Genomic DNA, 57,671 nt, shown 5'->3' on the forward strand with positions numbered 1-57,671 from the left:
GTCGGCCGCGGCCTGACCGAAGAGCTGGAGCGGGTCGGTCCCAACGAGCTGGTGATGGCCAAGATGATGCTTGCAAGCCGCGCGGATCCGGACAAGATCGAGGAGACATGGGTACTCCCTATGTCGGTCGTCTCGGTGGAGCCTGAGCGCGCCACCGCGCAATGCGGTATGGACTTCCTCATGCGCCAGCAGGCGATGAACAAGCGCTTCACCCCTGAGTTGACCCCCGGGGTGCACTGATGCGTGCCTCTGCGCTGGACCCCTTCATCGGGCGTGCCTACGACCCGGATTCGTTTGACTGCGTGGACCTGGTTCGCGAGGCATCGCTGGCGCTTTTCGGCCGCCACATCGAGTTGCCCGGCGGCCACCCGCGCGGGCTTAAGCGGCTGCCGATGGTGTCGTCCGTGGCGCGCCAGCTTGCTGTGCCCACCGACACGCCGCGCGACGGCGACCTGGTGCTGATGTTCGACCGTGGGCTGGCCGTGCCGACCCACGTTGGGCTCTACTTTTGGCTTGCGCATCGGCCTTGGGTGCTGCATGTCGGCGCCGGCGTGCCGTTCAGCACGACGCACGCTGCAGCAGACCTGCCGAAGTTCGGCGCCAAGATCGAAGGAATCTACACGTGGGCGTCATGACTCCCCTCGTTGTCACACCGCACCCGATCCTGCTGGATAACCAGCGGAGAGAACAGTGGGCCCTCCAGCCCGGCGAAAGCCTGTACGCGTTCCTGCAGCGGCACGTGCCGGACCTGGACGGCAAGCCGTGGCGCGTGACCATCGGCGGCCGCGAGATCCCTCGGCACATGTGGCACCTGGCCCGGCCGAAGAACGGTCACGTGATTGAGGTGCGCGGCGGCCTGGGCGACAACGCTCTGTACTACATCGCCATGGCGGTGCTGATTTACTTCACCGCCGGCGCTGGTGCCACATGGGCCGGTGGCTTGAGTACCGCGCTCGGCGTCAGCACCAGCGTGATCTACAGCGCGGCATTCATCGCCGGCTCCATGCTGATCAATGCGGTCCTGGCGCCCAAGCCGCCCAGTGCCAGTGGCGCGGCCTCCAAAGACAGCGTCTACAACATCGGTGCAGCCCGCAACGCGATGCGGCCCTACGAGCCGTTCGCGCTTGTGTTTGGCGAGGTCCGCAGCACGCCGGATTACCTGGCCCAGCCCTATACCTACTACGAGGGCAATAAGCAGTACGTGGCAATGCTGTTCCAGCCTGGCCTGAACTGCGAATCGATCGGGCCGCTGTACAACGGCGACGCGCTGCTGAGCAGCTTCGATGGGGTGTCGACGTGGTACGCCGGATTCCCGGGCATGCCCGAACAGGACATCCCGATCTACAGCAACGTCGACACCATCGACGGAGCGGAGCTGCCCACGACCAAGGCCTGGGTCCAACGCACGACCAGCGCGAACACGGTGGCGGTGCAGATCAACCTGGAATACATGCTGGGTGGCACCGGCACCAGCGGCAAGGAATACCAGGTCAGCGAGACGGTCGAGGTGCAATACAGGCCGGTGGGTGCGTCAGCCTGGCAGCCACTGTTGACGCGCACATTCACAAGCAAGGACCAGACCACGGTCCGTCGCACGACGCTGTCGGCGGACTTGCCGCGCGGCCAGTACGACCTGCAGGCGCGCATCCGCGGCGACGGCAACTACGAGGGCAAGAACCAGCAGACCAACAAGTTCCAGTGGACCACCCTTGGAAGCGTCCAAGCCGACGATGCCGATTACACGGGCATCCCTCGCATCGGTGTGCGCATCAAGGCTACCGGCCAGCTCAACGGCTATCCAGACGAAATCCGTGGCGTCGTCCGGGCTGAGCCGTTGCCGATCTGGAATGGCACCACGTGGGCGACCGCAACCGACCGGGCCAGTGGCCTGTCCAACCCCGGCGCCCAACTGCTCAAGTACGCACGTGGCCACGCGATCGTTAAGGCGGGCAAGACCATCCGCTATGCCGGCCTAGGCCTGACCGATGACATGATCGACATCGAAGCCCTCAAGGGCTTCATGCTCCACTGCGCGGCCAATGGCTATACGTACGATTACATCGTCAAGGACGCCAAGTCCCACGACGAGGTGTGCAACACGATCGCGTTGGCCGGGATGGGCGAGATCAGCTGGGCCGGCGGAAAATTCTCCGTCGTGTGGGCCGGCGCCGACCAGCCCGTCAGCGGCGTGGTCAACATGGCTACCATCAAGAAGTCTAGCTTCAGGCTCGACTACTCGCTTGTGTCCGCGGCCGACGGCATCGAGTACACCTACTTCGATCGGGACACCTGGTCCAGCCAGACCATCTACGTCAACGCTCCAGGCGTGGAGGTGGCGCTCAATCCGGCCAAGGTATCGGGCGAGGGCGTCACCAGCGCAGTGCACGCGGCGCGGATGGCCCGGTATCACCTGGCCCAGAGCCTGTACCAATACAAATCGATCAGCTATGACACTGATCTGGAACACATGACCTATAGGCGGATGTCGGTGCTGCCGCTACAGCATGACATGACCCAGTGGGGTTACGGTGGGCGCCTGACGGCTTCTTCTACCGCGAGCGGTGTCACCAGGCTGTCTCTGGACGAGGCTGTGCCGCCGCCGGCAGAGGGCAATGCCTACATCGGTGTGCGTGTGCCGGGCGAGCGGGTCTACCGGGTTCTGCAGGTGCGCAGCTTCGGCGCGCAGTCGCGCGATATCGAGCTGGCCGAACCTTGGCCTGGGGATGCCGCTCTCCCCGGGGTCGAAAAAGAAGCGCATGACTACATCTGGATCTACGACTTCAAGCAGACCCCGGGCTATCGCGTCCGTGTCACAAGCATCGAGCCTCAGTCGGACCTCAAGGGAGCCAGCATCAGGGTTGTGCCGGAGAGCGATGAGTTCTGGGATTATGTGATTGACGGCACGTACCGGAAGCCGGACAACCAGAGTCTGCTGCAGACCAAGCCTACAGCAAGCCACCTGGTGGTGACCGAATCGCTGGTCGTGCAGGGCGACACCGTCTTCACAGAATTGGTCGCTACCTTCGATGTAAGCGGCCCGGTTGGCGTTACGCGCGCGTACTGTGATACCGATGGCAATGCCGAGTTGGAGCTGGTCGCAGAGACCACCGGCCGCACGGCGCGCTGGCGCATCCCGGGCGCCGGCACTTATCCGATCACTGTGCGCCCATACAACCTCGATGGTGAGGCTGGGACTGCCGTCAGCCTGATCTACACAACCCAAGGCGCCGATGCGCCGCCGGTGCTGGTGGACACATTCACGGTCGAAGAGTTGTCGGGAGGCGTTCGCCGGTACTCTTGGGGCTATAGCGACGACACGATCCAGTCGGCCGACTTCGCCGGCGTGGAGATCCGCTACACCGCCGGGAGCGTCACCGCGCCGGCCTGGGAGACCATGACGCCGCTCGGAGACACCGGCTACCACGCCGCGGCGTTTGAGGCGGTCCTGCCGGCCTCTGGAACTTGGACGTTTGCCTGCCGCTCGCGCAACACAAGCGGCACGCTGTCCCCCGATGCCAGGATCGTCACTCAGACGCTCGGCGCGAACCTGGGCGAGCAGCTGGGCGCTATCGGCGACGAAGCCGCCGACGCGAGCCAGAAGGTGACGCAGGAGATCATCGACCGCTTCAACGCCGACGCCGCGGCGATCGCACAGGCCGCGCAGGACGCGACGGACAAGGCCAACGCCGCGCGCGACGCGGCCATTGCCCACGCGGACGTGATCGGTGCCCAGGTCGCCGACATCATCGGTGCTGATGAGTGGGTGAGCGGCAAGGATTACCCGGCGGGCGATCTGGTCAAGCACAATGGCACACTGTACCGGGCGCTGCGGGCGAACAACAGCGTCGAGCCCGGCGCGAGCGGCAGCGGCAACGATTGGCAGTCGGTCGGCAACTACGACTCGCTGGGCGAGGCCGTGGCGGCCAGCATTTCCATGGGTACCGCCAACGCCTCGGCCATCGCCAGCGAGGCCCAGCAACTCGATGCAGTCCAGGCCCGCATGCCTGCTGGCGCCGGGCAGCTCGCCACCCAGGCGTCAGTACAGGAGGAGGTCAGCGCACGCACTACTGCTGTGCTGAGTGTTGCCAACAGGACAGCCGCCGTTGAAGCGCGCATGCCCACCGGGACGGACAAGCTCGCGAACGAAGCGCGCGTCGTGGCGGCGGAGACCGCCAGTGCGGGGCGGGACACAGCCCTGGGCGAGCGCGTCGATGGTGTTCTCGCCAAGCTGCCCGCTGACGGTGGCCGAGCCGCATCGGAAGCGACGGTGACCGCCTACGACCACGCCAGCGCGACGCGCGATGAGGCACTCGGTTTGCGCGTGGATGGGGTCACCGCAGCGATGCGGGCGCCTTATGTTGCCGTGCTCGGCTGGGATTTTCAGGGCACGCTGTCAGGTTGGCAGACTGCCAACATCTCCACCGCGTTCTTCCCAATCAACGGCGGTGACCACGGCGCCGCTGCTCTGGAGTCGACCAACAACGATCCTCAGCTGTATCGCATGGATCTCAATTTCAGGGGATCGACGGCTTACATCGTCCGCGCGCTTGTTCGCCGTCGAAACGGATCCGCTCCGTGGGATCTCCGGTTGTTCTGGGGCACGCCTTCGCACGGGCTGGACGGCAATCATCAGGCAGTCGGCGATCACACCCCGGCGTCTGGTGGTGCGTACGAGGTCGTGACTTGGGACATGTCAGGCGTCGCCGATTGGCTGGGCAACAACATAACTCAGCTGCGCTTCGATTTTGCTTCAGCAAGCGGTGACATTGCTGACGTTCAGTGGATCTCCATCGGCACGTATGGATCGTCAACAACTGCGCAGGCCACGAGTCTTTTGCAGTCCCAGGTCGGCGACCCGAACACCGGCCTGGCCGCGAACGCCGCCGCTATCACCCAGGTGAAAGCGACATCCGCTGGCGGTGGAAATATCTTGCCAAACCCTACCGCGGAGGGCGATCTGACGGGCTGGATCTTCATCGTTAACAACTGGAACGCAACGCTCACGCGCAACCTTGCGGCACCGGATTGGGTACCTGGCGGTGGCTCTAACTTTGGCTGGACTGTGGGCGGAACACCCTCAAGCCAAAGCGTTGTTCGGTCGGCTAGGTTTCCAATCGATAACACCCAGTATTACCAGGCCAGCGTTTATACCGGCGCGCACCGTTGCATGATCAATATGTCGTTGGTGTTCCTTGACGCCAATGGCAACGGCGTCGATGAGATTTACTCGTCAGTGACCAACAACGCCGAAGCCGCCGGCGGTCGTTCGCTATCTGGGTACAAACGGCTCTACACCGCGCCGCGCAAACCGCCGGCTAGCGCAGTAGCGGCGACGCTGCAGATTTTTGGTGTCGCGAACGGTGGCAGCGATCCATATGTGTTCCTGACGCAGGCGATGGTTGAGGTTGTCACCGCGTCCAAGACTACGCCCTCTAGTTGGTCGCCGAGCAGCCAAGGCGTCGATTCGAAATACGCCTCTGCCACCCAAGCGCTCAGCGTCAGCCTCAACACCCTGACCGGCCAGTTCAACGCTACGTACACTCTTAGCCTGACAGTGGGAACGCTTGTTTCTGGCTGGCAGTCAGTCAACAACGGTTCGCGCACGTCTTTCGATGTGCTGGCTGGTTACTTTAACGTGGTGGACCCAGTCGATGCGTCGCACCTGTTGAGCTACAGCGGGGGGAACCTGACGATCACGGGTGTGATGAAGTCCTCCTTGCTCCAATCGTCTGCGATGGAGATTGGGTCGACTCGCATCCACACCGGGGGCGGGCGTCTTGCGCCGTTCAGCATCCAAGATGTCTCGTTCTCCAGCATCGACGGTAGCGGGTGGCAGAACTTCACCCAGTCCTGCGATGGCTTCATCGGGCCTGGATACGGCTCCGGATATAGCGGGAAGAGGTTTGCTGCACAGCGGATGGATGTCTTCCTGGACGTGCTTTGCGCTGGCAGCCGTAACACAGAGACCCTGGTGCTTGAGGTTCAATACGACGGCGGAGGTTGGACACAGATCACGACGGTCAACATGGATGTAAGCAATAAGGCGATGATCCCACTCTTGCTTCGCTACACCACGCAGGATAGTTGGAGCACTGTCGCGTTCCGTGCTCGCACGACGCAAGGGAACTCGCAGGCCCTTTCATTGAAGGTGAGCGTTAACAACTACAACCAGTCCAGCAATGCCGCGGAAAGCAACTCCGGACGCTCCAGGGCTGGCAGCGGCGGAGGGACAACGCCTACGAATCCAACCAACCCTGGGCAGTGCGTCGATTGGGAGACCTCGGTACTGCCGGATGGCCGTTACGTGCGCGATCTCCAGGTCGGCGACCTAGTCGAATGCTTCGACGTGGCGACGGGCGAGATCGCCGAGCACCCGCTATTGGCGATGGGTGAGGGTGCGGAGGATTGCTTCATTGTCCTGACGCCCAATGGCACAGTGATCCAGTCGCGCTCGACGCCGATGGACATGCGGGATGGGACCGTCTGCAGGACCGACGACCTAGCGGGCAAGGAGGTCTATGCCCGCGAGGCCGGCTGGGAGGCTTGCCAGACCCACTTCATCGGCCCCAGGCGCGTATGCAAGCCCGACCTGGGCAACCGGATGTTCTTTGCCGGCACAATGGCTACCCGCACGATCGCGACCCACAACATCCAGTACAAGCCGGACCCGTGACTGGCCGTCGCAATCCGGGAGACCGCCAGCCGGCATCATGCCGGCATGAAGACGAACCCTGGAAAGGCGCAATGGGCAGTTCGCCGAGCGGTCGAATTGGAACGACAGGCTGCCGAGCTGGCAGGTGAGGCCGGTGGTGAGCAGGTCGCAATGCTCTTGGATCGCGTGGACGGCGGGTGGTTCGCTCGCCTGGAGTGCCAGAAGGGCGGAGTCAGCGAGCCGTTGGTCACGAGGCGCTGCTCGAGCTACGAGGCCGGCAAGCGCGGGTGCGAGCTGTGGGCAGCCCGGCACGAGGCCAGGCTGCGTGCGGAGGTGGCGGAGAAGATACGGAACCGCCCTGTGCACAATGGCGCCGGCGGGTGGAGTCGGCCCGGGGAGAAGTGACCGGGTAGCGGCTGGGCATCCCAGAATCTCCCCAGATTTCCCGGAAACCTCGCAGCGGCGGCCTTATAGATTCCGGCTCCGGGCACCAAGTGGCATGCACAGGTGAAAAGCCCCGAGAGATCGGGGCTTTGTCGTTTGAGCGCGCGTTGCGAAGGCGATCTCATGCGGTGCGGGCCTGTTCGAGCTTCGTGCGGCGTGGCTGCGCTGTCTCATGATCCGATGTTGACGATCGGAGGGCTAGGTTGGCTTGTGTTCCTGGCCTCTGGAGCGCCCCGATGAGCGCGATGCGCTTGTGCTGCCGCCGTATCGCGCGAGCGGCGCCGAGCAACCGCCGGAAAAGGACGGAAATGCGAGCGTCGAGACGGGTTCGGCTCACCGCGAGCGGCCAGGGCACTTTGTCCGGTGTGCGAAGGAACTGGGTTCCGTCTGCCGTTGGTGAGGAACTCATCCCCGCAACCCGAAGCCGTTGGCTGCGCCGAATTCCGAGACGGACGTTAGGAGAACGCGATGAGCATGAAGACCAGGTTCAACGCCATGGCCAAGAAGGCGGCCTACGCCGCGGGCACGCCCTGGGCCTTCGGGACGGCGGCGCTGGCGGTGGTGCTCTGGGGCTGCAGCGGTCCGGTGTTCGGGTTCAACGACACCTGGCAGCTGGTCATCAATACCAGCACCACGATCATCACCTTTCTGATGGTGTTCCTGATCCAGCACACCCAGAACGCCGATACGGCGGCGATGCAGATCAAGATCGACGAGCTGATCAATGCGACGCGCGGCGCGAACAATGCCCTGCTGGATCTTGAGGAACTGGACGAGCAGGCGCTGGAAGAGCTGCGCAAGAAGTACGAGGAGTTGGCCAGAGAGGCGCGGGATCGAATGGGTCGGACCCGCTCGGATACGACCTGAGCGTCGATGTCTCTTCGAGTGCCTATAGCGCCTTGACTAGGTGCGGTGCAATTTTCGCGACGCTGTTAAAAGCAGCTCAGCGTTTCCACTACATTCCCGCGCCAATCCGTAACGCGCCCGGGTCCAGGGTGGATTCGACCTGCCCCGATGCGCACGATGCCGAACAGGCGTCGTCAACCTTCGGCCTGACCGCGTTCGATACAAGCCGAGATCAGGGACGCGCAAAGGCGCGCTGGGCAATTCCGCACCGACCGGCGCTCGTTCTGCGCCCTGCATCAGGAGTGACGCCATGATATCCCGCACCGCCGACGACAAGCCCCACACCGATCTGAAGAACCCGGACGCCAAGCACGACGAGGCGCTGGAGGAAACCTTTCCGGCAAGCGACCCGATCTCGCCCTTCGTGCCGGCGGTGAGAGACGAGGGCAACGAGGAACATCGCGACGTCGCCAATGCGCACAGCGACCATGCCAAGGGCCACACGCCGGACAAGGTGCTCAACGACGAAAAGGCGCTGCGCAAACACCGTGACAAGCCGGAGGATCCCAAGCAGTCGCCGGTCGACCCCGAGCATGACTATTCCGACCCCAGCGGGCAGCGTGACTGACCGCGTTTGGTCGAGCCGCCCGATCAAGGGCGGTTCTTGTGACGCTCCGACGCGATCGCGCCGGGGCGAGGGGAGCCCCACAGTCGACCGCAGTCTTCCCGCAGCGCCGAGCGCCACTGCATGTGAAGCGCACACCATCTCGCGCTAGTCTTCTGACGGACCTGTCACCCCGTGACGCGCACGAACACGTGGTCTGAACATCGGCCTCACGCGCCGTGGCCGGGGATCGGGCGAGGCTAGCGGTCAGCTTCGATTGTCGAACGGGCGGCCACGCCATCCGTCTCGCGTCCGCCATCCCACCCAGCTGGAAGGAACAGCCAGGCATGAATCCCTCATTCGACGTGAAACTCACGCGCCGCGATCTGCTGATCACCGGCGCCGTCTCGACGGCCGGCGCCGCCTCGGCCAGTCTGCCGTCCACCGCGCAGGCCATGGCCGCGCCGGCCGCGCCGGAGAAGATCAGCAAGCTGCGGGTCGCCTTCGAGGTTAACGGCAAGCCGGTCACGCTCGAAGTCGATACGCGCACCACGCTGCTGGACGCGCTGCGCGAGCATCTCAAGCTGACCGGCACCAAGAAGGGCTGCGACCACGGCCAGTGCGGCGCCTGCACGGCGCTGGTGGACGGGCGCCGCATCAATACCTGCCTGAGCTTCGCCGTGATGCACGAGGGCAGCAAGGTCACCACCATCGAAGGCCTGGGCCAGCCGGGCAACCTGCATCCGATGCAGGCCGCCTTCGTCAAGCACGATGGCTATCAGTGCGGCTATTGCACGCCTGGGCAGATCTGCTCGGCGGTGGCGGTGCTGGACGAGATCAAGCAGGGCGTGCCCAGCCATGTCACCGGCGATCTTGAGGCCAGGCCCAAGTTCACGGTCGACGAGGTGCGCGAGCGCATGAGCGGCAACATCTGCCGCTGCGGTGCGTATTCCAACATCGTCGAGGCGATGAGCGACGTGGCGGGAGAGCGCGCATGAAGGCCTTTTCCTACGAGCGTGCTGGATCGGCCAAGGACGCCGCTGCCGCGCTGCTGAAGACGCCGAACGCCAAGTTCATCGCCGGCGGCACCAACCTGATCGACCTGATGAAGCTGCAGATCGAGACGCCCACCCACCTGGTGGACGTCAACGGCGTCGGGCTGGATCGCATCGAGGCCACCGACGAAGGCGGCCTGCGCATCGGCGCGCTGGTGCGCAACACGGACCTGGCCGCCGACAAGGTCGTGCGTCGCGACTACCCGCTGCTGTCGCGCGCCCTGGTGTCCGGCGCCTCGGGCCAGCTGCGCAACAAGGCGACCACGGCCGGCAACCTGCTGCAGCGCACGCGTTGCCCGTACTTCTACGACACCGCCCAGGCCTGCAACAAGCGCATGCCCGGCAGCGGCTGCGCGGCGATCGAGGGCTTCAACCGGACCCTCGCCGTCGTTGGCGCCAGCCCGGCCTGCATCGCCACCCACCCCAGCGACATGGCCGTGGCCATGCGCGCGCTGGACGCGACGGTGGAGACCACCAACGCCGAGGGCAAGACCCGGCGCATTCCGCTGGATCTTCTGTATCGCGCGCCGGGCACCACGCCGCATCTGGAAACCACGCTGGAGCGCGGCGAGTTCATCACCGCCGTGACCCTGCCCAAGCCGGTCGGCGGCACGCAGGTCTATCACAAGGTGCGCGACCGCGCGTCCTACGCCTTCGCGCTGGTGTCGGTGGCGGCGATCGTGCAGCGCGACGGAAGCGGCGCGGTGGCGCTGGGTGGTGTGGCGCACAAGCCTTGGCGCAAGCCGGAGGCCGACGCGGCCATGCCGCAGGGGGTCAAGGCCGTGGTCGATCAGCTGCTGGCCGGTGCCAAGACATCCGAACACAACGCCTTCAAGCTGCCGCTGGTCGAGCGTGCACTGGGCGCGATCCTGGCCGAAGCGAGGGCCTGAGCATGAAATTCGATACCCCCGCCACCACCAATCCGATCGACCAGGGCAAGGTCGTCGGCCGCGCCCAGGACCGCATCGATGGGCCGCTCAAGACTACCGGCACCGCGCCTTATGCCTACGAGCATCATGACGTGGCGCCCGGCCAGGTCTATGGCTATCCGGTGTGCGCCACCATCGCCAAGGGCCGCATCCGCTCGATCGACACCGATGCGGCCAAGGCCGCACCCGGCGTGCTCGGCATCGTCACCGCGGCCAATGCCGGCAAGCTGGGCAAGGGCAAGATGAATACCGCGCACCTGCTCGGCGGCCCGGAGATCCAGCACTACCACCAGGCCGTCGCGCTGGTGGTCGCCGAGACCTTCGAGCAGGCGCGCGCCGCCGCGCATCTGATCAAGGTCGACTACACCCGCAGCGATGGCGCCTTCGACCTGGCCAAGGCCAAGGGCCAGGCGAAGATGCCGAGCGATTCGCAGGACAACAAGGACACCGCGCACGGCGACTTCGCCGGCGCCTTCGCCAGCGCGCCGGTCAAGCTGGATGCTACCTACACCACGCCCGACCACAGCCACGCGATGATGGAGCCGCACGCCTCCATCGCGCAGTGGGAAGGCGATCAGCTGACGCTGTGGACGTCCAACCAGATGATCGCCTGGAGCGTGGGCGACGTGGCGCTGACCCTGGGTATTCCCAAGGAGAAGGTGCGCCTGGTGTCGCCGTATATCGGCGGCGGCTTCGGCGGGAAGCTGTTCGTGCGCTCCGATGCCGTACTGGCGGCGCTGGGCGCCAAGGCGGTGGGGCGGCCGGTCAAGGTGACCCTGCCGCGGCCGCTGATCATCAACAACACCACCCATCGCCCGGCCACGCTGCAGCGCATCCGCCTGGGTGCCACGCGCGAGGGCAAGATCACCGCGTTCGGCCACGAGAGCTGGTCGGGCGATCTGGAAGGCGGCCAGCCGGAGACCGCCGTCTCGCAGAGCCAGCTGCTCTACGCGGGCGAGAACCGCATGACCGCCATGCGCCTGGCCGTGCTCGACCTGCCCGAAGGCAACGCCATGCGCGCCCCGGGCGAGGCCTCGGGGATGATGGCGCTGGAAGTGGCCATGGACGAGTTGGCCGAGAAGCTGGCCATGGACCCGGTCGAACTGCGCATCGTCAACGACACCCAGGTCGATCCCAACCATCCCGAGCGCCCGTTCTCGCAGCGGCACATGGTCCAGTGCCTGCGAATGGGCGCGGACAAGTTCGGCTGGAACCAGCGCAGCGCCAAGCCCGGCACCCGCCGCGAGGGGCGCTGGCTGATCGGCATGGGCATGGCCACCGCCTTCCGCAACAACCTCAACATGAAGTCCGCCGCGCGCGTGCGCCTGGGCGCTGACGGCGTGGTCACGGTGCAGACCGACATGACCGACATCGGCACCGGCACCTACACCATCCTCGCCCAGACCGCCGCGGAGATGATGGGCGTGTCGCTGGAGCGGGTGAAGGTGGAGCTGGGCGATTCGTCCTTCCCGGTCTCGGCCGGTTCGGGCGGGCAGTGGGGCGCCAATAGCTCTACGGCCGGCGTGTACGCGGCCTGCGTCAAGCTGCGCGAGGCCGTGGCGGGCAAGTTCGGCATGGACGCGAACGGCGCCCGCTTCGAGGACGGCCTGGTCGTGGCCGGCGGCCAGCGCAAGAAGCTGGCCGACGCGGCGGCCGATGGCGAACTGGTGGCCGAGGACAAGATGGAATACGGCGATCTGGCCAAGAAGTACCAGCAGTCCACCTTCGGCGGCCACTTCGTCGAAGTCGCGGTGGACAGCGCCACCGCCGAGATCCGCATCCGCCGCATGCTCGCGGTGTGTTCGGCCGGCCGCATCCTCAACCCCAAGTCCGCGCGCAGCCAGGTGATCGGCGCGATGACCATGGGCGCCGGTGCGGCGCTGATGGAGGAGCTGGTGGTGGACAAGCGCCTGGGTTTCTTCGTCAACCACGATCTGGCCGGCTACGAGGTGCCGGTGCACGCCGACATCCCGCACCAGGAAGTGATCTTCCTGGAGGAGACCGACCCGATCGTCTCGCCGATGAAGGCTAAAGGCGTGGGCGAGCTGGGCATCTGCGGCGTGGCCGCGGCGATCGCCAACGCGGTCTACAACGCCACCGGCGTGCGCGTGCGCGACTACCCGGTGACGCTGGACAAGCTGCTCAAGGAGATGCCAGCGCTGACAGCCTGAACGTCGTGGCCGGGTCGGGCGTTGTCTCGGATCGAACCCCGCCTCGTTGTTCGGTGGAAGCCACGCTTCCGATCACATCGCGACCTGCTTGTAGAGCGGAGCTTGCTCCGCTGCATTTCGGCCGGATCGACGGAAAGGCCTAGCGGAGCAAGCTCCGCTCTACAGGGTGGGGTCGCTTTAGGCCAAAAAAAGCCACCGGGCGGCTCGCGCGGGATTGGGTCGGCATTCCGCGAGGACTTGTCGCACTTGGCAGCGCCGCGAACGATGCTGTCCGGCGCGCTGCCACACCCGTCCGGACCGATGCCCCTCTCAGGCAAAGAACCGCTCACGCGCCGCAATCCCCTGCCCGGGAGAGGATCCAGAAAAACGGTTTGACCGATCCGGGAAGTGCCATTACTATTTGCGCCCCGATCGGCCCCAAGGGCTCGCATCGAGGGCGGTTAGCTCAGCGGTAGAGCATTGCCTTCACACGGCAAGGGTCGCAGGTTCGATCCCTGCACCGCCCACCAAGTCTCACGAAAAAGCCGGCTTCGCGCCGGCTTTTTCGTGTCCATTGCGCGAAGCCGGCGCAACACCTGCGCCGGCCCGCCACCTGTCGCCTCAGCTCAGCACTTCCTCCAGGATGCGCTTGCCGTCGTGGCGCGCATCGTGCTCGGCGTCCTGTTCCTGCTCGGCCTGCGCCTTCATCAGCGGGCAGTGCGCGCTCATGTAGTCGATCTCCAGGTTGAGGCGTTCGAGCAGGAAGTCGACGAAGGCGCGCACCTTGGGCGACTGCACATGGCCGCGCGGGAAGACCGCGTTGAGCTCGTACTCGCCACCCGTCCAGCCGGCCAGCACGCGCTGGACCAGACCATGCTCGACGAAGGGCTTGACCATCACGTCGGCCGAAAGCAGCAGACCCTCGCCGCACAGCAGCGCGCCCTTGAGCGCCGACGGATCGTTGGCCACCAGGATCGGATTGATCGCGAACTCCCGCGCGCCGTTGCCATCGTTCAGCGACCAGCTGTAGCTGTGCCCCTGGCGGTGCTTGGTCATGGCGAAGGTGCGGTGGTACTGCAGATCGTCCGGGTGCAGCGGCTCGCCATGCCGGGCGATGTAGCTGTTGGCGGCGAACACCTGCGTGTACAGCACGCCCAGCTTGCGTGCGATCAGGTTGGAGTCGGGCAGGTTGCCCAGGCGCAAGGCCACATCGACCTCGCCACCGATCAGGTCCATCGGCTCGTTGCTCAGCAGCATCTCCACCCGCACCTCCGGATGGCGCGCATGGAACTCGCCGAGCAGCGGGGCGATCTTGTCGATGCCGATGGAGTAGGGCGCGGTGACGCGCAGCCAGCCGCGCGGGCCGGCGTGCAGCTGGCCGACGGCGCTCTCGGCCTCGGCCAGTTCGCGCGCGATGCGCTGGCAGTGTTCGTAGTAGACGTTGCCGGCTTCGGTCAGGCCTAGCTTGCGCGTGGTGCGGTGCAGGAGCTGCGCGCCCAGGCGCGTTTCCAGCTCCTGCACCTTGCGGCTGACCGTGGTCTTGGGCAGCCGCAGTGCGCTGGCGGCGCCGACGAAGCTGCCCTTCTCGACCACCTTGACGAAGATCAGGGTGTCGTTGAGATCGTGGGACATTGGAGTCCTCCTTGGCGGGGGAAGAGGGATTGGACCGGGAGCGGGATGATTATTCCCCTAAATCTGGACTAATCAAGTCCTGCATGCAGGCCTAAGGTGGCGACCTGTCCTGATCACCTGGCCCACCGCCATGTCCCTGCTGACCCGCCTGCGCCGCTTCCTGGCCCCAGAGAACCGCCGGAAAATGGAGATTTCACCGGTCTCTACCTTGCTGCGCGCCCGCCAGGACGCGGGTTTCCGCGACTTTGCCCCGAGCCGCCGCAATCAGCTGGGTGCGGCCCGGGTCACCGGTCGGCTGGGTCGCGATTTCGGGATTATCCCGATGGCGGGAGGAAAACTCCCATGAGTGGGATGATCAAGCCCGTCACCCCGTTGGCCGCCTCGCTGGTGCTCGGCGCCGATGGCGCGGCCGGTGCCGGCGTGGTCGCCGCGCTGATCGAGGCCGGCAGCCCGGTCGTGGCGGTGGGCGCGCCGGGCGAGATGATGGACGCGCTGGCCCAGGCCCATGGCGAAGAGCCCGGCCTGCACCTGCTGCGCCAGCCGCTGCCGCTCGACGAGGCGGCCGCCGCCGCGCTGGCGGAGCAGGTGCGGGCGCATGGCGTGCGCCTGCATGCCGTGTTCGCGCATCTGTTCGCCCCCTCGACCAGCGGGCGCCTGCTGGACCAGCCCGCCGCCCGCCTGGAGCAGCGCCTGTCGCACGATGTGGTCGCGCACCTGGCGCTGGCGCGCCATCTGCTGCCGCTGCTGCAGGACCAGGACGGCACCCGCCACTACGTGATCCTGGGCGGGCCGGCCACCGAATGCGGCTGGGCCGGGCACGGCCACGCCTCGATCGGCTCGGCCGCCCTGCACATGCTGGCCAAGGTGCTGCACGAGGAAGCCGTCCCGCTGGGCGTGCGCGTGCAGCTGCTGGCCGTGGCCCACCCGCTGTCCACGCCGAAGAACCGCGCCCATGCCTGCGCCGGCTGGCCCGATGCGCTGAGCGTGGGCCGCAGGGCGGTCGAACTGCTGCGCCCGGCCGCTTCCGGCCGCGTGCGCGCCGTCGTGCCCTTCGATGCGGCGTGGGTGCCGCCGCCGGTACGCACCCTGTTCGACGCGCTGCCCAGCGCGCCCACCGTCTCTTCGCTTGACCTCAACCGTGGTTGAGGTCGCAACCTCGCCGCGCCTTTCGTTTTCCCCACAAAGAGTCTTCGTCATGAATCCTTCCCGCACCGACTCCTTCTTCCGTGCCCGTCGCTTGTCCTCCTTCGCGCTGCTGGCCTTGTCGGTGGCGGTGATCGCCGGCTGCAACAGCAACGCCGCCGAGACCGCCGCCCCGCCGCCGCCCGCGGTGAGCGCCGCCCCGGTGCTGATCAAGCCCATCCGCCAGTGGGACGAATTCAGCGGCCGCATCGAAGCGGTGCAGACCGTGCAGCTGCGTCCGCGCGTGTCCGGCTACATCGAGTCGGTCAACTACCGCGAGGGCGATGAGGTCAAGGCAGGCACGGTGCTGTTCACCATCGACGCGCGCAGCTACCGCGCCGCGCTGGCCCAGGCCCAGGCCCAGCTGGCCCGCGCGCGCAGCGCCGCCAGCCAGGCCACCGGCGAGGCCGATCGTGCCCGCAAGCTGGCCGATCAGCAGGCCATGTCCACCGAGCTGTACGAACAGCGCCGCGCCACGTCCAACGAGGCCGCCGCCGAGGTGCAGGCCGCGCAGGCCGCGGTGGACGCCGCGCGCCTGGACCTGGAATGGACCAAGGTGCGCGCGCCCATCGACGGCCGCGCCGGCCGTGCGCTGGTCACCGCCGGCAACCTGGTCGGCGCCGGCGATGCGGCCAGCGTGCTGACCACGGTGGTGTCCGACCAGGTGCAGGTGCACTTCGACGCGGACGAGACCACCTTCCTGCGCTACGCCGAACTGGCGCGCAAGGGCCAGCGGCCCAGCGGCCGCGAGGGCGGCCTGCCGGTGCAGGTGGCGCTGGTCGGCGAGGACGGCTATCCGCACGCGGGGCAGGTGGACTTCGTCGACAACCAGCTCTCGCCCGGCACCGGCACCATCCGCGTGCGTGCGCTGATGGACAACGCCGACCGCAGCCTGGTGCCCGGCCTGTATGCGCGCGTGCGCCTGCCGGGCAGCGGCGAGTTCAAGGCGATGCTGGTCGACGATGCGGCCATCCTCACCGACCAGGACCGCAAGTACGTCTACGTGGTCGATGCGCAGGGCAAGGCGCAGCGCCGCGACGTGCAGCTCGGCCGCCTGGCCGACGGGCTGCGCATCGTCAACGGCGGTCTGCAGGCCGGCGACAAGGTCGTGGTCGAGGGCGTGCAGAAGATCTTCATGCCCGGCATGCCGGTGCAGGCCAAGACGGTGGCGATGCAGCCGCCGGCGGCCAAGCCGGCAGAGCAGCGCACCACCGCGATGAACTAGCGCGGCCGGGTGGGGTGGGAGCCGCCATGGCGGCGATGGGGCTTTACAGGGAAGGCCCATCGCCGCCAGGACGACTCCCACCTCCACCCCACAGGCAGGAATGCAACACGCAATGAAGCCTCGCTCCGGGAAAGGAGCGAGGGCGGCGTCGCTCACTTTCAGGAACACCACCCCATGAACATTTCCAGATTCTTCATCGACCGGCCGATCTTCGCCGCCGTGTTGTCCATCGTGATCTTCGCCGCAGGCCTGATCGCGCTGCCGCTGCTGCCCACCGGCGAATACCCCGAAGTGGTACCTCCGTCGGTGGTGGTGCGCACGGTGTACCCGGGCGCCAATCCCAAGGTCATCGCCGAGACCGTGGCCACGCCGCTGGAGGAGCAGATCAACGGCGTCGAGAACATGATGTATCTCAAGTCGGTGGCCGGCTCGGACGGCGTGCTGCAGATGACGGTCACCTTCCGCCCCGGCACCGACGCCGACGATGCGGCGGTCAAGGTGCAGAACCGCGTGGCCCAGGCCAATGCGCGTCTGCCCGAAGACGTGCGCCGCCAGGGCGTGACGGTGCAGAAGCAGTCGCCGACCTTCCTGATGGTGGTGCACCTGACCTCGCCCAAGGGCAAGTACGACAGCCTGTACCTGCGCAACTACGCGCGCCTGCACGTCAAGGACGCGCTGGCGCGCATTCAGGGCGTGGGCGATGCGCAGGTGTTCGGCGGCGGCGATTACGCGATGCGCGCCTGGCTCGATCCCGAGCGCATCGCCGCGCTGGGCCTGAACGCCAGAGACGTGGTCGGTGCCATGCGCGAGCAGAACGTGCAGGTCTCCGCCGGCCAGCTCGGCGCCGAGCCCATGCCGGGCAGCAAGTTCCTGACCCTGATCAACGCCCAGGGCCGCCTGCGCACCGAGCAGGAGTTCGGCGACATCGTGCTCAAGACCGGCAGCGACGGCCAGGTGGTGCGCCTGCGCGACGTGGCGCGGCTGGAGCTGGGCGCCGGCGACTACACGCTGCGCTCGCAGCTGGACGGCAAGAACGCGGTCGGCATCGGCATCTTCCAGGCGCCCGGCGCCAATGCGCTGCAGATTCGCGATGAGGTCATCGCGACCATGGACGAGCTGACCAAGCAGTTCCCCGAGGACGTCAAGTACGAGGCGGTCTACGACACCACGATCTTCGTGCGCGATTCGATCAGCGCGGTGGTGCACACCCTGCTGGAGGCCGTGCTGCTGGTGGTGCTGGTGGTGATCCTGTTCCTGCAGACCTGGCGCGCCTCGATCATCCCGCTGATCGCCGTGCCGGTGTCGGTGGTGGGCACCTTCGCCGCGCTGTACCTGCTGGGCTTCTCGATCAACACCCTGACCCTGTTCGGCCTGGTGCTGGCGATCGGCATCGTGGTGGACGATGCGATCGTGGTGGTGGAGAACGTCGAGCGCAACATCGAGGAAGGCCTGACCCCGCTGGCCGCCGCGCACCAGGCCATGAAGGAGGTCTCCGGGCCGATCATCGCCATCGCGCTGGTGCTGTGCGCGGTGTTCGTGCCGATGGCCTTCCTGTCCGGCGTGACCGGCCAGTTCTACAAGCAGTTCGCGGTGACCATCGCCATCTCCACGGTGATCTCGGCGATCAACTCGCTGACCCTGTCGCCGGCGCTGGCCGCGCGCCTGCTCAAGGGCCACGACGCGCCCAAGGACGCGCTGTCGCGCGGCATGGAGCGGGTGTTCGGCCGCTGGGTGTTCCGCCCGTTCAACCACTTCTTCAACCGCAGCTCGTCGCGCTACCAGGGCACGGTCTCGCGCATCCTGGGCCGCCGCGGCATCGTGTTCGGGATCTACATCGTCCTGCTGCTGGCCACCGGCGTGATGTTCAAGGCGGTGCCGGCCGGCTTCATCCCGACCCAGGACAAGATGTACCTGATCGCCGGCGTGAAGCTGCCCGAAGGCGCCTCGATCGAGCGCACCGACGCGCTGCTGCGCAAGGTTTCCGACATCGCCATGCACACCGAGGGCGTGTCGCACTCGATCTCCTTCCCCGGCCTCAACGCGCTGCAGTTCACCAACACGCCCAATACCGGCGTGGTGTTCCTGACGCTCAAGCCGTTTGCCGAGCGCCATCGCAGCGCGCTGGAGATCAATGCCGAGATCAACCGCAAGATCTCCTCGCTGGGCGAGGGCCTGACCTTCTCGATGATGCCGCCGCCGATCCTGGGTCTGGGCAACGGCAACGGCTACCAGATGTTCATCGAGGATCGCGGCAACCTGGGCTACGGCGCGCTGCAGAACGCGGTCAGCCAGTTCCAGGGCGCGGTGTCGCAGGTGCCGGGCATGAGCTTCCCGATCGGCACCTACCAGGCCAATGTGCCGCAGCTGGATGCGCAGGTGGACCGCACCAAGGCCAAGGCCCAGGGCGTGGCGCTGACCGACCTGTTCGACACCTTGCAGACCTATCTGGGTTCGGCCTACGTCAACGACTTCAATCAGTTCGGCCGCACCTGGCAGGTGATCGCCCAGGCCGATGCGCCGTACCGCGAGACGGTCGAGGACATCGCCCGCCTCAAGGTGCGCAACGCCGCTGGGCAGATGGTGCCGGTGGGCTCGATGGTGGACATCAAGCAGACCTACGGCCCCGACCCGGTGCTGCGCTACAACGGCTATCCGGCCGCCGATCTGGCCGGCGAGGCCGATGCGCGCGTGCTGTCCTCGGCCGAGGCGATGCAGAAGCTGACCGACCTGGCCGCCCAGGTGCTGCCCAACGGCATGCATATCGAATGGACCGACCTGAGCTACCAGCAGGCCAGCCAGGGCAAGGCGGCGATGGTGGTGTTCCCGCTGGCGGTGATGCTGGCCTTCCTGGTGCTGGCCGCGCTGTACGAAAGCTGGACCCTGCCGCTGGCGGTGATCCTGATCGTGCCGATGACGCTGCTGTCCGCGCTGTTCGGCGTGTGGCTCAGCGGCGGCGACAACAACGTGTTCGTGCAGGTCGGCCTGGTGGTGCTGATGGGCCTGGCGTGCAAGAACGCGATCCTGATCGTCGAATTCGCCCGCGAGCTGGAGCTGGGCGGCAAGGGCATCGTCGAATCCGCCCTGGAAGCCTGCCGCCTGCGTCTGCGCCCGATCGTGATGACCTCCATCGCCTTCATCGCCGGCACGGTGCCGCTGGTGTTCTCGCACGGCGCCGGCGCCGAGGTGCGCGCGGCCACGGGCGTGACGGTGTTCGCTGGCATGCTGGGCGTGACCCTGTTCGGCCTGTTCCTGACCCCGGTGTTCTACGTGGCCCTGCGCAAGCTGTCCGGCCGTCAGCTGGTCCATCACGACGCGGCCCCGGCTCTGGCGCAGACCCATCCGCAAACCGCGCACTGAGCGCGTCCTTCCTTCTCGTTCCCAACACGGAGCTATGACATGAACACTTCCAAGAAGATCGCGCTGGTCACCGGCGCCACCCGCGGCATCGGCGCCGAGACCGTGCGCCAGCTGGCCCAGGCCGGCGTGCACGTGATCCTGGCCGGCCGCAGTCAGCAGGCTGCCGAGCAGGTCGCGCAGACGCTGCAGGCCGAGGGCCTGTCGGTTGAGGCGCTGCAGCTGGACGTCACCGACACGGCCAGCATCACCGCCGCGGTGCAGGCCGTGCAGGGCCGCCACGGCAAGCTGGACATCCTGATCAACAACGCCGGCATCGTCGCCGACGAGAGCGACAAGCTGCCCTCCGAGCAGTCGCTGCAGACCTGGCGCAAGACCTTCGACACCAACCTGTTCGGCCTGGTCGAGACCACCCAGGCGTTCCTGCCGCTGATCAAGGCCGCCGAGGCCGGGCGCATCGTCAACGTGTCCAGCGCGCTGGGCTCGCTGACCCTGCACAGCGACCCGGACTCGTTCATCTACCACTTCAAGATCCCGGCCTACGACGTGTCCAAGAGCGCGGTCAACGCCTGGACCATCCACCTGGCCTATGAGCTGCGCGACACGCCGGTCAAGGTCAACACCATCCATCCGGGCTACGTGAAGACCGAGATGAATTACAGCGACGGCGAGCAGCGCGGCGAGATCGACGTGCCGGAAGGCGCAAAGACCAGCGTGCAGATGGCGCTGATCGGCGCCGACGGCCCGACCGGAAGTTTCACTTACCTGGGACAGGTGCTGCCATGGTGAGGCATGTATTGGGCATCGGCGTCGCCTCGGCGCTGCTGGCCGCCTGCACGGTCGGGCCGGACTACGTGCGTGCCGATGCGCCGCGCGCGGAGACCTTCGTGCAGGCGCCGGTGACCGCGCAGGTCGCCGGCAGCGAGAGCACGGCCGAGCGCGAGTTCTGGCGGGCCTTCAACGATCCGCAGCTGTCCTCGCTTGTCGAACGCGCGCTGCTGCAGAACCACGATGTGCGTATCGCCCTGGCGCGCTACGACCAGGCCCGCGCGCTGTCCCGCGACGCCGGCTACGCGCGGCTGCCGCAGCTGGACGCCAATGCGCAGGCCGAGCGCGTGCGCAGCAGCGCCGACCAGGCGCCGGGCGTGGATCGCGATGGGCGCGACACGCACAACTACGTCGGCGGGCTGGGCGTGAGCTGGGAGCTGGATCTGTTCGGCCGCCTGCGGCGCGCCAGCGAAGCCAGCCGCGCCGATGCGCAGGCGGCCTCGGCCGACCTGGCCGCCATGCAGGTGGCCATCGCCGCCAGCGTGGCGCAGGGCTGGTTCGAACTGCGCGGCCTGCAGTCGCAGCTGGACATCGCCCGCGAGAACGCCGCCACGCAGGAGCGCACGCTCAAGCTGCTGCAGGCGCGCACGGAGGCCGGCTTCAGCGATGCCTTCGACGTGGACCGCGGCCGCGCACAGCTGGAAGCCACGCTGGCGCGGATTCCCTCGCTGGAAGCGGCCGAGGCCGTGGCGGCCAACCGCATCGCGGTGCTGGTGGGCGCCACGCCGGAGTCGATGGCCGCCGAGCTGATGACCAGCGGCGCCTTGCCGACCCTGCCGGCGGCGCCGCTGCCGGGCACGCCGTCGGACCTGCTGCGTCGCCGTCCGGACGTGGCGGCGGCCGAGCGTCGGGTGGCCGCGGCCACCGCGCGCGTCGGCGTGGCCACGGCGGATCTGTTCCCGCGCTTCAGCCTGGGGGCCTTGTTCGGCACGCAGGCGCTGGGCAGCGGCGCGTTGTTCACCCGCGACAGCGAGACGCGCGTGCTGTCACTGGGCCTGGACGGCGGTTTCCTCAACGTGGGCCGCGTGCGTGCGCGCATTGCGGCGGCGAACGCGCAGACCGCGCAGGACCTGGCGGCCTATCAGCAGACCGTGCTGCGCGCGCTGGAGGACACCGAGAACGCGCTGGTGCGGGTGGATCGCAGCCGGACCGAATCGGCCCATCTGGACCAGGCCGCGCAGGCCGGCACGCGCGCCGCGCAGGTGGCCCGCCTGCGGCTGGACAACGGCGGGATCGACACGCTGGACATGCTCGAGGCCGAGCGCACGCGCCTGGACAGCCAGGACGCGGCGATCCAGGGCCGCGTGCGCAGCGGCGTGGCGATGGTGCAGCTGTACGCTGCGCTGGCCGGCGGCTGGCCCGAGTACGTCGCGGCCGAAAGCCTGCCGCCGCCGTCGCCGGGCGCGGCGGCGGAGGGGCGGGCGGTGGCGCTGCAGGAGGTGCGGTGATCGGGCTTTGGTGGCGGTGACGAAGTTACCGCCACCGCACGGCCTTAAGGCGTTTTGCCTGTTGCGCTAGCGCGCGTGCAGATTTGGAGGCCGAAGCACGCATGCAGGTCCGGAGGCCGAGGAGGGCCCGGCATCATGATGGAGCCGCCATGGCGGCGAGTGGCTTCATCGGTAGAGCCTCATCGCCGCCATGGCGGCTCCCGCGTGTAGAGCGGAGCTTGCTCCGCTGGGGCCTTCCCATGATCCGGCCGAAGAGCAGCGGAGTCCCCAAAAGGGGATTGCCACAAGCTCCGCTCTACAGGCATGCCGCTGAGATTTGAGGAGACAGTTGCTCCCACTACAGCAGAAGGCGCGGAATGGCCGAAACGCGCGGGGCTATCGCCGAGCCGAGAAACGGCGCCTTCCCTTTCGCGCAGCGAAGGGGGAGGTTGGGAGGGGGTGCTTTTGTTTTTGCTTTTGCCGTTGCCATTGCCGCTGCCCTTACCGCGAAAAGCGAACCTTCCGCTAAACCGCTAGCCGCGACTTCAAGCTCCCCTTGGCCTGCGGCCAAAGGGAAGGGCAAATCACTCAGCCATGCAGCTTGATCGCGGTCTGCGCCACGCGCTGGCCCTGGTAGCGGGCGCCGTCCAGGTCGATCATGGAGGGCTGGCGCGCGCCGTCGCCGCCGGCCAGGGTGGTGGCGCCGTAGGGTGCGCCGCCGGCGACCTCGTCCAGCGTCATCATCTCCTTGAAGCCGTAGTCCAGGCCCACGACCACCATGCCGAAGTGCAGCAGGTTGGTGATGATCGAGAACAGCGTGGTCTCCTGGCCGCCGTGCTGGGTGGCGGTGGAGGTGAAGGCCGCGCCGACCTTGCCGTGCAGGGCGCCCTTGGCCCACAGGCCGCCGGCCTGGTCGAGGAAGTTGGCCATCTGCGAGGCCATGCGGCCGAAGCGCGTGCCCACGCCGATCACGATGGCGTCGTACTGCGCCAGCTCATCGATCCTGGCGATCGGCGCGGCCTGGTCGAGCTTGTAATGCGAGGCCTTGGCCACCTCCTCGGGCACCAGCTCGGGTACGCGCTTGATGTCCACCTGCGCGCCGGCGCTGCGCGCGCCTTCGGCGACGGCCTGGGCCATCGCTTCGATGTGCCCGTAGGCGGAGTAGTACAGGACGAGGACCTTGGCCATGGCACGCGACTCGCTTTTTCGAAGGAAGCGCGGACCGTAGCAGGGCCTGGCGTCAGGTCACGTCATCGCCGCGTCGCGCCGCCGGCCTCGTCGAGCAGTTCGCGTACCAGCGTCACATAACGGCGCTGCGCGATCTCCTGCGCGGTGCCGCGCAGGCGCTCCCACGCCTCGTACTTGGCGCTGCCGACGTAGTCGAAGAAGCCCGGCTTGTTGCCGTGCACATCGCCCTCGGTGCCTTGCTTGTACAGCCCGTACAGGCGCAGCAAGGTGTCGTTGTCGGGCCGTTCGGGCAGGGTCTGGACGTCCAGCGTGGCCTGTTCGAATTCGGTGGCGGCGATCTGGGCCATGGCGCCCGGTTCCAAGGTGGGGAACGCGCGATCTGAGCACGCCGGCCCGCGCCGGTCACGTTGCGCTGCACAGCGCCGCGCGCTTCAGCGCGGCACGCGGACCATGCGCTGCAGCAGGTGCTCGACGATGTTTTCGGGCTGGCTGGTGCGGCCCACGTGGGTAGGCGAGACCTGGACGATGGCGCTGCGCCGGGCGGTGAGGAAGTGGAAGCGCGCGCGCGGCGGCAGCTGCGCCACCGGGCCGGCGCCCGCATCGCCGCGACACACCGCCACCAGCGCGTCCAGCCAGGCGCGCGTGGTCTCCAGGTCCAGGGCCGGGGCGAAGGCGCGCAGGCGCGTTTCGTCGATCTCCACCGCGGCCTGCAGCTGGCGCGCACCGGGGCAGGAGACGATCACCCCGACGTTGATGAACTCCTCGCGCTCCACCCGCGGCACCACGCGGATGACCGCATAGTCATACGTGTGCAGCGTGGGCATCGATGGCCTCCTGCACGAAGGCGGCGCGCGCGTCGCGGCGCCGCTTGAGGTAGTCGACATAGGCCTGGCGATGCGCGGCCACGTCCGCGAAGAACGGCTCGCCCTCCAGCCAGGCGTCGGGCACGGCCGCGGCGATGCGCTCGATCAGCGCATCGGTCAGCCGCGGCGCCAGTTCGGCATCGGCCTGGGCGATCTGGTCGGCGAAGGGCAGCAGCACATGGTCGCGGATCAGCACGAACGGGCGCTCGCAGGCCTGGCCGGCGTGCTCCCAATCATGGTGGAAGTACAGCGCCGCGCCGTGATCGATCAGCCAGGGCCGGCGATGCCAGACCATCAGGTTGGGATTGCGCGCGGTGCGGTCGACGTTGCTGATGAAGGCGTCGAACCAGACGATGCGCGAGGCCAGCTGCGCCTCGACCGCCATCGCCGCCGGGTCGTAGTTGAGCGCGCCGGGCAGGTAGTCCAGGCCCAGGTTGAGGCCTTCGCTGGCGCGGATCAGGTCCTGGATCTCCGGATCGGGCTCGGTGCGGGCGAACTCGCGATCCAGCTCGACCAGCGCGATCTCGGGCACCGGCAGCTCCAGCGCACGCGCCAGCTCGCCGGCGATCAGCTCGGCGACCAGCGCCTTGGGCCCTTGCCCGGCGCCGCGGAACTTGAGCACGTACAGCCCGTCGTCGTCGGCCTCCACCACGGCCGGCAGCGAGCCGCCTTCGCGCAGCGGGGTGACGTAGCGCGTGGCCTGGACGGTCTTCAGTGGCAGGGCGGCGGGCGACATGGCCGGCAAGCCTAGCCGATGGACCGCGATTCGGGGGGAAAGCCGCACGCCGCGGCGAGGTCACCGGCCCTGACTTTCGGCCCAGAGAAGGCGCGCTAGGCCGGTGCTAGAGTCGGGCGGCTGCGTGGCGTCGCTGCGCGGCAGCGTCCTTTTCGCCCTCGGGGAATGACATGCAGCTTCAAGGAAAGTGCTGGTCGACGGCGCTGGCCGCCGGCCTGATCGCCCTCTGCGCCACCGGCCCGGCCCTGGCCGGCTACGACGCGCCGCCCGAACACCTGCTCAAGGTGCTCAAGGCGCCGCCGCCGCCTACGCCCAGCGTCGATCCCACCGGCCAGCGCCTGTTGCTGACCACCGCGCAGACCTATCCGTCCATCGAGCGCGTCGCGCGGCCGTACTACAAGCTGGCCGGCGTGCGTCTGGAGCCGGCCAACCGCAGCCGCCACGACACCCAGGCCGGCTACGGCATTCCCGCCTGCGTGGCCGACTTCACCCTGGTGGACATCGCCAGCGGCCAGACGCGCAAGGTCGCGCTGCCCGCCGGCGCCTGCCCGGGCGCGGCGATGTGGTCGCCGGACGGCACCCAGTTCGCCTTCCAGAACGTCACCCCGACCTCGGTCGAGCTGTGGCTGGGCGATGCGCGCAGCGGCCAGGCCCATCCGGTGCCGGGCGTGGCGCTCAACCCGATCTTCAACAGCGCCGTGCAGTGGCTGGACGGCAGCAAGACCCTGCTGGTCAAGCGCGTGCCCGCCGGCCAGGGCGCCGCGCCGGTCGACGACGGCGCCTCCGGGCCGGACATCCAGCAGTCGCTGGGCGGGCAGGGCGAGAGCAGCACCTACGAGGCGCGCGACACGCTCAAGAGCCCGCTGGACGAAGCGCGCTTCGTCTACTACGGCACCTCGCAGCTGGCGGTGGTCGATGCCGCCAGCGGCCAGGTGCGCGATGTCGGCGCACCGGCGATCTACGACGACGTCGACGGCGCGCCCGATGGCGTGCACGTGCGCACCGAGGCGATCCAGGCGCCGTACTCGCATGCGGTGACCTACCAGCGCTTCGCCCGCGATGTGGCGGTGCTGTACGTGTCCAGCGGCAAGTCCACGCTGATCGCGCGGCTGCCGCTGGCCGACCGCGTGCCGGTGCACGGCGTGCCCGAAGGCCCGCGCGAGTTCGGCTGGCGCGCCACCGAGCCGGCCACGCTGCTCTACGCCGAGGCGCTGGACAAGGGCGACTGGAACGTCACCGTGCCGCATCGCGACCGCGTGCTGATGCGCAAGGCGCCGTTCACCGCCGCGCCGGTGGAAGTCACGCGCACGGCGCAGCGCTTCGCCGGCTATGCCTTCACCGCGCAGCCGGGCGTGTCGTTCCAGTTCGAGTCCGACGAGAACCGCCACTGGCAGACCACGCGCATCGTGGACATCGACAAGCCGGGCGATCCGGGCCGCGTGCTGTGGGACATGTCCAGCGACGAGCTGTACAAGGACCCGGGCATGTTCGTGTACCGGCGCCTGCCCAACGGCGCGGTCGTGGTGCGCCAGGACGGCAACCGCGTGTTCCTGCGCGGGCAGGGCGCCTCGCCCCAGGGCGACCGGCCGTTCCTGGACCGGCTGGACCTGGATTCGCTGAAGAGCGAGCGCCTGTTCCGCAGCGGCACCGACGACTACGACCAGTTCCTCGGCTTCACCGCCGCCGCGGGCCAGTTCCTGACCTGGCACCAGTCGCTGATGGATCCGCCCAACGCCTACCTGCGCACGCTGGGCCAGCCGCTGGCCGACGCGGCCGAAGGGGAGGCGCAGTTCGCCTCGCAGGGCAGCGCGCTGACGCATCTGCCCGACCCGACCCCGGAAGTGCGCCAGATCAAGAAGCGCCTGGTCACCTACAAGCGCGCCGACGGGCTGGACCTGTCCTTCACCCTCTACACCCCGCCTGGTTACAAGGAAGGCACGCGCCTGCCGGCGGTGCTGTATGCGTATCCGGCCGACTTCGCCTCCAGCGCGCAGGCCGGGCAGGTGAGCGGGTCGCAGAACACCTTCACCCGCCTGCCGTACTACCGCCTGCTGCTGCTGGCCGGCTACGCGATCATCGACAACGCCAGCTTCCCCATCGTCGGCGATCCCAAGACCGCCTACGACACCTACCTGGAGCAGCTCACCGCCGACGCCAAGGCGGCGGTGGACAAGGCGGTGGAACTGGGCGTGGTCGACCGCGATCGCATCGGCGTCACCGGCCACAGCCACGGCGCGCTGATGACGGCCAACCTGATCGCGCACACCGATCTGTTCCGCGCCGGCATGGCCACCAGCGGTTCGTACAACAAGACCTTCACCCCGTTCGGCTTCCAGAACGAGCGCCGCTCGCTGTGGCAGGCGCGCGATGTGTACCTGAAGGCCTCGCCGTACTTCTACGCCGACAAGATCAAGCTCCCGCTGCTGCTGATGCACGGCGAGGACGACGCCAACCCCGGCACCGAGCCGTTCCAGTCGATCAAGCTCTACCAGGCCATCCGCGGCAACGGCGGCACCACCCGCCTGGTCATGCTGCCGCACGAACCGCACTGGTACACCGCCCTGGAGTCCAACGCCCATGAGGTCTACGAGATGCTCAACTGGTTCGACACCTACGTGAAGCCAGCCAAGCCGGTAAAGCCGGCGAAGTAGGAGGCGGCTTAGGGGGCGTTGAGACGAAGGCGGCATCGGACGATGCCGCCTTCGTTGTTTTTGCTTCTTGTTGGCGCGCAGGGTGGGTGCACGGACTTCGCCAACCGGCCTCGACCCGGCCGGGCGCGGCTCCTCGGCTCGGTCCGCCATCCAGGGCCGCCTCTGAGATGGGGTGGATTGACCGCGCTTCATGCTGCGGTGGGAGCAACTGTCTCCTCAACTCCAGCAGCCGCACTTCTGTAGAGCGGAGCTCGCTCCGCTGCGGCCTTCCCCACGAACCGAACGAAGAGCAGCGGAGCGAGCTCCGCTCTACAGATGGGAGCCGCCATGGCGGCGATGAGGCGCTACCGGGGAAGCCCCACCGCCGCCATGGCGGCTCCCACAGGGATGGGGGGATTCGCAAAGACTGATCGCACCTGCCGCTGCTACGAACCGTCCAGGCTCTCGCTCTCTGGCTAACCGGCCAGATCAAGACCCCGGCTGATGGATCAGAACGCCTTTCGACTTTCGACCCGAAGCCCTCTGACGTGATGCGCGCAGCAGCGGGCCGGCGGGCGGGGGCCGCGCCTAGGGAGGCAGGACGCCGAGCGCCCGAGTCAGGGCAGGATGCCCTGACCGAGGGAAAAGCGGACACCGCCCGCCGGACCGCTGCCCTTCCGAAGCCAAGACGCTCAACTGCAACGCGACCTCAGGATCGCGAGGAGAGCCTGCTTTCGGTGCACCGACCGAAAGTCCCTGGGTTCCCGCGTTCGCGGGAACGACGAGAGGGGTGTGTAGGCGGGGCAGATGATCTGACAAGGAAAAAGCAGCCCCCACTCGGGGGACCACTGCGCCTTTGGAGCCTATGCGCGCAGACGCCGCGATCCCTCGATCAGAAGAGGAGCCTGCGCTCAGCCATGCTCGTGATGCCGCTTGTTGTCGTGCGGCGGAGCGGGGCGGCTGCTGGCGTGGTCGTTGCCGTGCTGCGGCGGGCGCGGCATCTGGGCCGGGAACGGCCGTTCGCTCTGGCGGCTCGCCCAGGCCGGGGGCGGCATGCGCATCGCTTGTTCGGGACGCGGCTCGGCGCGCGGCGGCGCAGGACGCGCATTCTCCCAGTGCGGCATCGGCGCCGGCGCACGCGCGCTGGCGGCCATGGGCGCGAACGCCGCCGGCGCCTCGTGCCGCGCATGCCGGTCGTCGCGCGGCCCCGGACCGTTCATCGCCGCAGCGCGCGCCATGTCCATCCGCGCTGGTTGGGGCGCAGGGGTATTCATCGCGAACGCACGCGGCGCCTGCATGGGCGCATGCGGCGGCGGGTTGCCACGGAACCCCGCCAGATGCTCGCCTGCGGGAACAGGCGGCATCAGCGCCGCCGGACGCGGCGCGCTGAACCTGGCCGGCAGCGCCTGCGCCATCCCGGACACGGCCGGCGGCGCATGCACCGGCTGCCCGGCCTGCCACATGGCGCGATTGAAGTGCGGCATCGCCATGGCCGCCCCGGGCGCAGGCGCACCGAAATGCTGCGGCGCGTTGACCAGCGTGCCGTTGTTGTTGATCACCGTGGCATGGCCATGCAGGTCGTAGCTGATCTTCTGCACCGTCGTGCGCTGGTTGATGCGCTGGACGACCACCGGCGGCGGCGCGAAGCGCTGCTGCTGGTAGGCGACATAAGGCGGAATGCCCGGCGGCGCATGCCAGGCCACGCCCCAGGCCTGCCAGCCCCAGGGCGGCGGCGGGGGCGGCGGCGGACCGCCCCAGCCGCCGTGGAAACTGCTGCCGACCAGCACGCCCAGCCCGAAGGACACCACCCCTGTGGCCAGCAGATCGCCCGTGCTCCAGGCCGGCGGCGGCCGGTAGCCGTAGACGCGGTGGACGTAGAGCGGCTCGCCGTAGACCACATCCGGGTCGTAGCGCGGCACATAGACCCGCTCGGGCTGGGCCGGCTCGATGATGATGGTGGTCGCCGGCGCGGGCACGACGGTCGCGACCGCACTGGCCGGGGCGGCCTCACTGCGCACCACGCTGACCCGCTGCTGGGCCGTGTCGCGCAGATGGCCCGAGGCCTGCGCACGCTGGCGCATCACCTGCACCGCATTGAGCACATCGCCCGGTTCGGCCGCGTAGGCCTGGCCCAGCGCCGTGGTCCAGGGCAGGTTGCCGGCCAGCTGATCCATCACGTCGGGAAACTGGGTCAGCGCCTTGACGCCCGGGTCCCAGGGCTGCGCGTTGGCGGCCTGCATCCTGGCCTCCGGCGACAGGCCTGACTGGTCGTGCAGCCACTGGTCGGCCTGGGTGACCTGGACCGGGTAGACCGACGCGGCCAGGGTCTGGGCGACCAGGCGATCGGGAAACAGCGCGATCGGCGCGACCAGGCGATACAGATCCTGCGCATCGGGCAGCTGCGCGGCCGCAGCCGGCGCCCCGGCGGGAGGCAGCGCGGCCTGCGCCGGCGGTGCCGGGGCGGCGGTCTGGGTCTGCGGACAGCCGCTCAGGGTGGCGGCCACCGCAAGCGCCAGCAAGGCGGGGGCGCGCGGCACGCGCGCGAGGGAGGTAGGACGGACGGCACGCATGATGCAGCTCCGGGCAGGTTGGATCGCGGCGGCGAGCATGGGCCCGCCTAGCTGTCGGCAACCTTTCTGTTTCCGCGTCCTCCGCCTTGATCTACGAGGGCGTGAAGCGGCGGTTCAGCGCGCTCGGGAGGCCGGGTCAGACCGGATCCGCCGCGCCGGGAAGGCGGGCGATCACCTTGATCTCGAAGTCGAAACCCGACAGCCAGGTCACGCCCACCGCCGTCCAGGTGGGATAGGGCGGCTGCGGGAAGACCTCGTCCTTGATCGCCAGGACCGTCTCAAGCTGGCGCTCGGGATCTGTGTGGAAGGTGGTGACATCGAGCACGTCGTCCAGCCCGCAGCCAGCGGCTTTCAGCGTCGCCTGCAGCTGCGCGAACGCCTGCCGGACCTGGCCGGCGAAGTCCGGCTCTGGCGAGCCGTCCTCGCGGCTGCCGACCTGTCCGGACACGAACAGCAGCCCACCGCTGCGCACGGCCGGTGCGTAGCGGTGCTGCGTGTAGAGCGCCTGCCGGCCTTCGGGGAAGACCACGTCGCGCGTATGCATGTTGTTCGTCTCGGGAGCGGCCATCTGGGCCGGGAGGAGGCACTCTAGGGGCCGGCCATCGCGCGAAAAACCGGGCGATTGCGGTATCACTATTCGCGCAGCGCAAACAATGCGCGAACGGAGGACGCAGGATGGACCGACTCGAGGCGATGCGCGTGTTCGCCAGCGTGGTCGAAGCGAGCAGCTTCACCAAGGCGGCGGCCGCGTTGCGCATCAGCAAGACCAGCGCGACCCAGCTCGTGCAGCAGCTGGAGGCGCACCTGCAGGTCAAGCTGCTCAACCGCACCACGCGCCGGGTCAATCCGACCGCGGACGGGCTGACCTATTACGCGCAGGTGGTGCGCGTGCTGGCGGACATCGAAGACGCGGAAGACAGCCTGGCGGCCGCGGCGACGGCGCCGCGTGGCCGCCTGCGCGTGGATGTCCCCAGCCCCTGGGCGCGCTTCGTGCTGCTGCCGGCGCTGCCGGATTTCCTGGCGCGCTATCCGGACATCCGCTTCGACATCGGCGTCAGCGATCGCGCGGTCGATCTGATCGGCGAACAGGTGGACTGCGTGGTGCGCGCGGGCGTGATCACCGATCCCTCGCTCGTCGCGCGGCATGTGGGCGAGCTGGAGATTGGCCTCTACGCCGCACCGTCCTATCTGGCGCGCCATGGCACGCCTACCCATCCCGACGCGCTGATCCAGGCGGCGCACCGGGTCGTAGGGTTCCGTTCCCCGCGCACCGGCAAGGTGCTGGAACTGGCCCTGCACAAGGGCGACGAAGACCTGGTGCCGCGTGTCCGCCCGGCCGTCACCCTGGACGATGGCAATGCCTGCCTGGCCGCGGGAACCGCCGGGCTCGGCCTGCTCTGTCTGCCGCAGTACATGACCCGCGAGGCGCTGGCCTCGGGCGCACTGGTGCGTCTGCTCGACGACTGGCGGCTGGAGCCGATGCCGCTCTCGATCGCCTACCGGGCCAACCGCCATCCCAACCTCAAGCTGCGGGCGTTCATCGACTGGGTGGTGGAACTGGTCGACGCGCGCGACACGAGCGTCGTCCTTCCACGTTGGAGCACGGCGAACATGCCGGATCGGCCCATGTGCCCGTAAGGCATCTGTCGAACGCGCGAGCGCGTGCAGGCCCCGCCGTTGTCCGGGCCATACACTGGGCGCGATGCTACGTCCCTGAAGTTGTTCGCATGACCTCGCTTCCCATCACCACACCCGTCGCCGCCGCGCTGCTGCAGGGCGCGGTCGAGATCTCATCCACCGCGCTGGGCGTGGTGCCGCACCGGCTGCCGGCGTGGGCCCGCGCGCAGTGCGGCGATCCGCAGCTGGCGATGGCCGAGGCCCAGCCCTCGGGCGTGCGACTGGTGTTCCGCACCCGCGCCACGGCCGTCGCACTGCAGGCCTTGCGCACGCGGCGCGTCTATGCCGGCCTGCCGGCGCGGCCCGACGGGATCTACGTCCTGATGCTGGGCGAGCAGGTGCTTGCACAGGCGTCGCTGCCCGGCGGTCACACGCTGACGATCGACATGGCCGCCGGCAGCGCCGTGCGTGAGCACGGCGAGCCGGGTGTGTTGCGTTTCGACGATCTTCCCGAGGGCAACAAGACGCTGACGCTGTGGCTGCCGCACGACGAAGCGGCCGAGCTGATCGCCCTGCACAGCGATGCGCCGCTGCAGCCCGCCGCCGCGGACACGCGGCGGCGCTGGGTGCATCACGGCAGTTCGATCAGCCACGGCAGCAATGCCACGGCGCCGCATGCGATCTGGCCGGCGATCGCGGCGGCACGCGGCGGCGTGGCGCTGACCAACCTGGGCTTCGGCGGCAGCGCGCTGCTGGATCCGTTCGTGGCGCGCACGATCCGCGACCTGCCGGCCGACCTGATCAGCCTCAAGCTCGGCATCAACCTGGTGAACACCGACCTGATGCGCCTGCGTGCGCTGGGGCCGGCGGTCCATGGCTTTCTCGACACCATCCGCGAGGGCCACCCCGACACGCCGCTGCTGCTGATCTCGCCGATCCTGTGCCCGATGCACGAGACCACGCCCGGCCCCACGCTGCCCGACGCCGCCGCGCTCGCCCGCGGCGAATGGCGGCTGCTGGCCTCCGGCGATCCGGCCGAGGTCGCGCGCGGCAAGCTGACCCTGCAGGTGATCCGCCGCACGCTGGCCGACCTGGTCGCCCAGCGCCGCACGCAGGATCCGAACCTGCATTACCTCGATGGCCTGGCCCTGTACGGGCAGGCCGACGCCGAGGCGCTGCCGCTGCCCGATGGATTGCATCCGGACACGGCCACGCACCAACTGATCGGCGAGCGCTTCGCCGCGCAGGCCTTCGCCGAAGGCGTGTTCGGCCGCTGAGCGGCCTGCGCTTCAGTCGAAGCGCAGCCGCAGTCCCGCATAGACGCCGAAGCCTTCGCCCGGCGTCGAGCGCGCCGCATCGCCGCCGGCATCGTCGTAGCCCGGCGTGACCGTGGCCGCGTAGTGCCGGTCGCCGAGATTGCGGGCCTCGATCCAGGTCTGCCAGCGCCTGCCCGGCGCGTCCAGGCCGATGCGCGCGCCGAAGATCACGTGGGCATCGGCCCAGAAGCTGTTGGCGTAATCCACCGCCATCTTCGAGGCGTATTCGGCATTGAGCGCGGCATAGGCGCCGGAAGGATGGTCGTAGCGCAGCTCGCCCTGGTAGAAGTGCCGCGGCAGGCCGGGCAGGCGGTTGTCGCCGAAGCGCGCGTCGTGGCGGTAGCGGAAATCGCTGAAGGTATAGGCCTGGCGCAGCGACAGGCGGCCGGCGTCGGCCTGCCACAGCGTGCTGTCCAGCCCGGCCTCCAGGCCACGATGGCGGGTCGGGCTGGCGTTGGATTCGGCCACCACCAGGTTGGGCACCGGCTGGATCTCCACGCTCAGCAGTTCGTGCCGCACCTGCGCGTCATAGGCGGTCAGCTCCCAGCGACCCAGCGCACTCTCGCCGCGCGCGCCCAGCTCCAGCGTGGTCGCGGTCTGGTTGCGCAGCGGCACCGGCGTGCTCTGCCGGCCGGTAGCCGGGCCGCTGCCGGCGGGGAAGTAGAACGGCGAGCCCCAGATCATCGACCACGGGTGCGGCGGTTCCACCGAGCGGCTCAGGTTGCCGAACAGCTGCAGCTGCGGGCTGGCCTGCCAGGTGAAGCCCAGGCGCGGCGCGCCGTCCCAGTCGTGCGCGGTCAGGCGCCCGCCGCTGGCCGGCCAGGTCACCGCGACCTCGCGGTTGGTATGCACCGCCGCCAGGCCGGTGATCAGGTGCAGCGCCGGCGTCAGCGCCAGGTCGTTGCCGACATGCAGCACCGCGTCGGTGCCCAGGTGTTCGAAGCGGCGGGTCAGCGTGCCGGCCGGATACCCGTTGCGGGCGAAGCGCAGGGTCTCGCGCACGTTGGCGTCCAGGTCGTGGGTGACGCGCAGGCCGACGGTGGTCACGCTGTCGCGGCCGAACAGGCGGTGGCGGTGGGTGTAGTCCAGCGTGGCGCCCAGGTCGCTGTAGTCCAGCTGCTGGCGGTACAGGCTCTCGTTGAGGTCCATCGGGAAGCGGTGATAGACCAGCCCGGCCTGCAGGGTCGAGGCCTCGTCGATGCGCAGCGCGGTGACGCTGCCGATCCAGGTGCTGCCCGGCTGCGGGCGGCGCGCGTCGATGGCCAGGTTGGCCGGATTGGCCTGGCGCGGATCGTCGCGCAGCTGCGCGCGGGTCAGGCGGCCGGGCGTGTCGTGCTCGGTCTCGCGGTAGCGCAGGATCAGGCGCGTGCTGAGGTCCGGGCCGAGCTGCCAGCCGAAGTTGGCCATCGCGCCCTTGCCGCTGCCGCTGGCGTGCGCCTGATAGCCGTCGGTGCGGCTGTCGACCAGGTTGAGGTAGTAGTCGAAGTCGCCCGCAACGCCGCCCAGGCCCAGGCTGGCATTGCGGTAGCCGAAGCTGCCGCCTTCGAGCCGCAGCTCGGTGCCGGGCGAATCCAGGCCGCTGCGGCTGACATAGTCGATCGCCCCGCCCAGGGTCAGCGCACCGCGGTCGAAGCCGTTGGCCCCGCGCAGCACCTCGACCCGGCTCATCCACAGCGGTTCGATCAGCTCATACGGCGTGCCGCCGGAGAAGGTCAGCGGCAGCCCGTCCAGCGAGACCGACACGCCCGAGGCGTGCGCGCCCGGCGCGCGGTTGAGGCCCGAGCCGCGGATCGACACCTTGACCCCTTCGTTGCCCGGTGACTGCGCGTAGATCCCGGGCTGGTAGGCCAGCACGTCGGCGGTGCCGGCCACGCGGCCATCGCCCACCTGCGTCAGGTCGATCACATTGCCCGCGCCGGGGACGCGGGCCAGCGCCTGGCGCACCTGTTCGAGGGCTTCATTGCGCTTCGCCGCGACCCGCACCGTGTCCAGCGTGGTGGCCTGGTCGGGCGGGGCAGCCTCGGCGTGGGCGGGGAGCGCCCCCAGGCCGGAGGTGGCGGCGGCGAGCGCGAGGAGGCGGGGAAGGCGGGGGGAGCGCAGCGTGATCTGGGTCATCGAATGGATCGCAAGGAGCAGGGCGCGCGCCTGCGCCCGGGCGGCGCTGAGGCCGCCGTCGCGCGGGACGGGCAGGGGAGGCGACGGGTCAGCGGCGCCGGACGGGGCGCATCTTTGCTGTGAACCTAAATTAAGTCAATCAGGTTGACAGACGCATTGGGCTGCGGAGTCGACTCGCGACCCGGAGCGCTTTGAGCTGCTGCGCCGCTGCCTGCGCGATGCGTTTCCAGGATTTGAACGCCTTGTCGTAAATGTTATAAAGTAACAAAATGAATTCCGGCCCCCGTCCGGTCTCAGCCCCTTCTCATTCGCCCAAGGGCGCACGCCGCTGCGGCGCGCCGGGCTTCCCACCAAGCCATCGCCATGTCGCTCTCCCCCGATTCCCACGCTCCCAAGCTGCCCGTCACGGTGCTGTCCGGCTTCCTCGGCGCCGGCAAGACGACCCTGCTCAACCACATCCTCAACAACCGCGAAGGCCGGCGCGTGGCGGTGATCGTCAACGACATGTCCGAGGTCAACGTCGATGCCGACCTGGTGCGGCAGGGTGGGGCCGAGCTCTCGCGTACCGACGAGAAGCTGGTGGAGATGAGCAACGGCTGCATCTGCTGCACGCTGCGCGAGGACCTACTGGTCGAGGTCGACCGCCTGGCGCGCGCCGGCCGCTTCGACCAACTGGTGATCGAATCCACCGGCATCTCCGAGCCGCTGCCGGTGGCCGAGACCTTCACCTTCGAAGGCGCCGACGGCCGCAGCCTGCGCGAGGTCGCGCGACTGGACACGATGGTCACCGTGGTGGACGCGTTCAATTTCCTGCGCGACTACGGCTCGCGCGACAGCCTGCAACGGCGCGGCGAATCGCTGGGCGAACAGGACGCGCGGACGGTGGTGGACCTGCTGGTGGAGCAGATCGAGTTCTGCGATGTGATCGTGCTCAACAAGCTCGACCTGGTCGATGCCGAGCAGCGCCAGCGGCTGATGGCGATCCTGCGCGGGCTCAACCCGCGCGCGTGGATCGAGCCGGCGCAGTTCGGCGTGGTGCCGCTGGAACGCGTGCTGGACACCGGCCTGTTCGACTTCGACCAGGCCGCCACCGCGCCGGGCTGGCTCAAGGAGCTGCGCGGCGAGCACGTGCCGGAAAGCGAGGAATACGGCATCGACAGCTTCGTCTACCGCGCGCGCCGGCCGTTCCACCCGCAGCGCTTCCACGACTGGGTCAACAGCGAATGGCCCGGCGTGCTGCGTTCGAAGGGCCACTTCTGGCTGGCCAGCCATCCGACTCTGGCCGGCGAGTGGTCGCAGGCCGGCGCGGTGGCCCGGCACAAGGCCGCCGGCTACTGGTGGGCGGCCGTACCGCCGGAGCGCTGGCCGGACGATCCGGAGCATGTGCGCACGATCCGCGCGCACTGGGTCGAGGGCGTCGGCGATGCGCGCCAGGAGCTGGTGCTGATCGGCATGGACATGGACCGCGACGCCCTGTGCGCGCGCTTCGACGCTTGCCTGCTGACCGATGCGGAGATGGCGCGCGGCGTCCACGCCTGGCTGCAGTGGCCCAATCCCTTCCAGGGCTGGCCTGCCGCGGACTGAGGTCCTGCCGACACGTCGCTTCGCGCGGCGTGCCCCTTCCTTCTTCTTCGTTCGTAAGGTCCATGTCGCTGCCGTTGCCCGATGTCTGTCTCGATGAATCGCCGTCCCAGCCGGCGCCGCTGTCCTGGGTCGGCATGAGCGGCATCGACCTGCCGCTGCGGCTGGACGAATCCGGCTGCCAGCGCCTGCTCGACGCGCGCGTGGACGCGCAGGTCGACCTGCCGGACGCGCGCGCCAAGGGCATCCACATGTCGCGGCTGCATCGTCAGCTGGACCACCTCGGCGTGGAGGCGCCGCTGAGCCCCGCGCGGGTGCAGGCCCTGCTCAGCGCCATGATCCACAGCCATGCCGACTGCGGCAGCCGCCGCGCGCGGGTGCAGCTGGGCCTGGCGCTGCCCGTGCGCCGGCCCGCGCTGCGCACGCCCGGGCTGGCCGGCTGGAAGACCTATCCGGTGCGGATCGCGGCCAGGCTGGATGGCGGTGGCCTGGCGCTGCGCGTGCAGGTCGCGGTGACGTATTCGTCCACCTGTCCGTGCTCGGCGGCGCTGGCGCGGGCGGTGGTGGCCGAAGCCTTCCTGCGCGATTTCCAGGCGCGGGCCTCGGTGGATACGCAGGAGGTGACGCGCTGGCTGAGCGCCAACGCCAGCCTGGCCACGCCGCACAGCCAGCGCAGCGTGGCGCAGGTGGCCATCGACGTGCCGGCCGAGGCGGCGGGCTTCGGCCTGCTGGCCTTGATCGACCGGGTCGAGGCCGCGCTGGGCACGCCGGTGCAGACGGCGGTCAAGCGCGAAGACGAGCAGGCCTTCGCCATCGCCAACGGCGCCAACCTAATGTTCGTCGAGGATGCGGCGCGGCGCATCCTCGCGGCGCTGGAGGGCCGCTATGCGCGGCCCGGCGTGCAGGTCACCCATGCCGAGAGCCTGCATGCGCACGACGCGGTGGCCTGGGCCGGCGCGCCGCTGGAGCAGGCGGCATGAGCGCGCCGCGCGAGCCGGAGCAGATCCCGGTCACGCTGCTGACCGGTTTCCTGGGCAGCGGCAAGACCACGCTGCTCAACCAGCTGGTGCGCCAGCCGGAGCTGGCCGACGCGCTGGTGATCGTCAACGAGTTCGGCGAGATGGCGCTGGACCATCTGCTGATGGTCCACAGCCGCGAGCAGACCGTGCTGGAGCTGGGCGGCGGCTGCCTGTGCTGCAACGTGCGCACCGACCTGGTGGAGGTGCTGCGCGATGCGCCGTGGCGCTTCGCGCGCCAGGGGTGGCGCCAGTTCCGGCGCGTGGTCATCGAGACCACCGGCCTGGCCGATCCGGTGCCGATCGTGCACACGCTGCTGGGCCATCCCGACGTGGCCGGCCGCTATGTGCTGGACGGCGTGGTGACCACCGTCGATCTGGCCACCGCCCAGGCCAGCCTGGACCGGCACGAGGAAGCGGTGCGCCAGGTGGCCATCGCCGATGTGCTGCTGCTGACCAAGGACGATCTGGTGGAGGACGCGGCGTGTGCGGCGCTGGAGCAGCGCCTGCGCCGCCTCAATCCGGCCGCGCCGCGCCATCGCGTGCGTCACGGGCAGGTGCCGGCGGCGGCGCTGCTGGGACTGGGCCTGTTCTCGGTCCATGGCAAGCAGCCGGACGTGGTCGCCTGGTTGAACGAGGAGGCCTATCTGCCGCTGCCGGCCGCGCCGGCCTTCGCCTTCCAGCTGGGCATGCGCCAGCTCGAAGCGCAGGCCGCGGCGCCGGACCCCAATCGCCACGACGACCATGTGCAGGCCTTCTGCTTCCGCATCGAGGAGCCCATCGCCGAACAGGTGCTGGGCCTGTGGCTGGACACGCTGGTCGGCATGCTCGGCCCGGCCCTGCTGCGGATCAAGGGCATCGTCCACGTGCAGGGGCAGGCGGGGCCGCTGGTCGTGCATGCGGTCCAGCAGCTGTTCCATCCGGCGCAGGCCTTGCCGGCCTGGCCCGATGACGATCGCGGCTCGCGCCTGGTGTTCATCACCCGCGACGTGGAGCCGGCGCTGATCACCCAGACCTTCGAGGCGTTCCGCACCTCGGCGGCGCTGCGTCCGGTGTCCTCGGGCGCCTGGCCGCCACAGGCGCTGGGGCCTGCCTGACAGGAATGTCGGGTGCCGCAGTGACCAACGGCACATGGGTTCGCGCGCGGCGCAGGCTAGTGTTACTAGATAACAATTCGGAAAGGTTTCCCATGCGTCGTCTCCTGCTGTCGGCCGCCATCGCCGCCACCTGCATTCCCTCCGCCCTGGCCGTCGAAGGCATGTGGCAGCCGGCCCAGCTGCCCAAGATCGCCGGCGATCTCAAGGCGCACGGGCTCAAGCTCGATCCGGCCGCGCTGACCGACCTGACCGGTTACCCGATGGGCGCCATCGTCAGCCTGGGCGGCTGCACGGCCTCCTTCGTCAGTCCGCAGGGCCTGGTGGTCACCAACCACCACTGCGCCTACGGCGCGCTGCAGTACAACTCCACGCCGCAGAAGAACCTGATCGAGGATGGCTTCCTGGCCAGGAGCGTCGGCGAGGAACTGCCCGGTTCGCCCGACATGCGCGTGTTCGTCACCGAGGAGATCCGCGACGTCACCAAGGAGATCACCGGCGGGCTGCGCGACGACATGGCGCCGCTGGATCGCTACAAGGCGATCGAGCAGGCGATCAAGGCGCAGGTCAAGGGCTGCGAACGCGACGGCTACCGCTGCGACGTCTACACCTTCCATGGCGGCTACAGCTACCAGCTGATCCGCCAGTTGGAGATCAAGGACGTGCGCCTGGTCTACGCGCCGCCGGAGTCGATCGGCAAGTTCGGCGGCGACATCGACAACTGGATGTGGCCGCGCCACACCGGCGATTTCAGCTACCTGCGCGCCTACGTGTCCAAGGACGGCAAGTCCGCCGAGTATTCCAAGGACAACGTGCCCTACCAGCCCAAGCACGTGCTCAAGGTCAATCCGCAGGGCCTGGAGGAGGGCGACTACGTGATGGTGGTCGGCTACCCGGGCCGCACCAACCGCTATCGCCTGGCGCAGGAGGTGCAGGCGGCCATCGACTGGCAGTACCCGACCCAGATCAAGATCTACCAGGACAGCCTGGCTATCATCGATGCCGCCGCCAAGGCCAACCCCGAGGTGGGGGTGAAGTACGCCAACACGGTGGCCGGCCTCAACAACTATCTGAAGAACTTCGGCGGCCAGCTCGAAGGCCTGCGCCGTGCCGACGCGGTGGCGGTCAAGCAGCAGCAGGAGGCACAGCTGGACGCCTGGCTGACCGCGCGCAGGGACGGCGACGCCAAGGCCTTGGCCGGCGACATCGCCCAGCTCAAGCAGGTGCTGGCCGGCACCGCCGCCACGCGCGAGCGCGACCTGGACCTGAGCCTGCTGCAGCGCTCGGCGCTGTTCTCCACCGGCCTGCGCCTGACCCGCCTGGCCGGTGAGCGCGCCAAGCCGGACATGGAGCGCGAGCCGGGCTACCAGCAGCGCGACGAGGCGCGCATCGAGGGTGCGCTCAAGCAGATGGACCGCCGCTACGACGCCGGCGTGGACCAGCAGTTCCTGACCTATGCGCTGCTGCGCTACGTCAAGCTGCCGCAGGCCCAGCGCCTGCCGGCGCTGGACGCCTGGCTGGGTGGGGCGCGCGACGAGGCGGCGATCAAGGCCAAGGTGGCCGCGCTGTACGCCGGCAGCAAGCTGGGCGACGGCCAGGCCCGCCTGGCCTACTTCAAGGACGACGCCAAGACGCTGGCCGCGCAGGAGGACAGCATGCTCAAGCTGGCTGCGGCCCTGCTGCCGCAGCTGAAGACCCTGGAGGACGAGACCGACACGCGCGATGGCGTGCTGTCCAAGCTGCGCCCGCGCTACATGCAGGCGATGATCGCCTGGAAGGATTCGCAGAAGCTGCCGGTCTACCCGGATGCCAACAGCTCGCTGCGCGTGACCTACGGCAATGTGCAGGGCGTGGCGCCGCGCGATGCGGTGAGCTACGCGCCGTTCACCCACGCCGAGGGCATCGTCGAGAAGGCCACCGGCGAGGTGCCGTTCAACGCCCCCAAGGCGGAGCTGGACGCGATCAAGGCCAAGGACTTCGGTCCGTATGCCTCGAAGAAGCAGGGCACGCTGCCGGTGGACTTCCTGGCCGACCTGGACATCACCGGCGGCAACTCCGGATCGCCGGCGCTGGACGGCAACGGCCAGCTGGTCGGCCTGGCCTTCGATGGCAACTGGGAATCGGTGAGCGGCGACTGGCTGTTCAATCCCAAGCTCAACCGCTCCATCCAGGTCGACGTGCGCTACATGCTGTGGGTCATGGACCACCTGGACCACGCCGACAACCTGCTGCAGGAAATGGGCGTGGGCAAGCGCTGATCCCGCGCATCGCGGTGTAAATGCAACGGCCCGGTCGCGAGACCGGGCCGTTGTCGTTTCAGGCGGCGCTGGCGGTTTGCGGCGGCGTCAGGGCTGCAGCTCGCTGCGCAGGCCCTCGGCCAGCAGCGCATCGTCCACGTCGCGATACCAGTCCTCCGGGCCGGCGGCCACGGCTTCGACGTACAGCCCCTGCGCGTCCTGCAGCGGCGGGCGGCGCAGATGGACGATCGACACCCCGCGCGCGTCCAGCGAGAGCAGCACGCGCTGCGCGGTGCGCATCAGCTCGGCCGAGCTGGTGTGTTCGTCGGTCGGCCGCAGGGCCAGGCGGTAGGTGTGGGAGGCGGACGGGGACATGCGGCGGGGCGGAAGGCGGTGGGGCAGGGTAGCCCAGTGCGCGTGCGACGGGTGTCGCCGCACGGACCGCAGTCCATGGCGGCTGACAGGCTGCCGACAGTGTTGCCGCGATAACGGACGGACCAATGGGGCCTGAGCTCGTCATTCCCGCGAAAGCGGGGACTCATGGACGTCCGCGCGCAGCGACGACATCGCATTACCTCCAACCCACCTCAGCGCTCACCCCAGAATGCCCGGCAGATCCAGGCCCTTCTCCCGCGCGCAGTCGATCGCGATGTCGTAGCCGGCGTCGGCATGGCGCATCACGCCGCTGGCCGGGTCGTTCCACAGCACGCGGGCGATGCGTTTGGCGGCGGCGTCGGTGCCGTCGCAGACGATGACCATGCCGGCGTGCTGGGAGAAGCCCATGCCCACGCCGCCGCCGTGGTGCAGCGACACCCAGGTCGCGCCCGAGGCGGTGTTGAGCAGGGCGTTGAGCAGCGGCCAGTCCGAGACCGCGTCCGAGCCGTCGGCCATGGCCTCGGTCTCGCGGTTGGGCGAGGCCACGCTGCCGCTGTCCAGGTGGTCGCGGCCGATCACCACCGGCGCCTTCAGTTCACCCTTGGCGACCATCTCGTTGAAGGCCAGGCCCAGGCGATCGCGATCGCCCAGGCCGACCCAGCAGATCCGCGCCGGCAGGCCCTGGAACTTGATCTTCTCGGCGGCCATGTCCAGCCAGCGGTGCAGGTGCGGATTGTCGGGAATCAGCTCCTTGACCTTGGCATCGGTCCTGGCGATGTCCTCCGGGTCGCCGCTCAGCGCGGCCCAGCGGAACGGGCCGACGCCGCGGCAGAACAGCGGGCGGATGTAGGCGGGGACGAAGCCGGGGAAGTCGAAGGCGTTGGCCACGCCTTCCTCCAGCGCCATCTGCCGCAGGTTGTTGCCGTAGTCCACGGTCGGCACGCCCAGGGCATGGAAGCGGAGCATGGCGCGGATGTGGTGGGCCATGGAGGCGCGCGCGGCCCGTTCCACTTCCTTCGGCGCGGACACGCGCTTGTCGTCCCATTGCGCGACACTCCAGCCCTGCGGCAGGTAGCCGTTGACCGGATCGTGGGCGGAGGTCTGGTCGGTGAGCAGGTCCGGCTTGATGCCGCGTGCCAGCAGCTCGGCCAGCACATCGGCGACGTTGCCGAGCAGGCCGACCGACAGCGGCTTCCGGGCCTGGCAGGAGTCCTCGATCAGGCGCAGCGCCTCGTCCAGCGAGTCGGTCCAGGTGTCCAGATACCCCGTGCGCAGGCGCATGTCGATGCTGCTCTTGCGACATTCCACCGCCAGGCAGGAGGCGCCGGCCATCACCGCGGCCAGCGGCTGCGCGCCGCCCATGCCGCCCAGGCCGCCGGTGAACAGCCAGCGCCCGGACAGGTCGCCGCCGTAGTGCTGCCGGCCCATCTCCACGAAGGTCTCGTAGGTGCCCTGCACGATGCCCTGGGCGCCGATGTAGATCCAGCTGCCGGCGGTCATCTGGCCGTACATGGCCAGGCCCTTCTTGTCCAATTCGTTGAAGTGGTCCCAGTTGGCCCAGCGCGGCACCAGGTTGGAGTTGGCGATCAGCACGCGCGGCGCATCGGCATGGGTGCGGAACACGCCGACCGGCTTGCCCGACTGCACCAGCAGGGTCTGGTCGTCGTCCAGGCGCTTGAGCGTCTCGATGATGGTGTCGAAGCTCTCCCAGTCGCGCGCGGCGCGGCCGATGCCGCCGTAGACCACCAGCTCCTCCGGGCGCTCGGCCACGTCGGGATGCAGGTTGTTCTGCAGCATGCGCAGCGGTGCCTCGGTCAGCCAGCTCTTGGCGGTGAGCGCGGGGCCGGTAGGGGCGTGGATGCGGCGGGACGGATCGCGACGGGTCATGGTGAGTCCTGATGATGGGACGGTGCGCCCACGGCGGGCGCGCGATGGGCGAGGGGATGGGTGCCGGCGAAGTCCAGGCAGGCGGCGAGCACCTCGCGCAGCGTGTCCTGTACGGCCTGCGCGCGGGCCTGCGAGAACGGCGTGGGCCAGTTCTCGGGGGTGACCGGATCGGGTTCGTCCATGTAGCCGCGGCAGGCCAGCTCCATCTGGATCGCATGCACGCCGTGCTTCGGCCGGGCGTGGTGGCGCGTGATCCAGCCGCCCTTGAAGCGGCCGTTGCGCACATGGCTCAGGCCGCTGGCGGCGCAGACGCGCTCGACCGCGTCGGTCAGCGCCGCGTCGCAGGCGGCATCGTCGTTGCTGCCGATGTTGAACTGCGGCAGCTCGCCCTCGAACAGGTGCGGGATGCGCGAGCGGATCGAATGCGCGTCGTAGACCACGATGCAGCCGTGCTGCGCACGCAGGCGTTCGATCTCGGCGGCCAGCGCATCGTGGTACGGCGCGAACCAGGTCTCCCGCCGGCGCGTGATCTCCGCCTCGTCCGGCGCCAGGCCCTGCCGGTAGAGCGGCTGGTCGTCGAAGGTGGTGGTCGGGCACAGGCCGGTGGTGTTCTGGCCCGGATACAGCGAGGCGCCGGACGGGTCGCGGTTGACGTCGATCACCGAGCGGCTGATCGCGGTGCGCAGCGTGGTGGCGCCGAGCGCGCGGGCGAAGGCGTAGAGCTGGTGCACATGCCAGTCCGCATCGCGCCGTGCCAGCCAGGGCGAGACGAAGTCGCCCTCAAGCCCGGCCGGGAGCTCGGTCCCGGTATGCGGAAAGCTGACGATCAGCGGCGTCTGGCCGCGATGAAGTTCCAGCCACTCGGGAAGGTCGCTCATCCGCGCATGTCTCCCACAGTCCGACGAATACTCTGCCCGTCGTCCCCGCGAACGCGGGGATCCAGTGACTTGCGCGCCATGCCGGAACCTCGCTGCAGCGCGCTCACGCCGCCCCATCCACGCCCGGCAGCCCCGGACCGTCCGCGCCGACCGCCTCGACCAGCGCGCCACCGCGCACCAGCGCCGTCGCGACCACCATGTCCGGATGGAAATAGCGGTCTTCCTGCAGCGTCGGCACCTGCGCGCGCAGCAGCGCCCGCACCGACTCCAGCGCGGCGCTGGACGCCAGCGGCGCATGGAAATCGCAGCCCTGCGCGGCGGCGAGCAGCTCGATGCCGACCACGTTGGCGGCATTGCGCGCCATGTCCAGCAGCCGGCGCGCGCCGTGCGCGGCCATCGAGACGTGGTCTTCCTGGTTGGCCGAGGTCGGGATGGAATCCACGCTGGCCGGCATCGCGCGCTGCTTGTTCTCCGACACCAGCGCCGCGGCGGTGACCTGCGGGATCATGAAGCCGGAGTTGAGGCCCGGCCGCGGCGTCAGGAACGCCGGCAGCCCCGACAGCGCCGGGTCGACCAGCATGGCGATGCGGCGCTCGCTGATCGAGCCGATCTCGCACACGGCCATGGCCAGCATGTCGGCGGCGAAGGCCACCGGCTCGGCGTGGAAGTTGCCGCCGCTGAGCGCCTCGCCGGTGTCGGTGAACACCAGCGGATTGTCGGACACGCCGTTGGCCTCGATCTCCAGCGTGCGCGCCGCCGCGCCCATCACGTCCAGCGCCGCGCCCATCACCTGCGGCTGGCAGCGCAGGCAGTAGGGGTCCTGCACGCGCACGTCGTTCTCGCGGTGCGATTCGCGGATGGCGCTGCCGGCCATCAGCGCGCGCAGCGCGTCGGCCACGGCGATCTGCCCGGGCTGGCCGCGCAGGGCGTGGATGCGCGGGTCGAACGGCGTGTCCGAGCCCTTGGCCGCCTCGGTGGACAAGGCGCCTGTGACCAGTGCGGCCTGGAACACGGTCTGGATCTCGAACAGCCCCGCCAGCGCGTAAGCGGTCGAATACTGGGTGCCGTTGAGCAGGGCCAGGCCCTCCTTGGCGCCGAGCACGCACGGCGCCAGGCCGGCCCGCGCCAGCGCATCGCTCGCCGGCAGGCGCTGGCCTTCGAAGAACGCCTCGCCCGTGCCGATCATCACCGCGGCCATGTGCGACAGCGGCGCCAGGTCGCCCGAGGCGCCGACCGAACCCTGGCAGGGCACCAGCGGCAGCACGTCGCGCTGGAGCATGGCTTCCAGCAGCGCCAGCGTGGCCGGCTGCACGCCGGAGGCGCCCTGCGCCAGGCTGGCCAGCTTCAGCGCCAGCATCAGCCGCACCACCGGCGCAGGCATCGGCTCGCCGACGCCGGCGGCGTGCGAGAGCACGATGTTGCGCTGGAGCGTGGCCAGGTCCGCATCGGCGATGCGCACCGTGGCCAGCTTGCCGAAGCCGGTATTGATGCCGTACACCGGCGCGCCGGTGTCGACGATGGCCTGCACGGTCTGCGCGCTGCGCGCGACCGCGTCGTGGCAGGCGGGATCGAGCTGCACGGCCGCGCCGCGATAGACGGCGCGCCATTGCGCCAGGCTGACCGCGCCGGGGCGCAGCACAAGAGAGTCGGTCACGCGGAATGCTCCGGTCGTTCGGGTTGTACGAAAAACGGCCTCATGCCGGCTGCCCGCGCCACACGCGCGTATGCAGCGGGTTGAAGCCCATGCGGTAGACCAGGTCGGCCGGCGCGTCGATGTCCCAGATCGCCAGGTCGCAGTCGAAGCCCGCGCGCAGCCGGCCCAGCCGGTCCTGTCGCCCCAGCGCCCGCGCGGCGTGCCGGGTGAAGCCGGCGATGCATTCGTCCACGGTCATGCGGAACAGCGTGGCGGCCAGGTTCATCGCCAGCAGCGGACTGGTCAGCGGGCTGGTGCCGGGATTGCAGTCGGTGGCCAGCGCCAGCGGCATGCCGGCCGCGCGCAGCGCCTCGATCGGCGGCACCAGCGTGTCGCGGGTGAAGTAGAACGCGCCCGGCAGCAGCACGGCCACGGTGCCGGCCGCGGCCATCGCGGCGACGCCGTCGGCGTCCAGATGCTCGATATGGTCGGCCGAGAGCGCGCCGTACTGCGCGGCCAGCGCGGCGCCGTGCTGGTTGCTGAGCTGCTCGGCGTGGATCTTGAGCTTCAGGCCATGCGCGCGCGCGGCCTCGAACACCTGCCGCGCCTGCTCCGGCGAGAAGGCGATGTCCTCGCAGAACACGTCCACCGCCTCGGCCAGGCCCTGCGCCGCGACCGCCGGGATCATCGTCCCGCAGACCTCATCGATGTAGGCCTGCGCCTCGACGCCGGGCGGCACCGCGTGCGCGCCCAGGAAGGTCGGCACGATCTCCACCCGGCGCAGTTCGCCCAGGCGCCGGGCCACGCGCAGCTGCTTGCGTTCATGCTCCAGGTCCAGGCCATAGCCGGACTTGATCTCCAGCGTGGTCACGCCTTCGCCCAGCATCGCGTTCAGGCGCGGCAGGCTGGCGGCGATCAGCGCGTCCGCGTCGGCCGCGCGCGTGGCGCGCACGGTGGAGACGATGCCGCCGCCGGCGCGGGCGATGTCGGCATAGCTGGCGCCTGCCAGGCGCTGCTCGAACTCGCCGGCACGGTTGCCGGCATAGACCAGATGGGTGTGACAGTCGATCAGGCCCGGCGTGATCCAGCGGCCCTGGCAATCGATGCGCGTGGCCGCGTCGAAGTCCGGCGCCCGATCGGCCGGGCCGACATGCACGATGCGGCCGTCGCGCGCGGCGATCACGCCGTCCCGCAGCACGCCCAGGGTGCCGTCGTCGGCATCGAGCGTGGCCAGGTGGGCGTGGTGCCAGAGCGTGTCGCAGCGCAGGGGCATGGCATCTCGTCAGGAGCGCATTTGTCTATACAATAAGACCGGCCTTTGCAGCCTGTCCAGTCGAGGAACCCCGATGGCGCCAGCCGCTTGCTTCTGGATCGATCACGCCCTGCTGGACGAGGGCTGGGCGCGTGCGGTGCGCGTGTGCACGCAGGGCGGGCGCATCGCCTCGGTGCAGGCGGGCAGCGCCGCGCAGCCCGGCGATGTGCGCCTGGGCGTGGCCGTGCCCGGCCTGGGCAACCTGCACAGCCACGCCTTCCAGCGCGGCATGGCGGGCCTGACGGAAGTCGGTGGCGCGGCCGGCGACAGCTTCTGGAGCTGGCGCGAGCTGATGTACCGCTTCGTGCAGCGGCTGGACCCCGACAGCCTGCAGGCCATCGCCGAGCAGGCCTACGTGGAGATGCTGGAGGCCGGCTTCACCCGCGTGGGCGAGTTCCACTACCTGCACCACGGCCCCGAGGGCCGGCCCTATGCCGATCCCGGCGAGATGGCCACGCGCATCGCCGCGGCCGCGCAGGCCAGCGGCATCGGCCTGACCCTGCTGCCGGTGTTCTATGCCCATGCCGACTTCGGCGGCGCGCCGCCCAGTCCCGCGCAGGCGCGGTTGATCCATGACGTGGACGGGTTCGCCCGCCTGCTGGAGGCCAGCGCCGCGGCGATCGTGCCGCTGGGCGATGCCGTGCTCGGCCTGGCCCCGCACAGCCTGCGCGCGGTCACGCCCGAGGAGCTGACCGCGCTGCTGCCGCTGACCCGCGGCCCGGTGCATCTGCATATCGCCGAGCAGACGCGCGAGGTGGAGGCCTGCCTGGCCTGGTCGGGCCAGCGCCCGGTGCGGTGGCTGCTGGACCACGCGCCGGTGGACGCGCGCTGGTGCCTGGTGCACGCCACCCACGTCGAAGCGGACGAAGTGCAGGGCATGGTCGAGGCCGGCGCCGTGGTCGGCCTGTGCCCGATCACCGAGGCCAACCTGGGCGACGGCCTGTTCCCGATGCGCGACTTCGCCCGCGTCGGCGGCCGCTTCGGCGTGGGCTCGGATTCCAATGTGCTGATCGATGCGGCCGAGGAGCTGCGCCTGCTCGAGTACGGCCAGCGCCTGGTCGCGCGCGGGCGCAACGTGCTGGCGCAGGGGCAGGGGGTGTCCAGCGGGCGTTGGCTGTTCGAGCAGGCCCTGCACGGCGCCGCGCAGGCGCTGGGCGTGGAGGCGGGCCTGCGGGTAGGCGCCGCTGCGGACCTGGTGGAGCTGGATTCCGACCATCCGGCGCTGCGCGCGCGCCAAGGCGATGCCTGGCTGGACAGCTGGCTGTTCGCCGCCCGCCGCGGCGCGGTGCGCCAGGTCTGGCGTCAGGGCCGGCTGGTCGTGCGCGACGGCCGCCATGTCGACGCCGCGGCGGTGGCCGAGCGCTACGCCGCCGCGCTGGACCGGATCCTGCGCGCGTGAGCGCTCCACAGGCCTCGCCCGCGCCGCCGCGTTCGCTGCATCAGCGCATCCGCGACGACATCGAGGGCCGCATCCACAGCGGCGAATGGCCTCCGGGCCACCGCATCCCCTCCGAGCACGCGCTGATGGCGCAGTACGGCTGCGCGCGCATGACCGTGAGCAAGGTGCTGAGCCTGCTGGCCGACGCCGGCATGATCGAGCGCCGCCGCCGCGCCGGCTCGTTCGTCGCGCGCCCGCATCCGCATATCGAACAGGTGGCGCTGGACATCCCGGACATCCCGTTCGAGGTCGCCGCACGCGGCCACCGCTACCAGTTCCAGCTGCTGGCCCGGCAGCTGCGCAAGCCGCGCCGCGGCGACGCGCGCGAGACCGAGCTGGCCGGCCAGGCACGCGTGCTCGCGCTGCAGTGCCTGCACCTGGCCGACGAGCGGCCGCTGGCGCTGGAGGACCGCCTGATCAATCCGGCCGCCGCGCCGCAGGCGGTGGACGTGGACTTCTCGCAGACCGCCCCGGGCAGCTGGCTGCTGCAGCACGTCAGCTGGACCCGCGCCGAGCACCGCATCAGCGCCATCGGCGTGGACGCCGCCCGCGCGCGCCTGCTGCAGGTGCCCACCGGCACCGCCTGCCTGGTGATCGAGCGCCGCACCTGGCGCGGCGAGCAGCCGGTGACCTGCGTGACCCAGGTCTTCCTGGGCGACTCCTACGACCTGGTGGCACGGTTCTCGCCTGGCGGGCGCTGAGCGGGCGCGTGGGAGGAGCGAAGACGTCCTACGTCTTGGACGCCGTGTGTAACTCCCTGGCTAGTCAGACATGCGGCTGCCGAACAGCGCTTCCCGCCTACGCGGGAATGACGAGGGTAGCGCTGCGGCGGAGGATCAGACCGCAGATGAGGCAACCGTAAGACGCAGTCCAGCCCCCTCCCTTTCGCCGAAGGCGAAGGGGAGGGTTGGGGAGGGGTGAGCTTTTGCTGCTGCTGTTGCTCATGCACCGCGCCAAAGCAACGGAAATGCCCCTTCGCGCTTCAAACAGGTCGAAGGACCACAAAGGTCCCACTTAGGCGGGAACAGAGGGTCTTCGATGTTCCCTGCGAAAGCCGCTGGATAGTCAGACATGCGTCTGCCGAAAAGCACTTCCCGCCTGCGCGGGAATGACGTTCTTCAAAGGCGGCCACCAGACGGGCACCACGCGATTTCGGCGCGCTGCCTGAAAGTCCCTGGATAGTCACGCATGCGTCCGCCGAACAGCACTTTCCCGCGTTCGCGGGAATGACGATCGTTGGGAATGACGACCGGTGTTGTTGTCCGGGAGCGCGGCGCGGGCGCCGCTTAACGTGCCGGTGCCTGGGCCGGAGTAGGCGCGCTCATCGTCGCTTCGCACTGCCGCCAGCGCACGCGTTCGTCGCTGTCGGGGCGCGGGTTGAGCTGGATGCGCGAGAGCGCCAGGTCCGGGTACTTGGCCAGTTCGGCGCAGACCGTCGGCATCACCATGGCCTCGTCGGCCAGCATGTCCACCGACAGCGTCGAGCCGGAGATCCAGGCCGGCTGGCGCAGGCCACCGGCCTTGGCCAGGGCCTTGGCGACCTCGCCGCGCTGGCGGGCCAGCTCGGCGTCGGTCGGCGGTTCCAGCGACTGAGTAGGCGTACTCGCGGCGGGCACCGCAGGAGCCGAATGCGCCGGAGCGGAGACGGGCGCAGGTGCGACGGTCTCGGGCGTCGAGTCGGAATCGAGCAGGGCAGGCAGCCCACTGACCAGCACGCCGAGTAGCAGCGCGGCGATCCAGCTCAGGCCGATGCGGCGGCGCGCGCGCAGGTTGGCCTGGCCGCTGATGCCCTGGACGGTCGCGCTGTCCACCATCGGCTTGACCTCGGCCCACAGCCTGGCGCCGTCCAGGATCTCGACATTGGAGCGCTGCGCCTTCTCATGACCGCCGGCGTCGACCAGGCCCTGGGTGGCCAGGATGCTGTGCTGGGCGCCGCGCAGGCGCGCCTCGGAGGCCAGTTCGTCGATCGCCACCGAGCCGATGCGATAGGCGGTGCCGTGCTTGCAGCTCAGCAGCCAGTGCCTGCCCTCGGCATCGCCCAGCAGCAGGCTCGGGTGCTGGTTGCGGACATCCTCGGGCTCGAAAGACAGGCGCTCCAGGCCGCGCAGCTGCAGCGCCGAGAGCACCAGGCGCGAGAAGTCGCGCCAGCGCATCGCCGCCAGCGCCTGCAGGCCGGCCTGGGTTTCGTCGAGGCGGCGGCGGACCAGCCACAGGTAGGCGGTGGCGACCACGCCCACCAGCAGGGCCACGAGGGTCCCGATCAACCAGAACGGCATGAGGCGTACATCCGCTGAAACAGGTGGGGCATTCTACGGGCAACCGTGCTGGCGACCAGTCCGTGATTGGCACACGTCGGCCAAGAAGATGACGGGCTTGCGGGCAAGCAGCACATCGGAGGTTACGGGCGATTTAGTCGGTCACGTCGCCAGGAGCGGCAGGATCCGCGGGCGTCGGTCGAGGCGCGGCGCGCGGCTTGCGCACCGGCCGGTCCTCGGTGGCCTGGGGCGGAACCGGCGCGGGGCCGGGCGGAGTGGAACGGGCCGCCGCCCTGCGCGCCCGCGCACCGGCGGTGGGCCGCTCGTTGTGCGCGCGCAGCTTCTGGTTCAGCGCGTCGATGCGGTCGGCCAGCGCGCCCAGCTCGCGCCGGGTCGGCACCTCGAGCGCCTTCAGCGCCTCGCCGACGCGGGCGCGGAAGACCTGGTCCACGCGTCCCAGCGTCTCGCCGGCGCGGCTGCGCACTTCCTCGACGCCGTCTGCCAGGCCGGCGCGCGCGTCGCGGGTGCGGGCCTCGACCTTGCTGCCTTCGCGCACCAGCGTGTCGAACAGCTTGCTGCCCTCGGCCTGGGCGCGGCTGAAGGCGCCCAGTCCGGCCAGCCAGATCTGCTGGGCCGATTCGCCCAGCGACGCCTGCAGGCGCTCGGCCTGCTCATGCAGCGAGGGTTCGAAGTCGGACGGGCGCTGGCGCTCGGTTTTCCTGGTGGCCATGGATCACTCCGATGCGGTCGGGACGATGCCTGGCAGTGTCCGCAGCGGCCGGTGAGCGCCGTGTCGAAGATGGGCCGACCAGGGCGTTTAGGCGAAGCGCTCGCCCAGCACCCGGCGGATCTCCGACTCGATCGGCCCCTTCATCGCCGACAGCAGGAAGCCCAGCTCGGCGGTGACGTGCAGCGCGCCGGGCTGCATGGCGATGCGCCCGTCCACCCCGGATCCGTTGAACGCCAGCGTGTCGCCGTCCCAGTGATGGCTCACCCCGAAGCGCGCGTGCAGCTTGCCGGCCACCTCTTCCAGGGCCTGGCGGGTCTGCTCGGGCGACTTGTGGTGGGGATGCTGCAGTTCGATGCGGGACATGGCGCTGGGCTGGCGAAGGACAAGCGCGCATTGTCGCCCAACCGCGCATCGCCTGTGGAAGGCGCGTGCCGCCTCCGACCTTGCGAAGCCCGAACCCGTGGGCCTGCGTGCTAGTCTCCCGGCCGCGTGCAGAACCTCAGTCTCCATTTTCCCCAAGGCCGGACGGCCGACCGTGCCCTGGGCACGGGTATCCACCGCATCGTGCGCGAAGCCAGCGGCACCATCGGCGTGGGCGATGCGGTGCCCGGCGCGCTGCTGGTGCAGTTCAGCCTGGACCGGCGCGGCCTGTGGCTGCAGGTGCCGCCGGGCATGCGCGGCATCCATGTCAACGGCCGCCCGGTGCGGCGCATGGCCATGCTGCGTCCGGGCGATGCGGTGTACGCCGATGGCGTGGAAGTGCTGGTGCGCGGCCAGGCGCCGCGTCCGGCCTCCTCGGCGCCGATGGCCCAGGCCGAGCCGGATCCGCGCGTGGTCCTGCGCGGCATCGGCGGGCGTCACCACGGCCGCGCCTTCACCATCGGCAGCGGCTGCAGCGTCGGCGCCGGCCGCGAGGCCGATATCGTGCTGGATGCGCCGCACCTGTCCGGCCTGCACGCCGTGCTGGGCCGCGTCTCCGGCGGCGTGCTGCTGCGTCATCTGCAGGGCGGGGTGACCAGCGTGGTCAACGGCGTGCCCGTGCAAGAGGCCGTGCTGAACGCCGGCGACCAGGTTGCCTTCGACCCGCAGTCGCGCTTCGTGGTGGAGATCCCCTGGAGCCAGCCCGATCCGTCCGACCCGGCGGCCTCCGAGACGACCGTCAGCGCTCCGACGCCGGCGGCGGTGGCGCCACCACGGGCTTCGCTGAAGCGCTGGCCGTGGCTGCTGCTGGCCGCGGCGGTGCTGGCCGGCGTGCTGGCGCTGCTGCTGCTGTTCGCGCCCGCCTGATCGCCTTCCAGGCGCGCCAGCCCAGCAGCAGGGCGAGCAGTCCGGCATAGAGCGCCGGCTCGCGGATGTCGGACTTCACCAGCCACCAGAAGTGCAGCACCGCCAGCACGCCGATGGCGTAGATGGCCTTGTGCAACTGGCCCCAGCGCCGCTTGAGCCGGCGCATCCAGCCCTGGGTGGAGGTGATCGCCAGCGGCACCAGCAGCAGCCACGGGGCGAAGCCCACGGTGATGTAGGGCCGCTTGACGATCTCGGCGAAGATCTGGGTCCAGTAGCCGCCCAGGTCCAGGCCCAGGTAGGCGGCCAGGTGCACCGTGGCGTAAGCGAAGGCGTACAGCCCCAGCATGCGGCGGAAGCGCAGCAGCACCGCCTGGCCGGTGAGCTGGCGCAGCGGGGTGATGGCCAGGGTGAAGATCAGAAAGCGCAGCGCCCACAGCCCGGTGAAGTGCTCGATCTGCGCGATCGGGTCGGCGCCCAGCGCATCGCTGCCGTTGCGCCACACGTCCCAGAAGCGCCAGCCCAGCAGCGCCAGCGGCGCCAGGCAGAGCAGGTGGACGACGAGCTTGGCGAGGGTGAGGGGTTTCATTTTTTGGGGATTGGGGATTGGGGATTGGGGATTGGGGATTGGGGATTGGGGATTGGGGATTGGGGATTGGGGATTGGGGAGAAAAGCGTCTGAGTCAGTGCTCTGCTTCTGCCCCCTCCCTTGCGCGCAGCGCAGGGGAGGGCTGGGGAGGGGTTAGCCGTTGCTGTTGCTGTTGTTCCCTCGCTCCCCTCGGGCTACGCGCGAAAAGCACCCCTCCCCAACCCTCCCCTGCGCTGCGCGCAAGGGAGGGGGCGGGTCATGCGGCTCACGCTGACGTCGCTTGGTTCCTGGCTCTTCACCTTGATCACCAGTTCCCCTTGCCTACTTCTGCCACTGCTCCTAGCTTCGCTCGAATCCCGAACCCCGAATCCCGAATCCCCGCCCCCCTCAAAACCACTTCCGCAAATCCATCCCCGCATACATCGAAGCGACCTGATCGGCATAGCCGTTGAAGGGGCGGGTGGGGATACGCTCGGCGAACAGTTTGCTGGCGTTGCCGGCGATGCGGCGTTCGGTCTTCTGGCTCCAGCGCGGGTGGTCCACGTCCGGATTGACGTTGGAGAAGAAGCCGTACTCGTTGGGCTGCAGGTCGTTCCAGGCGGTCGGCGGCATCTTCTCGACGAAGCGGATCTCCACGATCGACTTGATGCTCTTGAAGCCGTACTTCCACGGCACCACCAACCGCAGCGGCGCGCCGTTCTGCTGCGGCAGCGGCTTGCCGTAGACGCCGGTGGCCAGGAAGGTCAGCGGATGCATCGCCTCGTCCATGCGCAGGCCCTCGCGGTAGGGCCAGTCGATCGAGCGGTAGGCGATGCCCGGCATCTGGCGCGGGTCGGCCAGGGTGGTGAAGGCCACGTACTTGGCCTTGGCCGTGGGCGCGAAGCGCTTGAGCACCGCCGCCAGCGGGATGCCGTCCCACGGGATCACCATCGACCAGCCCTCCACGCAGCGCAGGCGGTAGATGCGCTCCTCGCTCGGCGCGGACTTGAGCAGGTCCTCCAGCGCCAGCGTGCCGGGCTTCTCGCACTCGCCGGAGACCTTGACCGACCACGGCGAGGTGCGCAGCGTCTTGGGCGCGCTCGACGGATCGGTCTTGCCGGTGCCGAACTCGTAGAAGTTGTTGTAGCTGGTCACGTCCTCGTAGCGGGTCAGCGTCTCGCTGGTGCGGAAGCCGGCCTTGGCCTGCTCGGGCGTGACGACGGTCTTGGGCGCATCGGGCGGATCGGCGTCGGCGCAGCCGGCCAGGGCCAGCGCCGGCAGCGCGGCGGCCAGCTTGAACAGGTCGCGACGGCCGCGGTAGACGGCCTCGTCGGTGACCTGGTGATCCTTGAGGGTGAGGGCGTCGCGTAGGGACACGGTGCATCTCCTGCGAAAAGTCACATGGGCAACCAATGGGACGCGCCAGCAGGCGAAAAATTCCCGCCATTGCACGCGTTTGCGCCTGGCGATGGATTCGCCTGCAACCACCTTACGCGGATCGCGGCATGACGGATGCAAAGGCGGCCGTGGGGCGATTCAGCCTGCGGCATACTATGTGCCCCCTGATCGAGGCCGCCATGTCCCGCGTCCACAACTTCAGCGCCGGCCCCGCGGCGCTGCCCGAAGCCGTCCTGCGCCACGCGCAGTCCGAAATGCTGGAATGGAACGGCGTGGGCGCCTCGATCGTGGAGATCAGCCACCGCAGCGCCGAATTCATGGAGGTCGCCGCACGCGCCGAAGCCGATCTGCGCACGCTGCTGACCATTCCCGACGACTACGGCGTGCTGTTCCTGCCCGGCGGCGCCACCACCCAGCAGGCGCTGCTGGCGCTGAACTTCGCCAGCCCCGGCCAGACGGTGGACTACGTGGTCACCGGGCACTGGAGCAAGACTGCAATCAAGCAGGTCAAGGACTACGTCAACGTGCACGTGGCCGCCAGTAGCGAAGCCGAGGGCTTCACCGACATCCCGCCGCGCGCGGACTGGCAGCTCTCGCCCGATGCGGCCTATGTGCACATCACCGCCAACGAGACCATCCATGGTGTGGAGTTCCGGCACACGCCCGAGGTGGGGCAGGTGCCGCTGTTCGCGGACTTCTCGTCCTCGATCGCCTCCGAGCCGATCGACGTGTCGCGCTACGGCGTGATCTATGCCGGCGCGCAGAAGAACCTGGGGCCGGTGGGCGTGGCGGTGGTGATCGTGCGCCGCGACCTGTTCGAACGCGCCGGCCAGCCGCGCGCGGACATCTTCAACTACGCCTCGCATCTGGCGCGCGACTCGATGCTCAACACGCCGCCGACCTGGAACTGGTACCTGGCCGGGCTGATGTTCCGCTGGATGCTGGACCAGGGCGGCGTGGAGGAGTTCGCGCGGCGCAGCGCGGCCAAGTCGCAGCTGGTGTATGGCGCCATCGATGCCTCCGGCGGCTTCTACCGCAACACCGTGCATCCGGCGGCGCGCTCGCGCATGAACATCCCATTCTTCCTGGCCGACGAGGCGCTGACCGCGCGCTTCGTGGCCGAATCCAAGGCCGCCGGGCTGATCGGCCTGAAGGGCCACAAGGCGGTCGGCGGCCTGCGCGCCTCGCTGTACAACGCCTTGCCGGTGGCCAGCGCCCAGGTGCTGGTGGACTTCATGCACGACTTCCAGCGGCGCAATGGCTGAGCCACCGCGCTTGGCTGTCGTGGGAGCCGGCCTGGTGGGAGCCGCCATGGCGGCGATGAGGCTTTATCGGTGAAGCCCCATCGCCGCAGTGGCGGCTCCCACAGAGAAGCCGCCAAATTCCGCTTTACGGATGACCTCGAATGACCAAGAAAACCCCTAAACCCGCAAGCGCGCCGAGCAAGTCGCCGGCCAAGGCGGCCAAGCCCGGCGAGCCGGCCAAGGTGGCCAAGGCGTCCGCCAAGGACGCCAGCGCCTCGCCTGCTGAGCCCGAGTTCGACCTGGCGCAGGTGCGGGCGCGCATTGACCATATCGACCGCGAGATCCAGGCGCTGATCGCCGAGCGCGCCGGCTATTCGCTGCAGGTCGGCAAGGCCAAGGGCAAGCTCGCCGCCGCGGTGGACTATTACCGCCCCGAGCGCGAGGCGCAGGTGCTGCGCATGGTGGTGGACCGCAACCAGGGCCCGCTGTCCGACGAAGTGCTGGTGCACGTGTTCCGCGAGATCATGTCCTCCAGCCTGGCGCTGCAGGAGCCGCTGAAGATCGGCTACCTGGGCCCGGAAGGCACCTTCAGCCAGCAGGCCGTGCTCAAGCACTTCGGCCGCTCGGCCCTGGGGCTGCCCATGGCCAGCATCGAGGAAGTCTTCCAGGAAGTGGAAAGCGGCAGCGCCGACTTCGGCGTGGTGCCGGTGGAGAACTCCGGGCAGGGCACGATCCAGATCACGCTGGACATGTTCCTGACATCCGACCTGAAGATCTGCGGCGAGGTCGAGCTGCGCGTGCAGCAGTTCCTGATGTCGCGCAGCGGGCGCATCGCCGACATCGAGCGCATCTACGCGCATCCGCAGTCGTTCATGCAGACCGCCGGCTGGCTGCGCTCCAACCTGCCCAAGGCCGAGAAGGTGCCGGTGTCGAGCAATGCCGAGGGCGCGCGGCGCGCGCGCAACGCGGACGATGCGGCGGCGATCGGCGGCGAGAGCGCGGTGCACGCCTATGGCCTGAAGAAGGTCGTGATGAGCCCGATCCAGGACGACAAGGACAACACCACGCGCTTCCTGGTGGTGGGCCGCAGGATCTTCCCGCCGTCCGGTCACGACCGCACCTCGGTGCTGGTGTTCATCCACGACAAGCCGGGCGCGCTGTTCGACGTGCTCAGCCCGTTTGCGCGTCATGGCATCAGCATGAACCGCATCGAGTCGCGGCCCAGCCACCACGCCAAGTGGGAGTACGGCTTCTTCATCGACCTGGCCGGGCATGTGGAGGACGAGGCGATGAAGCAGGCGCTGGCCGAGCTGGAAGCGCATTCGGCGCAGATCAAGGTGCTGGGTTCGTATCCGGTGGCGGTGCCGTGATGCCGGGT

General features: G+C 69.2%; 43 protein-coding genes, 1 tRNA gene and 1 pseudogene (1 of these 45 cut by a window edge). 27 read left to right on the forward strand and 18 right to left on the reverse strand.

Annotation, left to right across the window (positions count from 1 at the left end):
- From EAT51_RS07980 to EAT51_RS08020, 9 genes are all read left to right on the forward strand, one after another.
- Positions 1-240, forward strand: partial view of a DUF1833 family protein gene (locus EAT51_RS07980; RefSeq protein ID WP_130532612.1) — the 3' portion only. It extends 228 nt beyond the left edge of the window; the window shows 240 of its 468 coding nt (coding positions 229-468); its start codon lies off the left edge, out of view; its stop codon occupies positions 238-240.
- Positions 240-635 carry an NlpC/P60 family protein gene (locus tag EAT51_RS07985; protein ID WP_130561478.1) on the forward strand — a complete coding sequence of 132 codons (396 nt, stop codon included), beginning with the start codon at positions 240-242 and terminating at the stop codon, positions 633-635. The genes EAT51_RS07980 and EAT51_RS07985 overlap by 1 nt, the downstream gene beginning before the upstream one ends.
- The gene (locus EAT51_RS07990; RefSeq protein WP_130561479.1) at positions 632-6,673 is read left to right on the forward strand and encodes a host specificity factor TipJ family phage tail protein; all 6,042 of its coding nucleotides are present in this window, start codon (positions 632-634) and stop codon (positions 6,671-6,673) included. Before EAT51_RS07985 ends, EAT51_RS07990 begins: the two co-directional genes overlap by 4 nt.
- An 891-nt stretch (positions 6,674-7,564) precedes the next feature.
- A complete protein-coding gene (locus EAT51_RS07995; RefSeq protein WP_130519573.1) occupies positions 7,565-7,963 on the forward strand; it encodes a low affinity iron permease family protein in 399 nt (132 codons plus the stop codon).
- Positions 7,964-8,252: 289 nt separating this feature from the next.
- Positions 8,253-8,570, forward strand: a complete 318-nt coding sequence (locus tag EAT51_RS20595) for a hypothetical protein (RefSeq protein WP_228257862.1) — start codon at positions 8,253-8,255, stop codon at positions 8,568-8,570.
- 323 nt (positions 8,571-8,893) lie between these two features.
- The gene (gene paoA / locus EAT51_RS08005) at positions 8,894-9,544 is read left to right on the forward strand and encodes an aldehyde dehydrogenase iron-sulfur subunit PaoA (RefSeq protein WP_130519575.1); all 651 of its coding nucleotides are present in this window, start codon (positions 8,894-8,896) and stop codon (positions 9,542-9,544) included.
- Complete coding sequence (locus tag EAT51_RS08010; RefSeq protein WP_130519577.1) at positions 9,541-10,491, forward strand: FAD binding domain-containing protein; 951 nt, start codon at positions 9,541-9,543, stop codon at positions 10,489-10,491. Before paoA ends, EAT51_RS08010 begins: the two co-directional genes overlap by 4 nt.
- A 2-nt stretch (positions 10,492-10,493) precedes the next feature.
- The gene (gene paoC, locus EAT51_RS08015) at positions 10,494-12,701 is read left to right on the forward strand and encodes an aldehyde oxidoreductase molybdenum-binding subunit PaoC (protein WP_130519579.1); all 2,208 of its coding nucleotides are present in this window, start codon (positions 10,494-10,496) and stop codon (positions 12,699-12,701) included.
- Between the two features lie 434 nt (positions 12,702-13,135).
- Positions 13,136-13,210: transfer RNA gene (locus EAT51_RS08020), tRNA-Val, on the forward strand.
- 91 nt (positions 13,211-13,301) lie between these two features.
- Here the strand turns inward: EAT51_RS08020 and EAT51_RS08025 are convergent.
- Positions 13,302-14,312, reverse strand: a complete 1,011-nt coding sequence (locus EAT51_RS08025; RefSeq protein WP_130519581.1) for a LysR family transcriptional regulator — start codon at positions 14,310-14,312, stop codon at positions 13,302-13,304.
- 130 nt (positions 14,313-14,442) lie between these two features.
- On the opposite strand from EAT51_RS08025, the gene EAT51_RS08030 reads away from it, so the two are divergent.
- The 6 genes from EAT51_RS08030 to EAT51_RS08055 all read left to right on the forward strand — a co-directional run bounded on the left by EAT51_RS08030 (position 14,443) and on the right by EAT51_RS08055 (position 22,349).
- Entirely contained in the window at positions 14,443-14,658 is a 216-nt protein-coding gene (locus tag EAT51_RS08030) for a hypothetical protein (RefSeq protein ID WP_130522355.1), read from the forward strand.
- Positions 14,655-15,458 (forward strand): SDR family oxidoreductase, encoded by an 804-nt coding sequence (locus tag EAT51_RS08035; protein WP_130561480.1) that lies wholly within the window; start codon positions 14,655-14,657, stop codon positions 15,456-15,458. The genes EAT51_RS08030 and EAT51_RS08035 overlap by 4 nt, the downstream gene beginning before the upstream one ends.
- A gap of 49 nt (positions 15,459-15,507) precedes the next feature.
- On the forward strand, positions 15,508-16,719 hold the full coding sequence (locus tag EAT51_RS08040) for an efflux RND transporter periplasmic adaptor subunit (protein ID WP_130561481.1): 1,212 nt from the start codon (positions 15,508-15,510) through the stop codon (positions 16,717-16,719).
- Between the two features lie 174 nt (positions 16,720-16,893).
- The gene (locus EAT51_RS08045) at positions 16,894-20,076 is read left to right on the forward strand and encodes an efflux RND transporter permease subunit (protein ID WP_130561482.1); all 3,183 of its coding nucleotides are present in this window, start codon (positions 16,894-16,896) and stop codon (positions 20,074-20,076) included.
- A gap of 39 nt (positions 20,077-20,115) precedes the next feature.
- Positions 20,116-20,862, forward strand: a complete 747-nt coding sequence (locus tag EAT51_RS08050) for an SDR family oxidoreductase (RefSeq protein ID WP_130522358.1) — start codon at positions 20,116-20,118, stop codon at positions 20,860-20,862.
- Positions 20,859-22,349: an efflux transporter outer membrane subunit gene (locus EAT51_RS08055; protein WP_205965166.1), complete on the forward strand. Its 1,491-nt coding sequence runs from the start codon at positions 20,859-20,861 to the stop codon at positions 22,347-22,349. The genes EAT51_RS08050 and EAT51_RS08055 overlap by 4 nt, the downstream gene beginning before the upstream one ends.
- Before the next feature lie 567 nt (positions 22,350-22,916).
- Here EAT51_RS08055 and wrbA read toward each other — a convergent pair.
- From wrbA to EAT51_RS08075, 4 genes are all read right to left on the reverse strand, one after another.
- Entirely contained in the window at positions 22,917-23,516 is a 600-nt protein-coding gene (wrbA, locus tag EAT51_RS08060) for an NAD(P)H:quinone oxidoreductase (protein WP_130561484.1), read from the reverse strand.
- A gap of 62 nt (positions 23,517-23,578) precedes the next feature.
- On the reverse strand, positions 23,579-23,863 hold the full coding sequence (locus tag EAT51_RS08065; RefSeq protein WP_130519598.1) for an acyl-CoA-binding protein: 285 nt from the start codon (positions 23,861-23,863) through the stop codon (positions 23,579-23,581).
- A gap of 84 nt (positions 23,864-23,947) precedes the next feature.
- The gene (locus EAT51_RS08070; protein WP_130561485.1) at positions 23,948-24,340 is read right to left on the reverse strand and encodes a DUF3037 domain-containing protein; all 393 of its coding nucleotides are present in this window, start codon (positions 24,338-24,340) and stop codon (positions 23,948-23,950) included.
- The gene (locus EAT51_RS08075) at positions 24,318-25,115 is read right to left on the reverse strand and encodes a HipA family kinase (RefSeq protein WP_228257854.1); all 798 of its coding nucleotides are present in this window, start codon (positions 25,113-25,115) and stop codon (positions 24,318-24,320) included. Before EAT51_RS08075 ends, EAT51_RS08070 begins: the two co-directional genes overlap by 23 nt.
- A gap of 170 nt (positions 25,116-25,285) precedes the next feature.
- Here EAT51_RS08075 and EAT51_RS08080 point away from each other — a divergent pair, with 170 nt between their 5' ends.
- Complete coding sequence (locus EAT51_RS08080; RefSeq protein WP_130561486.1) at positions 25,286-27,766, forward strand: prolyl oligopeptidase family serine peptidase; 2,481 nt, start codon at positions 25,286-25,288, stop codon at positions 27,764-27,766.
- An 890-nt stretch (positions 27,767-28,656) separates the two neighbouring features.
- Here the strand turns inward: EAT51_RS08080 and EAT51_RS08085 are convergent.
- Positions 28,657-30,315, reverse strand: a complete 1,659-nt coding sequence (locus EAT51_RS08085; RefSeq protein ID WP_165422699.1) for a DUF3300 domain-containing protein — start codon at positions 30,313-30,315, stop codon at positions 28,657-28,659.
- A gap of 136 nt (positions 30,316-30,451) precedes the next feature.
- Entirely contained in the window at positions 30,452-30,859 is a 408-nt protein-coding gene (locus EAT51_RS08090) for a RidA family protein (RefSeq protein WP_130519608.1), read from the reverse strand.
- A gap of 131 nt (positions 30,860-30,990) precedes the next feature.
- Here EAT51_RS08090 and EAT51_RS08095 point away from each other — a divergent pair, with 131 nt between their 5' ends.
- The gene (locus EAT51_RS08095) at positions 30,991-31,953 is read left to right on the forward strand and encodes a LysR family transcriptional regulator (RefSeq protein WP_130519610.1); all 963 of its coding nucleotides are present in this window, start codon (positions 30,991-30,993) and stop codon (positions 31,951-31,953) included.
- An 89-nt stretch (positions 31,954-32,042) separates the two neighbouring features.
- On the forward strand, positions 32,043-33,209 hold the full coding sequence (locus tag EAT51_RS08100) for an SGNH/GDSL hydrolase family protein (RefSeq protein WP_130519612.1): 1,167 nt from the start codon (positions 32,043-32,045) through the stop codon (positions 33,207-33,209).
- Positions 33,210-33,221: 12 nt separating this feature from the next.
- Here EAT51_RS08100 and EAT51_RS08105 read toward each other — a convergent pair whose 3' ends face one another.
- Positions 33,222-35,363: a TonB-dependent receptor family protein gene (locus EAT51_RS08105; protein ID WP_130519614.1), complete on the reverse strand. Its 2,142-nt coding sequence runs from the start codon at positions 35,361-35,363 to the stop codon at positions 33,222-33,224.
- A gap of 363 nt (positions 35,364-35,726) precedes the next feature.
- Between EAT51_RS08105 and zigA the strand changes: the two genes are divergently transcribed.
- The 4 genes from zigA (at position 35,727) to EAT51_RS08125 (ending at position 41,312) form a co-directional block, all read left to right on the forward strand.
- Positions 35,727-36,947: a zinc metallochaperone GTPase ZigA gene (gene zigA / locus EAT51_RS08110; RefSeq protein ID WP_130519616.1), complete on the forward strand. Its 1,221-nt coding sequence runs from the start codon at positions 35,727-35,729 to the stop codon at positions 36,945-36,947.
- Positions 36,948-37,009: 62 nt separating this feature from the next.
- Positions 37,010-37,924, forward strand: coding sequence for a GTP cyclohydrolase FolE2 (folE2, locus tag EAT51_RS08115; RefSeq protein ID WP_130519619.1), 915 nt, complete (start codon positions 37,010-37,012; stop codon positions 37,922-37,924).
- Positions 37,921-39,057, forward strand: coding sequence for a CobW family GTP-binding protein (locus EAT51_RS08120; RefSeq protein ID WP_130519622.1), 1,137 nt, complete (start codon positions 37,921-37,923; stop codon positions 39,055-39,057). Before folE2 ends, EAT51_RS08120 begins: the two co-directional genes overlap by 4 nt.
- Positions 39,058-39,149: 92 nt before the next feature.
- Positions 39,150-41,312, forward strand: coding sequence for a S46 family peptidase (locus tag EAT51_RS08125; RefSeq protein WP_130519624.1), 2,163 nt, complete (start codon positions 39,150-39,152; stop codon positions 41,310-41,312).
- A gap of 87 nt (positions 41,313-41,399) precedes the next feature.
- Here EAT51_RS08125 and EAT51_RS08130 read toward each other — a convergent pair whose 3' ends face one another.
- The 5 genes from EAT51_RS08130 to hutI all read right to left on the reverse strand — a co-directional run bounded on the left by EAT51_RS08130 (position 41,400) and on the right by hutI (position 47,331).
- Positions 41,400-41,666 carry a hypothetical protein gene (locus EAT51_RS08130; RefSeq protein ID WP_130561488.1) on the reverse strand — a complete coding sequence of 89 codons (267 nt, stop codon included), beginning with the start codon at positions 41,664-41,666 and terminating at the stop codon, positions 41,400-41,402.
- Between the two features lie 219 nt (positions 41,667-41,885).
- On the reverse strand, positions 41,886-43,553 hold the full coding sequence (hutU, locus tag EAT51_RS08135; RefSeq protein WP_130561489.1) for a urocanate hydratase: 1,668 nt from the start codon (positions 43,551-43,553) through the stop codon (positions 41,886-41,888).
- Positions 43,550-44,431 (reverse strand): N-formylglutamate deformylase, encoded by an 882-nt coding sequence (gene hutG / locus EAT51_RS08140; protein ID WP_130561490.1) that lies wholly within the window; start codon positions 44,429-44,431, stop codon positions 43,550-43,552. Before hutG ends, hutU begins: the two co-directional genes overlap by 4 nt.
- Before the next feature lie 103 nt (positions 44,432-44,534).
- On the reverse strand, positions 44,535-46,085 hold the full coding sequence (gene hutH / locus EAT51_RS08145) for a histidine ammonia-lyase (protein ID WP_130561491.1): 1,551 nt from the start codon (positions 46,083-46,085) through the stop codon (positions 44,535-44,537).
- A 40-nt stretch (positions 46,086-46,125) separates the two neighbouring features.
- On the reverse strand, positions 46,126-47,331 hold the full coding sequence (gene hutI / locus EAT51_RS08150; RefSeq protein WP_130561515.1) for an imidazolonepropionase: 1,206 nt from the start codon (positions 47,329-47,331) through the stop codon (positions 46,126-46,128).
- 79 nt (positions 47,332-47,410) lie between these two features.
- Here hutI and EAT51_RS08155 point away from each other — a divergent pair, with 79 nt between their 5' ends.
- Positions 47,411-48,775 carry a formimidoylglutamate deiminase gene (locus tag EAT51_RS08155; protein ID WP_130561492.1) on the forward strand — a complete coding sequence of 455 codons (1,365 nt, stop codon included), beginning with the start codon at positions 47,411-47,413 and terminating at the stop codon, positions 48,773-48,775.
- Entirely contained in the window at positions 48,772-49,515 is a 744-nt protein-coding gene (hutC, locus tag EAT51_RS08160; RefSeq protein WP_130519637.1) for a histidine utilization transcriptional repressor HutC, read from the forward strand. The genes EAT51_RS08155 and hutC overlap by 4 nt, the downstream gene beginning before the upstream one ends.
- A 585-nt stretch (positions 49,516-50,100) precedes the next feature.
- Here hutC and EAT51_RS08165 read toward each other — a convergent pair.
- The 3 genes from EAT51_RS08165 to EAT51_RS08175 form a co-directional block, all read right to left on the reverse strand.
- Complete coding sequence (locus tag EAT51_RS08165) at positions 50,101-51,090, reverse strand: restriction endonuclease (RefSeq protein WP_130561493.1); 990 nt, start codon at positions 51,088-51,090, stop codon at positions 50,101-50,103.
- Positions 51,091-51,223: 133 nt separating this feature from the next.
- The gene (locus tag EAT51_RS08170) at positions 51,224-51,799 is read right to left on the reverse strand and encodes a phasin family protein (RefSeq protein ID WP_130561494.1); all 576 of its coding nucleotides are present in this window, start codon (positions 51,797-51,799) and stop codon (positions 51,224-51,226) included.
- Between the two features lie 87 nt (positions 51,800-51,886).
- Complete coding sequence (locus EAT51_RS08175) at positions 51,887-52,162, reverse strand: polyhydroxyalkanoic acid system family protein (RefSeq protein ID WP_130519643.1); 276 nt, start codon at positions 52,160-52,162, stop codon at positions 51,887-51,889.
- A gap of 441 nt (positions 52,163-52,603) precedes the next feature.
- Here EAT51_RS08175 and EAT51_RS20860 point away from each other — a divergent pair.
- Positions 52,604-52,819: pseudogene (locus EAT51_RS20860) on the forward strand (FHA domain-containing protein); the annotation flags it as partial.
- 139 nt (positions 52,820-52,958) lie between these two features.
- On the opposite strand, the gene msrQ reads toward EAT51_RS20860, so the two are convergent.
- Positions 52,959-53,672 carry a protein-methionine-sulfoxide reductase heme-binding subunit MsrQ gene (gene msrQ / locus EAT51_RS08185; RefSeq protein ID WP_130561495.1) on the reverse strand — a complete coding sequence of 238 codons (714 nt, stop codon included), beginning with the start codon at positions 53,670-53,672 and terminating at the stop codon, positions 52,959-52,961.
- A 387-nt stretch (positions 53,673-54,059) separates the two neighbouring features.
- A complete protein-coding gene (msrP, locus tag EAT51_RS08190) occupies positions 54,060-55,028 on the reverse strand; it encodes a protein-methionine-sulfoxide reductase catalytic subunit MsrP (protein ID WP_130519647.1) in 969 nt (322 codons plus the stop codon).
- Between the two features lie 200 nt (positions 55,029-55,228).
- Here msrP and serC point away from each other — a divergent pair, with 200 nt between their 5' ends.
- Together serC and pheA are read left to right on the forward strand one after the other, a co-directional pair.
- Positions 55,229-56,314 (forward strand): phosphoserine transaminase, encoded by a 1,086-nt coding sequence (gene serC, locus EAT51_RS08195; protein WP_130519649.1) that lies wholly within the window; start codon positions 55,229-55,231, stop codon positions 56,312-56,314.
- 140 nt (positions 56,315-56,454) lie between these two features.
- On the forward strand, positions 56,455-57,663 hold the full coding sequence (pheA, locus tag EAT51_RS08200) for a prephenate dehydratase (RefSeq protein ID WP_130519651.1): 1,209 nt from the start codon (positions 56,455-56,457) through the stop codon (positions 57,661-57,663).
- Positions 57,664-57,671: the final 8 nt, after the last annotated feature.

Source organism: Pseudoxanthomonas winnipegensis, from assembly GCF_004283755.1.
Classification (GTDB): domain Bacteria; phylum Pseudomonadota; class Gammaproteobacteria; order Xanthomonadales; family Xanthomonadaceae; genus Pseudoxanthomonas_A; species Pseudoxanthomonas_A winnipegensis.

Bases quoted from the DNA above. Each gene is read 5' to 3' on its own strand.
- hutG (WP_130561490.1), bottom strand. From the start codon at position 44,431: ATGAGCGACCTTCCCGAGTGGCTGGAACTTCATCGCGGCCAGACGCCG.
- folE2 (WP_130519619.1), top strand. From the start codon at position 37,010: ATGTCGCTGCCGTTGCCCGATGTCTGTCTCGATGAATCGCCGTCCCAG.
- paoC (WP_130519579.1), top strand. From the start codon at position 10,494: ATGAAATTCGATACCCCCGCCACCACCAATCCGATCGACCAGGGCAAG.
- EAT51_RS08130 (WP_130561488.1), bottom strand. From the start codon at position 41,666: ATGTCCCCGTCCGCCTCCCACACCTACCGCCTGGCCCTGCGGCCGACC.
- EAT51_RS07990 (WP_130561479.1), top strand. From the start codon at position 632: ATGACTCCCCTCGTTGTCACACCGCACCCGATCCTGCTGGATAACCAG.
- EAT51_RS08025 (WP_130519581.1), bottom strand. From the start codon at position 14,312: ATGTCCCACGATCTCAACGACACCCTGATCTTCGTCAAGGTGGTCGAG.
- EAT51_RS08125 (WP_130519624.1), top strand. From the start codon at position 39,150: ATGCGTCGTCTCCTGCTGTCGGCCGCCATCGCCGCCACCTGCATTCCC.
- EAT51_RS20595 (WP_228257862.1), top strand. From the start codon at position 8,253: ATGATATCCCGCACCGCCGACGACAAGCCCCACACCGATCTGAAGAAC.
- EAT51_RS08175 (WP_130519643.1), bottom strand. From the start codon at position 52,162: ATGTCCCGCATCGAACTGCAGCATCCCCACCACAAGTCGCCCGAGCAG.
- EAT51_RS08050 (WP_130522358.1), top strand. From the start codon at position 20,116: ATGAACACTTCCAAGAAGATCGCGCTGGTCACCGGCGCCACCCGCGGC.
- pheA (WP_130519651.1), top strand. From the start codon at position 56,455: ATGACCAAGAAAACCCCTAAACCCGCAAGCGCGCCGAGCAAGTCGCCG.
- EAT51_RS08170 (WP_130561494.1), bottom strand. From the start codon at position 51,799: ATGGCCACCAGGAAAACCGAGCGCCAGCGCCCGTCCGACTTCGAACCC.
- paoA (WP_130519575.1), top strand. From the start codon at position 8,894: ATGAATCCCTCATTCGACGTGAAACTCACGCGCCGCGATCTGCTGATC.
- EAT51_RS07995 (WP_130519573.1), top strand. From the start codon at position 7,565: ATGAGCATGAAGACCAGGTTCAACGCCATGGCCAAGAAGGCGGCCTAC.
- EAT51_RS08010 (WP_130519577.1), top strand. From the start codon at position 9,541: ATGAAGGCCTTTTCCTACGAGCGTGCTGGATCGGCCAAGGACGCCGCT.
- EAT51_RS08090 (WP_130519608.1), bottom strand. From the start codon at position 30,859: ATGCATACGCGCGACGTGGTCTTCCCCGAAGGCCGGCAGGCGCTCTAC.
- EAT51_RS08100 (WP_130519612.1), top strand. From the start codon at position 32,043: ATGACCTCGCTTCCCATCACCACACCCGTCGCCGCCGCGCTGCTGCAG.
- msrQ (WP_130561495.1), bottom strand. From the start codon at position 53,672: ATGAAACCCCTCACCCTCGCCAAGCTCGTCGTCCACCTGCTCTGCCTG.
- EAT51_RS08105 (WP_130519614.1), bottom strand. From the start codon at position 35,363: ATGACCCAGATCACGCTGCGCTCCCCCCGCCTTCCCCGCCTCCTCGCG.
- EAT51_RS08045 (WP_130561482.1), top strand. From the start codon at position 16,894: ATGAACATTTCCAGATTCTTCATCGACCGGCCGATCTTCGCCGCCGTG.
- EAT51_RS08155 (WP_130561492.1), top strand. From the start codon at position 47,411: ATGGCGCCAGCCGCTTGCTTCTGGATCGATCACGCCCTGCTGGACGAG.
- EAT51_RS08080 (WP_130561486.1), top strand. From the start codon at position 25,286: ATGCAGCTTCAAGGAAAGTGCTGGTCGACGGCGCTGGCCGCCGGCCTG.
- hutU (WP_130561489.1), bottom strand. From the start codon at position 43,553: ATGACCCGTCGCGATCCGTCCCGCCGCATCCACGCCCCTACCGGCCCC.
- EAT51_RS08095 (WP_130519610.1), top strand. From the start codon at position 30,991: ATGGACCGACTCGAGGCGATGCGCGTGTTCGCCAGCGTGGTCGAAGCG.
- EAT51_RS08065 (WP_130519598.1), bottom strand. From the start codon at position 23,863: ATGGCCCAGATCGCCGCCACCGAATTCGAACAGGCCACGCTGGACGTC.
- EAT51_RS08035 (WP_130561480.1), top strand. From the start codon at position 14,655: ATGAGTGGGATGATCAAGCCCGTCACCCCGTTGGCCGCCTCGCTGGTG.
- serC (WP_130519649.1), top strand. From the start codon at position 55,229: ATGTCCCGCGTCCACAACTTCAGCGCCGGCCCCGCGGCGCTGCCCGAA.
- EAT51_RS08030 (WP_130522355.1), top strand. From the start codon at position 14,443: ATGTCCCTGCTGACCCGCCTGCGCCGCTTCCTGGCCCCAGAGAACCGC.
- wrbA (WP_130561484.1), bottom strand. From the start codon at position 23,516: ATGGCCAAGGTCCTCGTCCTGTACTACTCCGCCTACGGGCACATCGAA.
- EAT51_RS08075 (WP_228257854.1), bottom strand. From the start codon at position 25,115: ATGTCGCCCGCCGCCCTGCCACTGAAGACCGTCCAGGCCACGCGCTAC.
- EAT51_RS08085 (WP_165422699.1), bottom strand. From the start codon at position 30,315: ATGCGTGCCGTCCGTCCTACCTCCCTCGCGCGCGTGCCGCGCGCCCCC.
- EAT51_RS08070 (WP_130561485.1), bottom strand. From the start codon at position 24,340: ATGCCCACGCTGCACACGTATGACTATGCGGTCATCCGCGTGGTGCCG.
- EAT51_RS08040 (WP_130561481.1), top strand. From the start codon at position 15,508: ATGAATCCTTCCCGCACCGACTCCTTCTTCCGTGCCCGTCGCTTGTCC.
- EAT51_RS08165 (WP_130561493.1), bottom strand. From the start codon at position 51,090: ATGCCGTTCTGGTTGATCGGGACCCTCGTGGCCCTGCTGGTGGGCGTG.
- zigA (WP_130519616.1), top strand. From the start codon at position 35,727: ATGTCGCTCTCCCCCGATTCCCACGCTCCCAAGCTGCCCGTCACGGTG.
- EAT51_RS08120 (WP_130519622.1), top strand. From the start codon at position 37,921: ATGAGCGCGCCGCGCGAGCCGGAGCAGATCCCGGTCACGCTGCTGACC.
- EAT51_RS07985 (WP_130561478.1), top strand. From the start codon at position 240: ATGCGTGCCTCTGCGCTGGACCCCTTCATCGGGCGTGCCTACGACCCG.